Genomic DNA, 56083 nt, shown 5'->3' with positions numbered 1-56083 from the left:
TTTCCGCTGCCGGGAAACCGGCGGCGCTGGGTTTGCCGGCTCCGGGATCCGGGGCCGGCGTCCCTGCCCGAACTCATCAAGCGGCGGACCGGGCACCGGGTGGAGGCCGGCGAAAACTCCATGCTCAGCGAATTCGGGACCGCGAACCTTGCCGTGGGATCCATGAACCACGGGAACCTCGTCCTGATCGGGGATGCGGCCCACGAGGTCAGCCCCATCGGGGGCCAGGGCATGACGCTGGGCCTGCTCGATGCGGCCGCCCTGTCCCCGGTCCTGGAGGCGGCGCTGGGCGGGGAATTGCCGAGGGACCGGCTCGAGGGGCAACTCGCCGCCTTCTCCGGGCATCGCCTGGCCGCGGCCCGGCGCGCCGCCCGGCAGGCGCACGTGAACATGGCGTTGGGGCGCCCGCTGTGGGGCCCGGCGGGGGCCGCCCGCGATGCGCTGGCCCATGCGCTCTTTGCCTCCGACAGGTTTTCGGACGCCGTGGCCGCCACATTCACCATGACCGGCAAGGGCGGCTGAAAACACGCAGGGCGTGGGGGAAGAAAGTTTCTTCCCCCACGCCCTGCGTGTGGTTCTCCGGTGCCGGAGGGGTTATCCGTTGAAGGCGAACCGGGTCTGCAGCCGCTCCGCGGTGCGGTCCGGGTTCAGCAGCAGGACGCAGATGACGCCCACGACGACGAGGTAGATCCCGATCATGGAGAATGACGAGTTCATGCCCTGGGCCAGCAGCGAGGCCATTTCCACGCTGTCGCGCACCCCCTTGGGACCCGGAACGTATCCGGCGCGGTCCATGAGCGATCCCACCATCGCAGGGGCAATGACGCCGCCGACGGAGGCAAGCCCGGTCAGCGTGGCCATGATGGCAGCGCGCTGCTTGGAGGCCACGCAGAACGCGATGGCAGTGGGCGCAAGCGGGTAGATCATCGCCAGCCCGGCGCCGAGGGTCAGCACCGTCACGGCCGCATAGCCGTGCAGGTGCGGCAGCACGGTGAAGCAGATGCCCGAGACCAGCAGCGCGGCCCCGAACAGGGCACCCATGGCCCAGCGCACCGTAACGCCGCGGCGCATCAGGTAACGCGAGGTGAATCCCAGCACCAGCAACGCCAGGGCCCCGATGACCCAGGGGAAGGTGGAGACCAGCCCGATCATCTCGGGCGAGAGGGCGACCACCGAGCCGAGGTACTTCGGCGACCAGGTGGTCAGGAAGCCCTGGGCCCAGAAGCAGCCGGCACCGGCCAGGACCGCGGCCACGAACATCCTCGAGCCCAGCACCCGGCGGATGGGCACCAGCTTGAGCAGGTCGGCGCGTTCGGTGATGCTTGCGCCCGGCTTGCCGGGGGCGGGCTTCTCCGCGGGCGCCGCGGCAGCCACCGGCTCCACGTCGGCGGCGGCCTTTTTCCCGGTGGTGTGGCTGTAGGGTCCGTCGCGCCCGACGAGGAACCACACCGCGCTCCACAGCAGGCCGGCGATGCCCAGGAACCCGAAGGCCCAGCGCCAGCCGAGGTCCGGGTGGGCAATGATCCAAGCCAGGATGGGGGCCGCGATGATGGGCCCGAGCGTCGAGCCGATGGCGATGATGCTGGAGGGGAAGCCGCGCTCCTTGGCCGGGAACCAGCCATGGACGTGCTGCAGGGAAATCGGCGTTGCGGGGCCCTCGGCACCGCCGAGGAGGATGCGGGTGACGAGCAGGACCGCTGCGCCGCCGCCGAAGAGCATCGGGAACTGCAGGACGGCCCAGCTGATGCCCATGGTCAGCAGGATCCAGCGGGTCGAGACCTTTCCGGCCAGGAAGCCCACGGCGACCGCGGCGATGGCGAAGAGGAAGAAGAACGCGCTGCCGATGAGGCCGAACTGGCCCGCCGTGAGGCCCAGTTCCTTGATGGCCGAGTCGGCGACAAGGCCGAGCACCGCCTTGTCGGCGAAGTTGATGATCTGGAAGACGACCAGCAGGGAGGTGACGATCCATGCCCGGCGGTTCATCTTCCCGTACTTGACTGCCGCGCGAAGGGTGTGCGGTTGAATCTGCTCCGAGGTGCTCATGCGCCGGCTCCGATGGTTTCCAGTCCTGCGGTTTCAACAATATTGGTTCCGGTCTCCCGGGGGAAGAAGACGTCGTTGTCTTCGGCGATGTGCACGGTGCCGTCGAAGTCCCGGCGCACCGCGCTCTCCATGGCCGCCAGGTCGGCGGTGCCCGGGGTGTTGGGCACGATGTGGTGCAGCACCAGGGTCTTGACCCCGGCCGCGGCGGCGACCTTGCCCACCTCGGCGAAGGGCGTGTGCGATTCGCGCAGGTGCACCTCGATCCCCTCGCGGGTGGGCCCCTCGGGGAAGGTCGCCAGGATGGAGGGCAGGTCGATGACCTCGTGCAACAGCAGGTCCGCGCCGCGGGCGAGCCTGATGCAGTTTTCCGAGTAGGCGGTGTCCCCCGAAATGACGACCGAGCCGTGGCGCGAATCGATGCGGAAGCCGAAGGCCGGGAAACACAGCCGGTGGTCGACCAGGATCGCGGAGACGACCACGAGCTCGTCGCGGTAGACCTCAAACGGCTCCATCGCCGGGTGCCGGTTGGCCACTGGGTCCGCGCCCGCCGTTTCGGGGATCTCGATGTCGTGTGCGCGCACCCATTCATGCGGCTCGCCGCGGCCCTCGTCGGCCATGCGGATGGCGATGTCGGAGGCGAAGACCTTATCCAGCAGGGCGTCGACGATCTGCGTGGTCGAGGTCATTTCCCGGTTCCCGACCCGGGCGTCGATGTCCCGGGCGTGCTCTTCGTCGAGAGCCGGGATGCGGGCGGGCTTTCCGGGTCCGAAGACCTCGATGGGCGCGGCGAAGGACTCGCCAGGCACCTGCCAGCCGGTGACCAGGAAGGAACCCAGGTCGTAGATGTGGTCGGAGTGGTGGTGGGTGAGGAAGATGCCGCGCAGCTGCCCCCACTCGCAATGTGAACGGTAGTTGCGGATGCTGCCCATGCCGGCATCGAAAACGTAGGTGGCGTCGTCGACCCGGACCGCGGTGCTGGTTCCGGCTCGGGAACTTGAGACGATCGGACCACCGCCCGTCCCCAGGGTATGCACACTCATTCCGCTGAACTTCTTGGTACTCACGCTGGCGCCTCGCTTCATTGTGAAGGGCTGTCGGTTCTTGCCCCGGTTCGGTGATTGTTCAAGCACGCAACGGCATTTTTGGTTCTGCAGCAGCGCACGCCCCCAAGCGTGATCCGCATCATATGCACTAGAACTTGCGATCGCAATACCTATTGCATACCAAGGGGTTTCTCTGCCATGCTGGGTCCACCAAGGAAACACGCGACAAGGAGCTGCAATGGAAATCCAACAGGGCCAGGAAATTATTCTGGGCGACCTGCCCAAGGGCATCACCCTCGCCAGCGAGGCCATGGGAAACAAGACCTGGAACGTGCTGGGCCACACCTATCTGTCCAAGGTGGAAAGCTCCTCGTCCTTCGCCTGGCTCTCCCTGGACCCGGCCGGCACCGGGGTCCCCCCGCACGTGCACCCGACGCAGGACGAGCACATCTTCATCATGGAGGGCGTCTACACGCTCTACCTCGACGGCGAGTGGACCACCGCCGGCCCGGGCGACACCGTGCGCATGCCCATGGGCCTGCCCCACGCCTACTACAACAAGCACGAGACACCCGGAAAGTCCCTCTTCTGGGTGAGCCCGTCGGGCCAGCTTTCCACCCTCTTCGACGAGCTGCACAACGTGTCCGACCCCGAGGAAGTCGTGCGCCTCTCGGCGCTGCGCGACGTCAACTTCCTGCCGCCGGGAGCCGTTCCGGGCGCCTAGCCACCGCTACAGTCGAGGGCAGTGGGGGCCGACGGCGGCCCCCACTGCCCATCCATCGTTTCCGCCAAGGAGCCAATTCCATGACCAGCACCGCCCCGCTATCCGGGATCCAGTCCTACGGCCCGGACGAGGCCCAGCACCTGGTGCTCGGCTGGCCTGCGCCCGGAGCGGAACCGCGCGGCATTGCCGCCCTCATCCACGGGGGCTACTGGCGCTCGCACCTCTTTGCCTCACTCATGGAACCGCTCGCGGCATCGCTGCGGGCCGAGGGCTGGATCACCGCCAACATCGAATACCGCCGCGGCGCCGCCGGCCAGTGGCCGGCCCCGCTTCAGGACACGGCAGAGGCGCTGGTGCGCATCAAGGAGTTTAAGGCGGTCCAGGGCGTCGGCGGACCGCTGCTCACGGTCGGCCATTCGGTGGGCGGGCAGCTCGCGCTGCTCACCGCGCGGCTCGCCGACGGCGTCGTGGCCCTGGCCCCGGTCACCGACGTGGAGCGGACATACCTGGAGGACCTGGGAGACAACGCGGCCGCCGAATACTTCGGCTCCTCCCCCGCCCAGGACCCCGACACCTACCGCGCGGCCTCGCCCGTGCAACAGCGGCTCGGCACCACGCCCACGCTTCTCCTGCACGGAACCGATGACGACCGCGTGCCCATTGCGCATTCGCATGCTTTCCTGGCTGCCGCGGGGGCGCAGGGCTCCCCGGTGGAACTACGCGAATTCACCGCGCTGAGCCACCTCGAGGCCATCGACCCGCTGGCCGTTCACTGGGCCGAGGCACTGTCCTGGATGGCCGAGGCTCCCGGTCCCACGCCGCGCGCACCCAAGAGCGAGAGCGCATAGGCCTTGGCCACCGGGGCAAGCAGCGCGTCGATGGCCCAGAACGCCTGCTTGGCAGCGGGGGCCTTCCATCCGTCCGGAAGGAATTCCAGGGGCAGGTTCGGGTCCCGATAGGGAAAGCGGCGCCACAGCGTCAGCATGGGAACGTAAAAGGCGAACGCCTCCCTGGCCAGGTCGCCGGCAGGGGCCCCGGCGCCGGCTTCAAGCCGTGCCGACCACTGGGCCTCGGCGGCTCCGTAGAGGCCGAGGAACTCCCGGTACTGCTGGTCTAGCTCCTGCAGGTCCCACCACTGGGGAACCTTGGCCCTGATGTCTTTCTGGCTCAGGTAGTCGGCGCTGAAGTACTCGACATATTTCTCGAGCCCGCGGTCCTTCAACCGGAGCATGGCCTGCGACAGGACATTGCTGGGAGCGATGGCGACCCCGGCGCCCACCGCCCCAAAGCCAAGGCTGTTCAATTCGGTCCGCAGCTCGTACCGGCGGTTGCGTTCGGCTTCCGGCACGGAAAAGATGACCAGTGACCAGGGGTCGTTGGGCTGCGAGCGCTCGGGGGCATAGATGCGCTGGTCGCCCTCTTCGAAGGCATCGAGCACATCGGCCGAGAGGCTGTAGCTGGCGGCAGGGGCGTCGCGTCGGCTGACCAGCACGCCGTTGCGCTTGAGGCGTGACACCGTCGAGCGCACCGCGGGCGCCTCGATCCCCAGGGCGCCGAGCATGTCAACGAGCACTGCCACCGGGAAGGTGCCACCCGTCGATCGGCCATAGAGGCCGTACAGGGTGACGATCAACTGCTGGTGCTGCAGCTTCGACTGCCGTGTTTCCATGCCTGCCCGGACCCGCTTCATCTAGAACGCCTCGTTGTAGCTTCCATCCTAGACACACCGGGGTGCGCCGCCCGGCCACAGATGGAGGGCCGGGAAGCCAATCCCTCCGCAGGCGACGGTTCGGTACCGAAACCGGTGACATGCGATCCCGATCGGCAAATTCCGGGATTCGGGCCGGGATTACTATCCCCACTGGGCCGGTATTTTAGGTAGCTTTGGGGCATCGGATTTTCCGCAGCCGAACCAACCGAGCGCCGAATCGAGGAGGAGACCATGCAGGCACCACGCCCGACGCCTCCGTCCGCGCGCTTCATTCCTGCGGTCCAGACCGTCACCGAGCGCTCGGGGGTCACCGTCGAGGTGCGGCACCACAACCAGATCCTGTTCTGGGCAGTGGTTCGAACCAACGCGTACCAGGTGCTCGAGCAACGGTCCGGCGTCTTGCCCGTCCACGAATGCGGGCTCCGACTCGGCATCCTGATGGCGCATCTCGACAAGGCCATCCGCGCGGTGCGCTGCAATGCCTCGGAATCCGTGTATTGCGACAACGTGCTGCTGGAGGGGCAGGTCCGGTTGCCCGAGGCGCTGGCGCAGTTGGGGTTCGAGGTATCGGAGCAGTTCCGCCCCCTCGCCGGAGCGCGGGCCGCCATGGCCCTGCTCCAGGAACGCATCGAGGACTTCCACTCCGAGCTCACGATCACCACCGATGCCTCGCGCAGTTGGCACAGCCCGCTGATGGGCCATGGTTGGATCCTGGATTACGGGCGGGGTTCGGCACCGGTGATCAATGCCTTCGCGGCCACCGGCAAGGAAATCCTGCAGGGCGAACTCAACTCCATCTATTACGCTCTGTTGGACGCCACCAGGTACCGCGAGGAGCTGTTCGCCGGAAAGGTCAGCTTTCGCATCCGCTCGGACTCGCTCATGGCCATCGACCTGCTCAACAATCCCACAAGCCATGCACGGGTCAGGTCAACGGAGGCCAGGTCGATCGTGCACAAGATCCATGAGCTGCTCGCCCGTTCCGAGGTCAGCTATGACTGGGTCAAGGCGCATGCGGGTGATCCCATGAACGAGCTGGCCGACAGGTTGGCATTGGTGGCCAGGCGATGCTCCGCAGCAAACATTTCCTCCGTCGAACGCCAACGCCTGCTACTGCAGATTGCCGACGAGGGCGTAGACCTGGGCAAGGTGCTTCCCCTGCGCACCGGGCGTTACTTCCAGGCCCAGTAAACCGCCAATGGGGCGGACCGGAAGCCGATTCGTGCCCGCGCCATCCGCGGCAGCGGTCCACGTTTTGCGTTGAGGGCTAGCGCCAGCGCAGTCGGGTGTCGGATTTGCCGCTCTTGCAGGTGTAGCTTTTGCCGTTCTTTTTGCCGATGCCCTTCGCGCCCTCCTCTGCCTTGGCGCAGTAGGCGCCCGGTGATACCTGTTTGGGCTTGGGGGCGGTGGCCGAAGGCTTCTTCGTGGGAGCCTTCGCAAGCGGCTTGAGCGGAGTCACCTCGGCGGATTTTTGCTTCGGGCACGAGGTGAGCACGCGCTTCATGGCGTTCTTTTCGGCAGCCGTCACCGAAAGGGCGTATTTTTTCTTGACGCTGATTTGCGTTGCCACGTATTGGCAACGGAAGGACTTGTTGGTTGGCAGCCATTCCGCGGCGTTGGCATCGCCCTTGGACCGGTTGGCCGAGGCTTGCGAAGCCATGAGGTTCAACGGGTCGTTGGCCAGGCCCTGGCGCTGGTCCTGGGACAGTTGCTGGCCGCCGGATACCCATGCGTTCTTCAGCGCCACCACATGGTCGATGTCAACGGATCCGCTGTTCACCTTCCATTTGATGCGGGTGCCGGTGTACGCGTCGGCCAGCACGCCCGAGGCGAGTTGGCATTTCTTTGCGTCCTTGTACTTCACGGCAGACAAGTCGCGCTTGAGCGTGTCCTGGCGCTCGTCGCACTTGTTTCCGTTGAAGTCCTTCCATCCGTTGCCGAATTTCTTGTTCCGGTCGTAGCCGGTAGCCGGCGCCTTGCCCTTGACCGGCAGGGTGTTCAGTACCGTCACCGCGCCGGGACCCTGGAGCTTGGCACCGGGTGCGACCTTTGCGCTGCCGACCGAAGCCGAGGTGTTGCTCGAGGCCAGGGGGCCGGTGCCGGCGGAAGGTGCGGATTCTCCCTGGGGTCCGGGACCCGCGACCAAGGCCCCTATCACGATCAGGACTGAGGCGATAAAGGAAATCAGGTGCTTCAAAACGCTCTTTCGGGATGAATCAACAAGGCACGATGCGGAAGTCTCCATACAAACACGCGTGGCCCACAGTTTGCCTGCGGGCCACGCGTGTCACTCGAGGGCCGGAGCGGTCCTAGCGCTTGGAAGCGCGGTATCCCGCCTTGCGCGCATCTGACGTGTTCTTGAAGCACTGCTCCGGAACGGTGCGGTCGTAGAACTGGCCGCCGCGCACGTGGTACTTCCATTCCTTGTTGCTGCCGGTCTTGTTGCCCTTGACGGGGAAGGCCGCGGGGCAGTTCTTGCCCTTCGGCGCCGACCACGACTTCTTCACCGCGGCCTTCTTGATGACCAGGGTTTGCGTCTTGGCTGCAGTGAGCTTCTTCTTGCCGACCTTGTAGTTCACCTTGGTTGTCACCTTGTAGGTCCCGGCCTTCAGGGCAACCGACGCCTTGTTCTTGGCAACCGTCTTCTTGCCTTGCTTCACGGTCAATACCTTGTAGGTGACCTTGACGCCCTTGGCCGCCTTGACCGACGGCTTGATGGTGGCCCTGGCCGATCCCTTGACCGTCTTGTTGGCGATCTTGTTGATCGTGATTGCCGGTGCCTTCTTGGCAGCAACGACCGTGATCGCCTGGGCCGGTGCCACGGGCGCTGCGACTGCCACGGCAGCCCCGGAAAATGCGATCGAAGCTGCGGCGGCCAAGGCAGTGAGTGTGCGAGTTATTGACTTCATATTTCCCCCATTGTCCGGATGGCACCCCTGGCCATCCACGTCCTGCATCTGCAACTTCCAATCAAACCACAGGCCAGAGCCGTAAACGCGGAAGGTCGCGACACGGGCCCCCGGACCGTCGGGCCGGAACGCGGCAGGGCCACGATGGCGCCTGGTTTTCGGCGGCCCGGCGCCGCCTGCCGCACGCCATTCATGGCCCCACCATGTCCAATTTCATTATCTTGACGCACGTTGAGGAACTGATACGCTTTTTCCATGGCCTGCCCACACGCACAGACACCCGAGGGTGCACGCGAAATCGAAGACACAGTCCGCACCGACTTCAGCAACGCGATGTCGTACGGAAGCTATCTGGACCTCGACCGCCTACTTTCGGCCCAGCACCCGGTCAGCGTTCCGGAACACCACGATGAGATGCTGTTCATCATTCAGCACCAGACCAGCGAGCTCTGGCTCAAGCTGATGCTGCACGAACTGGTTGAATCCCGTCGCCTGATGGACAACGACGAAATCGGCAAGTCGCTGAAGTGTCTGGCCCGCGTCAAGCACATCCAAAAAACACTCACCGAACAGTGGGCGGTGCTGGCCACGCTCACCCCGCGCGAGTACGCACAGTTCCGCGGATCCCTCGGCTCCTCGTCCGGCTTCCAGTCCTACCAGTACCGTGCCGTCGAGTTCATCCTGGGCAACAAGCACGAGGGCATGCTCAAGGTATTCGAATCCGACCCGGGCGCCCATGAACTGCTCGCCCGGCTCCTGCACGAGCCGACGGTATACGACGCATTCCTCCGCGCCCTGGCCCGTTCCGGCTATGCAGTCCCGAAGGAGATCCTGGAACGCGACGTCTCCAAGCCATGGGTCTTCCAGGAGGCGCTCGTCCCCATCTACAAGGACATCTACGAATCCGACGACACCACCTGGAGCCTCTATCAGGCCTGCGAGGACCTCGTTGACCTGGAAGACAACTTCCAGGCCTGGCGCTTCCGCCACATGCGCGTGGTGCAGCGCACCATCGGCTTCAAGAAGGGCACAGGCGGGTCCTCCGGCGTGGATTTCCTCAAGCGCGCCCTGGACCTGACATTCTTCCCGGAGCTATTCGCCGTCCGCACCGAGATCGGCAAGTAGCACCAACACATGCTGACCGAGCTCGACGACCTGGATGCCCGCACGGGCAGCACGACCTCCTTGGTCCGCACCATCGTTGGCCTGTACCTGCGCGAGCTGGGCGGCTGGATTTCCTCGGCACACCTGATCGCGCTGATGGACGCGCTGGGCACCACGCCCCAGGTGACGCGGACGGCGATCTCCCGCCTGAAGAAGAAGGGGATCCTCGACCAGCAGACACGCGGCGGCATCTCTGGATTCGAGCTCACCTCCACCGGCGAACGCATCCTCGCCCGGGGAGACAGGCGCATCTTCGAACCGCGCTCTATGGGTCCTGCGGATTCGTGGTGCCTGCTCTCGTACTCCATCCCGGAGGCCGAACGCGAGCGCCGCCACCAACTGCGGAAGTATCTGCAGGGCATCGGCGGCGGCCTGATGGCGCCGGGCCTCTGGATCTTCCCCGACTACCTGCGCGCCGAGGTCTGGGAGATCCTGCGCGTCCTGGGCCTGGAGGACCACGCGACGGTCATCGTCACCAATCTCCTGGAGTTCACTGGGACCTCCCAGGCATCGGCCGCCGCGTGGTGGGATCTGGATGCGCTGGCAGGACTGCACCACGCCTTCCTCGAACAGAACAAGGCCGTGGCCGCGGCGGGACAAGCGAGCACCGCCGACAGCTTCGCCGCCTATGTTCGGGCCATCGATTCCTGGCGGACCATTCCGTACCTGGACCCCGGACTGCCGGAAACCTGCCTGCCCGGGGACTGGCCCGGCCACCAGAGTGCCGAGTTGTTCCTGGGCATCCAGGCAAGCCACGCGGCCGCGGCACGCAACTACGTGGCCTCGCTGGCTTCTGCCGGGTAAGGCGTCCGGAGCGGAACCATATGGCATCCAGCCACCAGCCTTCTAAAAGGCCAAACTCATCCAGCCTTACCCCTTGACTATCGACGCTTGGCGGCGGATCGTAGTAATCAACCGAAAGGTTGATCAAGGAATGAGTTGAATACGTGTCCTTTGACGAGCAAGATCTCAACAGGGCTTTTTTGGCCCTCGCTGACCCGACGCGCCGGCAAATCATCGCCCGGTTGTCCGCCGGGCCTGCCACGGTCAACGAACTCGCCAAACCGTTCAAGATGTCTATCCAGGGCATCTCGAAGCACATTCAAGTACTCGAGCAGGCGCATTTGGTGACTCGCACACGCGAGGCGCAACGCCGGCCGGTCCACTTGAATCCTGCACTTCTCACGGAACTAACCGGCTGGATCGACAAATATCGGCTGCTGGCCGAACAGAAGTACAACCGCTTGGACGCCGTGCTCAAAGACCAATCCGCGCGCAGCGGATGATTCCACGAAAGCCCCCCATCATGAGCAACCCACTGAACCTCAGCATCCCCGAAGGCACGCCCTTCATCGATTTCACCCGGGAATTCGACTTCCCCGTCGCCGCAGTGTTCGAGGCGCACCGCGATCCCGCCCTCCTCGCCCAATGGCTCGGACCCTACGGCATGGAAATGGACATCGAGAACTACGATTTCCACACCGGCGGATCCTACAAGTACACGCACTCCAACGAGTCCGGGACCTACGGGTTCACCGGGGTGTTCCACACCGTGCGCGAAAACGAGTTCGCCATCCAGACCTTTGAATACGATGGCCAGCCCGACGTCGTCGCCATGGACTACATGCGCTTCGAGGCGTTGGACGGCGACCGCTGCCGACTGGTGGGCCACTCGGTCTACCCGACAGTTGAGGCCCGGGACGGCATGGCCGCCTCGGGCATGGAGGACGGCATCACCCAGGGTTACGAGCGTCTGGACACCCTCCTGTCCGCCAGGTGAATTCATTGCACCGCGGCCCGGGGAATAACCTTCCGGTTCCCCGGGCCGCGGTGACGCACGACAGCAAACGCAGGAGCAGCAAACCTCTCCCCCAGCGCCAGATCCGTGACGGAACACCGCAGGCGGCAAACACGGTGCAAGTCAGGCCGAAGCACCCTCTGGGATCATGTGGCGGCTTGCTTGAGAGGACCACCCGAAGCCTCAGTTCGGGTCCAATAGCAACATAATTGATTCGGGGTTATCAATTCCATAAAAACTCCTTAAATAAGGGCAGGACGCCGAACGTCGGCGCCAGGTCATGAGATCACCAAGACCCTCCCCGAGATTGAACATTAATGACGTTCAACCTCAACTAATTCGACAATCCAATGAATCACAAAAGAATTCTTATATACGCCGAATTGTGAACTGGATTTGACTATATGTCCGAGCCCTGCTGTCATGGAGGGAGAGCCAGTCAACCCACATCGGGCCGAGAGCTGGCTCGTTCGGAACCGCAGCGACCGCTATTTGCCGGTCTTTTTCCATCATTGCGGAGCCTCTCCCCCAACGGGGATCGAGGCCCGGGAGCAATTTGCCTCGCGGCGCGCCAAGCGCCGGACCTCTTATTAGGAGGAGAGTTCACGCTTTCCCCAAGGTCGCACCTCCCGCTGTCGCCCTCCATCGGCGCGGTCCCGAATCACCCCTAGCCGCGGGTGGTGAATCGGTCCGGGAAATGAGGAGAAAAGCATGAGTTTGCGAGTCGGAATCATTGGTGCAGGACCCAGCGGAATGGCGCAGCTTCGGGCGTTCGAGGCCGCACGCGCAAAGGGCGCCGACATGCCCGAAATCGTTTGCTTTGAAAAGCAGTCCGACTGGGGCGGTCAGTGGAACTACAGCTGGCACACCGGCATTGACGGATCCGGCGAAACGGCCCACTCGTCGATGTACCGCCACCTGTGGTCCAACGGACCCAAGGAATGCCTCGAGTTCTCCGACTACACCTTCGACGAGCATTTCGGCCGCCCGATTTCTTCCTTCCCGCCCCGCGAGGTCCTCTTCGACTATATTTCCGGACGCGTCGCGAAGTCCGACGTGCGCAAATACATCAGGTTCAACACCGCAGTCCGCTGGGTCAACTACGACTCGGCCACCGAGGAATTCACGCTCTTTAGCCAGGACGTCAAGACCGGGGAATCCAGGACCGACGTCTTCGACAAGCTGGTCGTCTCCACCGGCCACTTCTCCACCCCGAACATCCCGGACTTCGAGGGAATCAACACCTTCCCCGGCGAGGTCCTGCATGCCCACGACTTCCGCGGCGCCGAGCGATTCGGCGGCAAGCGCCTGCTCATGATCGGCTCCTCATACTCCGCGGAGGACATCGGCATGCAGGCGCACAAGATGGGTGCCGCTTCAATCACCCTGAGCTACCGCAGCGGACCCATGGGCTTCGACTGGCCCGCGACCACCGTCGAGCGCCCACTGGTCACGCGCTTCGAGGGTTCCACCGCACACTTCGCCGACGGCACCACCGGCGAGTTCGATGCGGTCATCATGTGCACCGGCTACCTGCACAAGTACCCCTTCCTGCCTTCGGACCTGGCGGTCGATTCCCCCAACGTCCTGTACCCGGGCAACCTGTACAAGGGCATCGTGTGGCAGCAGAACACCAACCTCTTCTACCTGGGCGCGCAGGACCAGTACTACACCTTCAACATGTTCGACGCGCAGGCCTGGTTTGCCCGCGACGTCATGACCGGAAAGATCCAGCTGCCCTCCGCCGAGGAACGTGCCGGGGACATCCGGCACTGGCTCGAGACGCAGGCCGCCCTGGCAGACCACGATGCCGAGGCCGACTTCCAGACCGAGTACGTCCGCGAACTGATCAACGCCACCGACTACCCGGAATTCGACTTGGACGCGGTCAGCACGCTCTTCAAGGACTGGATGCGACACAAGTCCGAGGACATCCTGGGCTACCGCGACCAGCCCCACCGTTCAGTGATCACCGGAACCATGGCCGAGGTCCACCACACGCGCTGGATCAACGCCATGGACGACTCGCTCGAACGCTACCTCAATGGCCCGTCGCAGGACATGAACACCAATGCCATGGCGACCCTCCAGGCCATGGAAGTCCTCGCCGAGCCGAACTAGCCGGCCGGACACCGACACGCGGGTCCCGCTTTCCCACCTCCACGATGGGCGAGCGGGACCCTCGCCGTTAAGCCGCCGCATGTGGGAAGGATCCCCTCCTCCGCCCGTCCTAACAGTCCTCTTGCATTCAAGCTTCGCAAGGCGTTCAATACCTTGTAGATCTATGTATGGGAGGCGACATGCGCATAGACAAGGATTTGGTCGCAGCATCGGCGACGCCGCTCGTGCTGGGAATCTTGGAGGGGGAAAAGATGCACGGCTACGCCATCATCAAGCGCGTGAGCGAGCTCTCCGGCGACGAAATGCAATGGACCGACGGGATGCTCTACCCCTTGCTGCACCGTCTGGAGCGGCTCGGCTACCTGCGTTCGTCCTGGGGCACCTCGGAGGCCGGGCGCCGACGCAAGGACTACGCCATCACCGAGGCCGGTCGCGCGGCGCTGGCCGAGCGGCGCGGACAATGGGACGTGGTCGCGGCGGCGCTGCGGCAGGTGTGGCACACCGCGCAGCGCCCTCCCGCCATGGAAACCGGGTGGGCATGATGGAGCCGCACGCGGGGCTCGAGGCCCAGATCGAGATGTGGCGCGGTTTCCTTGCCCGGCGCCGGGCCATCTCCGCCGCGGACCTCGACGAGCTCGAGGACCACCTGCGCGAGCAGGTCGCCGAACGGCGGGCCGGAGGCCTCGACGACGACGAGGCCTTCCTGGTGGCGATCAAGCGCATGGGCAACCTCGATGCCGTCTCACGCGAGTTCGCACGGGAGCACTCGGAACGGCTGTGGAAGCAACTCGTGCTGCTCCCGGAGGGTTCCGCAGCCACCTCCGCCCCGCCGCGGCGGGAGCTGGCCCTGGTGCTGGCCCTCGCCGCGGGCGCGGGGCTCGCCCTCAAGGCGGGAATCACATGGCTGGGCGAAGACGCCGCCCTGCTGCGCAACCTGGGGCTGCTGGTGATCCCGTTCGTGGTCGCATACTTTGCGTGGAAGCGGCGGATTTCGGTGCGCACGGCGCTCGCGCTGGCCGTTCCCTTCGCCGTGCTGGCCCTGGTGCTCAACACCTATCCGTTCGCGCCCGGCGGGTCCACCCTGATGCTCGCAGCGCTGCACGCCCCGGTGATCCTGTGGCTGATGGCGGGGGTTGCCTACGTCGGCGGGAGATGGCGTTCCGATGGCAGGCGCATGGACTTCGTGAGGTTCACCGGCGAACTTGCCATCTACTTCACGCTGCTGGGGCTCGGCGGCGGCGTGCTCGTTGGGCTCACCTTTGCCGTGCTCCAGCTGGTCGGCCTCGACCTGGAACCGGTCCTGGAAGACTGGATCCTGCCCTTCGCCATCCCGGGGGCGCTGGTGGTTGCCGCCTGGCTGGTCGAGGCCAAGCAGGACGTCATCGAGAACATCGCGCCGGTGCTGACGCGCGTCTTCACGCCGCTGACGATTGCGATGCTGCTGGGCATGCTCATCGTGCTCACGACCGCCGGCGGACTGGTCGACGTCGACCGCGGCCTGCTCATTCTCATGGACGCGATCCTGGTGCTGGTACTGTGCCTGTTGCTATATGCGCTGTCCGCCCGCGACCCACTGGCCCAGCCGGGGTTCTTCGATGCCCTGCAGCTGGTCCTCGTCGCGGCGGCCCTGGCCGTGGACGCAGTGATGCTTGCAGCGATGCTGGCCAGGATCGCGGAGTTCGGATTCAGCCCCAACAAGGTCGCCGCGCTCGGGCTGAACCTGCTGTTGCTGGTGCACCTGGTTCGGGCCGCTTGGCTCGGCGCGGGTTTCCTGCAAGGCAGGCGCCGGTTCGGCGAGCTCGAACGATGGCAGACGCGCTACCTGCCGGTTTACGGCGCGTGGGCAGCCGTCGTGGTGCTGGTTTTCCCGCCGGTGTTCGCGTTCGCCTGAGTCCGGCCCGGGGCTCCGGTTCGGGAGAGGTCTCGGTGGAAACGCAAAAGGACTGCTCCGCAGCCACTTGGGGGTTGACTACGGAACAGCCCTCTTGGCCGTTCGTCCGCTCTTGCGAGGGACCGGTTTACTTGGTCGGCAAGTCCAGCGACTGTCCGACAAAAATGAGGTCGGCGCTGGGCACGACGTCCTGGTTCAGCGAGTACAGGTCCTGCCAGCTGTTCAGGCCCTGGGCCTGGGCGATCTTGAACAGGGTGTCGCCGGACTTGACGGTGTAGTTCTTGCCCGAGTCCTTGACGTTCACGCTGATGGCCGGGGCCTTGGCCACCGGGGCCGCTGCGCGCTTGCCGCTGGAGGCGTAGCTCTTGGCGGGGACCGACTTGGTCTTGTAGGTCTTGGCGGTGGTCGACTTGTAGCTGGACGAGTTCGACTTCTCCACGGTTTCCTTCTTCGGGGTCGAGGCGTAGCTCTTGGCTACGTCGCCCTTGCCGCCGGAAAGTCCCAACTTGGCGGAGCAGGCGGGCCACGCGCCCCAGCCCTGGGCGGCCTTCACGCGTTCGGCGATGCGGATCTGCTCGGACTTCGATGCGTTGTCGGCGCTTCCGCTGCCGCCAAAGGCGCTCCAGGTCGAGCTCGAGAACTGGAGCCCGCCCTTGTAGCCGTTGCCGGTGTTGATGGACCAGTTTCCGCCGGACTCGCACTGTGCCAGTGCGTCCCAGGTGCTGGTGCTGGCTGCCGATGCAGGTGCCACCGACATTGCGAGGGCGCCACCGGCCATGGCCAGTGCGGCAACAGTTGCGGCGCCGCGGCGAATGTTCTTGCTCTTGGTATTCTGCTGGATCATGTTTCTCCAGTGCCATCCTCCGCATAGGTCGTCCAGGACCATCTTGGCAGCGTTGTCCGGCGTCGCAATCGACGTTCGAGTGGCTACCGCCGTAATGGACAACGAGGGATACTCGGCGGTAGGAGTCACGTTCCATAACACGGCTGTTATAGAAACGTTACTTGACGACGGTACGTCACCACCCCGGGGCCGCGTCAAGCCGAGAGCCCTCCCGCGAGTCATTAGGCCTAGTCAGGGCCATAAAAAAAGTTAATCACACGCGACAAAACGCCCCGGAGACCACAATGGACCCCGGGGCGCTGTTACCAAAACGAGATTATTAGCGGCTGACTAGTGCAGACTCGAGAACGCCGGGAAGGTCCTTGACGCCGTCCAACACCCAGCTGTGCGGGTGCTGCTCGAGATCCTCGCGGCCCAGGGCCCCGGTGAGCACACCCAGCCCGTGCACCCCGGCGTTGCATGCCGCCAGGAGGTCGACCACCGTGTCACCGCCAGCCACGACGCGGCGCACATCGTGCACGCCGGCGACTTCCATGACCCGGTGGATCATGTACGGCGCGGGCCTGCCCGCGGCGACTTCGTCGCTGGTGACCACGGCATCGAGCAGCTGGCCTTCGCCAATCCCCCAGCCCAGGGTTTCGAGGATCGGGCCCGCGACATCCCGCGAGAACCCAGTGGTCAGGCCAACCTTGATTCCCCGACCCTTGAGCTCGCGCAGGGCTTCCTCCACGCCGGGAAGGGCTACCGGCGGGTTGGCCGCGTAGCGCTCCGCCAAAAGGGCACGGAAGTGGTCGAACTGCCGGGCAACCAGCCCGGGGTCCGCCGTGACGCCCCCGAGTTCCATCAATGCGGCAATGGCCTCGGTCTTGTCGGCACCCATCCAGGTTTGCAGGTCGACGGCATCCACGCTGGCTCCGGTGTCCGTGACCGAATCCTCGAGGGCGCGGTAGACGATCCCATGCTCATCGACGGTGGTTCCGGCCATGTCCAAGACGACAAGTTCAATCATTGTTTCCATCCTTTGGTTGGTTGATCAGTTATCAGGCGACCAGCGGGACGCGCACCAAGGCCGCCCTGGACGCCCGGGTGTTTTCGATGACGAAGTTCGCAAGATGCGGAAGGTACCGGTCATCAGAGCATTCAAGGATGCGTCCGTCTGCGGCGTAGGTCAGCCGATGCTCGCGCAACAGCGGCGATCCGGCGGCCACGCCCAGCAGGGAGGCATCCATCTCATCGGCACCGACGGCATCAATGACATGCTTGCCCCTGCTCAGGTCCACGCCCCGGGATGTCAGGTAGCCGAAGATCGAGCCGCTGTCGGTGTCGAAGTCGAAGAGTGCGTTGCCGACGTCGGCGACGAAGTTGCTGCGTTCCACCATGGTCGGATTCCCGTCAAGCGACCGCAGGCGCAACACCTGGATGACAGGATCCCCCGGTTGAAGGAGCATTTTTCCCGCCAGGTCTTCTCCCGCCGGGCGCCGTGCGATCTCCAGCGTCCGCTGTCCTGGTTCCCGGCCCAGCGAATGGGCCCACTCGGTAAAGGACATGAAAGTGGCAAACGATTGGGAGGGCACCGGGTGGGCGACCACCGGGGGCTTTCCGCGACCCCCGGTGATCAGGCCCTCGCTACGCAGGCTCGCCAGCGCCTGGCGGACGGTTCCACGGGAAACACCGTTCTGCGCACAGAGTTCCGCCTCGCTGGGCAGCGGCTTGCCTTCTTTCCAGTCGCCGGAGGAGATCCGTTCACGGAACAAATCGCTGAGACGCTGGTGGATGGGTTCTTCGGATATTGGCATCACGTACTTGATCATACAAGTGGAATCGGCGGCATCCCGGGGACTTTGGTGAACTGCAAATGAACAGGTGGCGAAGGGGCGGGTGGCCAAATGAACCGTTGGTGAACTTGTCTGGACAAGTGCCGTTCTGGCTTGAAAACAGGACTTGGGACCGGCAAATATCAATGCCGTGAACATCTTCGAAATGAAATCCGCGGCCACCGCTGAACCGGTGGCAAGCACCGACGTCCTGGTGGTCGGCGCAGGCATCATCGGCCTGGCCCACGCCGCGCTCGCCCAGCAAGCCGGCCTCAGCGTCACCGTCATCGAACGCGACCACCGTGCGGTGGGCGCATCGGTGCGAAACTTCGGCCATGCCTGCATCACCGCCCAACACGGCGACCTCTACGACCTTGCCCAGGCCGGCCGAAGGCACTGGCTCGATTTTTCGGCCAAGGCCGGGTTCTGGGCCATCGAAGCCGGGGCCTTGGTGGTTGCCGCCACCGAGACCGAGCTCCAGCTGCTGCGCGAATTCTCCGAGTCCCGCCCCGAGGGCCAGGTGAGCGTGCTGGGCGCCGAGGAAGTCCGTGCCAGGCTCGGCCGCGAGAACACCGACGGCATCCGCGGCGGCGCTTTCCTCGCCGATGACCTGCGGGTTGACCCGCGCAGCACGGTGGGCACGCTGGCGGGCTGGCTCCACGAACAAGAAGGGGCAGCGGTCCACTTCAACACCGCTGCCTTGGGGTTCGGGCAAGGTTCCGAACGCCGGGCCCGCGTCAACACCAGCCGCGGCGACTTCGAGGCCGACCAGGTGTACATCTGTGTCGGCCACGACGTGGACTACCTGTTCCCGCAGATCGCGGCCGAGCACCGCATCGAACGGTGCGCGCTGCAGATGACGGCCGCCGGCGCCCCGGAAAGCACCACCATCGTCCCTGCCGTGCTCACCGCGACCTCCATGCTGCGCTACGACGCGTTCACGCACATGCCTTCGGCGAGCGCATTGCGCGCCGAGGTCGCCGCGGCCCACCCCGACCTGCTGGGGATCGGCGCCAACGTGATGTTCACCCAGCGTCCGGACGGAACCTTGCTGCTCGGGGACTCGCACTCCTATGACCTGACCCAGGACCCGTTCCTCGATGAATCCACGTCCGGGATCCTGCTGCGGGCCGCAGCGAAGGTGCTGGATGTGGAATCGTTCGCCACCACCGAACGCTGGCAGGGCATCTACGCCTCCTCCGAAGTTTCCCCCGTTCTGGTCCGCGACATCGGCGAGGCCATCACCCTGGTTTCCGTGACCAGCGGCATCGGCATGACCATCTCCTTCGGCCTGGCCGAGGCAAACCTCACCGCACGTCCCCTCCCCCGGCCCACCGCCACCCTCACTCGCTAAGGACCCGCCGCACCATGAAAATCCCACGCACCCTCGCCATGTCCCTTGCCGCCGTCGCCGCCCTCACCCTGGCCGGCTGCTCCTCCACCGGGGCCCCGGCCGCGGCCGACGCCGACGCCGGGTCGTTCTGCCCGACAGACGAACTGAAGTTCGGCATCGAACCCTTCGAGGACCCGACCAAGCTCGAACCCGCCTACAAGGTGCTCGCCGCCGCCCTGGGCAAGGAACTGGACTGCAAGGTCGAGGTCCAGGTGGTCGAGGACTACGCGGCCGAGGTGCTCTCGATGCGCAACGGCAAACTCGACATCGGACAGTTCGGGCCCATGGGCTTCGTCTTCGCCTCCACCAAGGCCAACGCCGAGCCGCTGGTTTCCTTCGGCACCGCGGACGGGAAACTCTCCTCCTACACCGCCGGCATCTGGGTTCCCAAGGATTCCGCGATCAAGACCATCGATGACTTGCGCGGCAAGGACCTCGCCCTGGGCTCCGTCGGCTCCACCAGCGGGGATGTGCTGCCCCGCTTCGGACTGAAGAAGGCGGGCATCGCCGAGGACGAGCTGAACATGAACTATGCCGGCGGGCACCCCGAGGCTCTGCTGGCCCTGACCAAGGGCACCGTCGACGCGGCCCAGATCAACTCGCAGACCCTGGCCAGCGCCATCGACTCGGGCAACTTTGATCCGGCCGGCTTCCGCCAGGTCTGGAAGAGCGAGGCCATCCCGAACGACCCCATCACGGTCTCCGCCGACGCCGACCCGGCCTTCAAGGCCGCGGTCAAGGACGCCCTGCTGAACCTGGCGCCCGCGGACATCGAGGCGGTCGGCAAGTTCCTTGACGTCACCCCAGCCGGGCCCCTGATCGAGGTCACCAAGGAAACCTACAACCCGCTCTTCGACCTGGCCGAGACCATGGGCCTGACCGAGAAGGACATCTAATGACCACGCTACGGCTACCGCATCGCGCATTGCACCCGGCCGCACCGGCCGGCGAGGAGATCATGCAGGTCAAGAACCTGACCAAGTCGTTTGGCGGGCGCACCGTCCTGGACGGGGTCGATTTCACCCTAGCCCGCGGCTCCATGCTGGCGTTCCTGGGCGCCAACGGCTCGGGCAAGTCCACCACGCTCAAGTGCATCATGGGCCTGGAAACCCCCGATGCCGGATCCATCAAGCTGGACGGCACCGAGCTGTCCACGCTGCGCGGCACCGAACTGGCCAGGGCACGGTCCTTGGTGGCCATGGTCTTCCAGAAAATCCACTTGGTACCGCGGCGCACGGCATTGGAGAACGTGTGCGCCGGCGCCCTGGGCCGGCTGCGCGGCCCCGCCTCCGTCAGCCCGATGTTCTTCCCCCGCGAGCTGAAGGAAGAGGCCATGGCGGCCTTGGCCCGCGTCGGCATGGCCGACCGCGCCCACGAGAAGGCCGGCCGGCTCTCCGGCGGCCAGGCCCAGCGCGTGGCCGTGGCCCGCGCCCTGTGCCAGCGCGCCTCGGTGCTGCTGGCCGACGAGCCGGTCTCCGCGCTCGACCCGCGCGCCGCCGAGGAAGTCATGGCCCTGCTGGCCGAACTCGCCCACACGGAGAATCTGGCGGTCGCGGCGGTCCTGCACCAGCCGGAGTTGGCCCTGCGCCACGCGGACAACGTCATCGGGCTGGTCAATGGCCGCATCGAATACTCCGGGGACATCTCCGGACTCGACGCCTCCATGCAGTCCCGCCTCTACACCCCGAATCGAGCAGCGGCATGAGCACGCAGGTCCCCGGCCTTTCGGTCCCCAAGGTCCCCAACGCCGGGTGGCGGGTCACCTCGATCCTCACCGCCATCGCGGTGTTCATCGTCCTGCACGTTTTCGCGCTGCGCGGCACCGACTTCGAGGTGTCGGCACTGGTCACGGGCGCCGAAGGCATGGCTTCCTTCCTGGCCGAGGCCTTCCCGCCCGACCTTGACTGGGAATCGGTCCTCGCCCCGGCGCTGAAGGCGACCACCGTGACCCTGTGGATCGGGCTGCTGGGGACCACCCTTTCCATCCCCACGGCCCTGTTGCTGGCGGTGTTCGCCTCGCGCACCACCACGCCGCACCGCGCCGTGTACCAGCTCTCCCGCGCCATCCTCTCCTTCTTCCGGGCGGTGCCGGACATCGTCTTCGCGCTGATCTTCGTGACCGCGGTGGGACTCGGCCCGTTTGCCGGCGTGCTCGCGTTGATCTGCCACAACACCGGCGTCATGGGGAAGCTGTGGGCGGAGTCGATGGAGGAAACCGATTCCGGCCCCCAGCAGGCGTTGGCCACGGCCGGGGCCTCGCGGTTCCAGCAGGTCACCCACGCCGCGCTGCCCATGGCACTGGGCCAGTTCGTGGGGTTGCTGCTGTACCGCTTCGACGTGAACGTCCGCTCCTCGCTGGTCCTGGGACTTGTCGGCGCCGGCGGCATCGGGTTGCTGATCAACCAGTCCATCAAGTCGTTCCGCTTCGATGCGATGGCCACCCAGATCGTGGTGGTCCTGGTCCTGATCATCCTGGTCGACCAGCTCTCCTCGTTCATCCGGCGCAAGCTCGAGGTGTAGGCCGGGTGCGGTTCCCGCCTCCCCTAGACTGAAAGGCCAAGTCGAGTACGAACAATGGAGCGTCATCGATGAATCGCGGCGTTCTTGCCTCGCTCGCGGCCTCGGCACTGTTCGCGGCCATCTTCCTCATTTCCGGTTCCCTGAAGGACATCGGACACACGGAGGTCTACGGCTGGCGAATAGTGTTGACTCTGTTGATCATTGCCCCGGTCTATGCGCTGGTTCCGGCCCGCCGCTCCCAGATGATTGCCCTGCTCGGGCGCATCAAGGCCAGGCCCGGCCTGCTGTTTTACGGGGCCATCGCCAGCTCGCTGGTGGGCGTCCAGCTCTGGCTGTTCATGTATGCGCCCATGAACGGCTACGCGTTGGCGACGTCGCTCGGCTATTTCCTGCTCCCCCTGGTCATGGTGGTGGTGGGACGGGCCGCCTTCGCCGAGCGGCTGTCCCGGGGGCAAAAGATCGCTGTGGCCCTGGCAGTTGCCGGCGTGGGCCACCAATTGTTCTTCGCCGGCGGACTGGCCTGGCCCACCTTGCTGATTTGCCTCGGCTATCCCGTTTATTTTGCGGCAAGGCGCGCCGCGCGCTTTGAGTCCAACGCGGCCTTCACGCTCGAGATCCTGTTCCTCACCCCGCTGGCCGTCTACTTCATCCTCACCGGTGTCCACGGGCCCGAGGCAACCCTGCTGCCGGTCCTGTCCATTGGGGTGTTGGGGGCGGTGGCCATGTTCCTGTACCTGGGAGCCGCGTCCCTGCTCTCCCTGTCGGTATTCGGGCTGCTCAGCTACGTCGAACCGGTGTTGCTTCTGGTGGCCGCGGTGGCCATGGGGGAACAGCTTTTTGCCCGCGATGCGTTCACCTACGCACCCATCATCCTGGCCTTGGTCGTGCTGGCCACCGACGGCTTCCGGTCCACGCGTTCCTTGCGTCGGCGAAACTAGGACGTAAGGTGGGAAAAGACCAAGCCAGCCTTGCCGGAAGCAGGTGTATTCCCCAGTGGACCAGTCACAAAGCAGCGAACTCGTATTACGCAGGGATTCCTGGCTGTATGCCGCGAAGCGAACGGTACGGGAGTTTTCCCGCGACGGTGCCACCGATCTTGCCGCCGCGCTGACCTATTACTCGGTGCTTTCACTGGTACCGGGGATACTGGCACTGCTCTCGATGCTCTCAATGATCAGCAGCGGACCCGAGACCAGGGATTTCATGGTCCAGACCATCAGCCAGATCAGCACCCCCGAGATGGGCGAGAACGCCAAAACCCTGCTGACCCAGCTCGGGCAACAAACCGGGGCCGGCTGGACGTTGCTTGCCGGTTTGCTGGTGGCCCTGTGGTCGGCCTCGGCCTACGTGGGCGCATTCGGCAGGGCCCTGAACCGCACCTATGGCATCGCCGAGGGCCGTCCACTGTGGAAGCTGCGGCCCCAGATGTACCTGCTGACCCTGGTGATCCTGTGCCTGGCGGTGTTGGCCATCGCCATCCTGGTGCTCTCGGGGCCCGTCGCGCAGGGAATCGGCTCGGTGCTGGGCCTCGGCGAGGCGACGCTTTTGACCTGGAACATCGCCAAGTGGCCGGTGCTCCTGCTGATCGCGGTGCTCATGGTCGCGTTGCTCTACCATTTCACCCCCAATGTCCGGCAGCCGAAATTCCGCTGGATCAGCGCCGGCGCCCTGGGCGCGCTGCTGGTCCTGGCGCTGAGCACCGCGGGGTTCTTCTTCTACGTGGTGAACTTCAGCAAATACCAGAGCGCCTACGGTGCCCTGGGCGGCGTGATCATCCTGCTGTTGTGGATTTGGCTGGCCAATATTTCCCTGTTGCTGGGTTCCGAGCTTGACGCCGAACTCGAACGCGCCCGGGAACTGCGCCTGGGCCTGCCGGTGGAGGATGCGCTGGCCTTGCCGACCCGCGACGGCACGGGAATCGCCAAGGCGCAACTGGCCCTGCTCGATGACCGCGACAACGCCCGCGCCCTGCGGGTTCGCGCCGGCGGGGACGCACACCCGGAGGCGGAGCTGCCCGGTCCGGGCCTTCCATGGGGCCTGCTGACCGGGGCCGCGGGCGCGGTCGGTGCGTACCTCGTGGGCAGGCGCCACGGCGCCGGACGCTGAGAGCCCCCGCCTAGGAATGCCCCAGCACGTGGCGCAGTGCCGATTCAAGGTCGGCGTGCCTGAACACGTAGCCGCTGTCCTCGATCTTCCGGCTGGAGACACGCTGGTCTGCGAAGGCCAGTTCCCTGGCGCCCTGCTTGCCCAGCAGGAGCCTGGGGCCGAAGGCGGGAACCGGAACTCGGGCCGGACGGCGCACCACCTTGCCCAGCACCTCGGCATACTCCTTGGCCTGCACCGGGTGCGGCGCCACGGCATTGACGGGCCCCGCCAGCCCCTCGGTGAGCAGCGCGTGGGCGTAGATGCCCACCACGTCGTCGACGCTGATCCAGGACTGCCAGGCTTCCGTACCCAGGGGTCCGCCCAGGCCCAGGGCGTAGAGCGGCAGCAGGCGTTGCAGTGCGCCGGTGGCAGGTGATTGCACCAGGCCGGTACGCACATTGACCACCCGCACCCCGGCCTGGCGTGCGGGCGAGCACGCATCCTCCCAAGCCGTGCAGACCCCGGCCAGGAAATCGGTTCCTGGTGCGGCGTCCTCGGCCAGGGGAACCGCAGGCCCGCCCGCGTGCGGTTTGGCCCCGTAAATGCCGATGCCCGAGGCCACGATGAGGCTGCGTTGCTTCCCGTCCGTGGCCAGGGATGCCAGGGCGCGGGCGAGCAGCCCCGTGCCCAGCACTCGCGAGGCGCGGATTTCCTCCTTGGTGCCTGCGGTGAACCGTCCGCCAATGGTGTGCCCGGCCAGGTTCACCACCGCATCCACGTCGCGCAGCTCCTCGGGGTCCAGCACCGCATATTCCGGGGCCCAGAAGACGGTGTCCTCGCCGATGGCCGCACGCCGGTCCCGCACCAGGCGCTTGATGCGGTGGCCGCCGCCGCCCAGCAACGCGCAAAGCTGGGTGCCGATCATTCCGGAGGCGCCGGCCACGGCAATCGTCAGGGGCTTGGATGCATGGCTTGCGTGGAATGCCAGGTCGGCCCTGAGCATCCGTTCCCGGTACCGGAAGACCTGGACCAGCTCATGCTTGAAGGCTCGCTCGGCGAGTTTGTGCGCCTTGCTCCCGGGCAGTCGGCCGACCAGCGGGAGTTCGAATTCCACCACGTCGCGCATGACCGTTCCGGGGTGTGGCGCGTTGCTGTCGTCGGCAAAGAAGTGCTGGTGTTCCCAGCGGGCCAGGGGTCCTGATTCCATGATGTCGGTGAAGTCGTGGCCGGGATTAAGGGCGATGTGCTTGGCATGCCACGGGATTCCCGCACGTACCCGGCCGGGCAGTCCCAGGGCCTGGGCCCCGGCACCGACGGCGGCGGCCAGGGAAGTGCCCCAGGTCCCGGGTGCCGCCACGTCGATGACGGCCCGCGACCCCACGGCAAGGCCCTTGTCGGGTTCCTGCCTGACCGTTCCGGCGAAGGGTGCCGAGAGCCGGGGCAGGGCGCCCGGGCGCTCAAACCAGCGGAACACCGTTTCCCGCGGGTAGGGCAGATGCGTCGTGTATTCGAAGATTGCCATGGCCGTATGCATCCCTTTTCTCACGTCGGTTCCCCCTGACACCCACATTAGGCCAAAGGCACGCCCCGCGGCAGGGCCGTGCGCAGGGACGCAAAATTTCGTTGCGTTCCAAAGTGTCGGTGCCGTGTAGTTGGATGGAATTATCGATCCAGTCCGAAGGGAGCGGCGAGAAATGGGTATCGGCATGCCCGCCTATCCAACCCTCATGGAGTTGCGCACGGCCGGGTGGACGCTTGAACAAATAGCCAGCGCCTACGGGGTGGACGAACCGGAGATCCAGCGGGCCCTCGCGTTGCATTTCATCCACGGACACCCCGAAAACTGTCGCACGGCCTGATCCCCGTTGCCGCTCGAACGCAGCCCGGAAGCACCGCACGGCAGGGGTCAGCGCAGCATCAGGACAATCATCCAGGCCGAAATCAGCACCGCGCCGCCAATGACCACGACGAAGCCCAGGAGCCAAAACCAGGCCGGCAGCCAACTGCGTGTGGCCAGGATGTAGGCATCCGAGGAAGCGACCAGACCGCGCCGGCGGGTGTGGACCCCAAGGACCTTGAAGAGGTCACGCACCGAACCAACCAACAGCATCAGGCCCAGCCCAAGCACCACCCAGGCGATGGCCCGGGCGGGGGTGAAAACCACCAGCAGTTGCGCGGCCAGCGCGGAACACAGCGCCACCGCGATGCCCGCCCAGTTGCGCAGGAAGATCAACGAAACCAGCAGGGCAAGGGCCCCGATGGACAAGGCCGCGGAGGCATGTCCGTAGTAGGTCGAACCAACCAGCGCCAGGCCCACCGCGGCGGGCGCAGGGTATCCCCAGAATCCACTGAACACCGCGGAAAACCCCGGCTTGCCGCTGCTGACCAGCTCGCCCGAATGATCCATCCGGATCTTCAGTCCGTGGACAAACCGTCCCGTCGCCAACGCCGCGAAGGCATGCCCCAGTTCGTGGACAAAGGTCACATACAGACCGAAGATCCGCCAGCTGGCACGCGGCACCGTCAGCAGCACGCACAGGGCAACCAGGCCCAGCAACGGCCACGGCGTCAGCGCCAACGGGTCGCTTTTGCTGAAGCCGGCCAGCACCGCTTCCCACCACCGGTCGATCAATTCCATCCACCCAGCCTATGTCCTGGGCCTTGCACCAATTGCACCGGGCAAGTCGCGGGCAAGCCATCCGAACCGTTCTCACAGCAAATGCACAACTGGCATTTATATCGTTGAGTCCTCAACCAACAATCTTCACCGGATCCGAAGGGCGGCGTGCACGTGAAGCGATTCCTGGGGCTGCTGCTCGCTCTGGCCGTGCTGCTGCCCATGGGAAACGCACTCGGTTGGGAAGCCATTGGATCCGTGTCCCCGATTCACGCGGATGCGGCACCGGCAGCGGCTACGGCGCATTGCCCGACGGACATGCCCACCAAGCACCACTGCGAACCGAGCGCGGATCCGCAGTTGAACCTGGCCCAGATTGCGCCGCGCCCCGACGCCTCCGGGACCTTCGGCGCCCTTCCGGCAACCCCGGCGACACGCTCTGGTTATTCCGACCCGCAGCAGGCCCGTGCCCCGGACTTGCACGCGCTCTCGATTTCACGAACGTAGAACACGGCTTCCTCTTCCCTGCCGTCAGCGCGCCCGATTTCGGGTGCATCGCATTCTTCGTTCCAAGGACCCAATATGTCCGAACCCAAAACCTCTCGCGCCCTGGTCTTTGCCATAGTGGCACTCATGCTCGCCATGGCCACCGGCGGCTGGATCCTGGGCTCCGCCAACCCACGCAGCAACTTCCCCTCCGAGGCCTCCCCCGAGGCCGGCTTCGCCCGGGACATGCAAACGCACCACCACCAGGCCGTGCAGCTTTCCATGATCATTCGCGAGCAATCGAACAACACTGCCGTGCGATCGATGGCCTACGACATCGCCTTGACCCAGCAACAGCAATCGGGGCAGATGTTCGCCTGGCTTGAAACGTGGGGGCTGCCGCAGACCGGCGAGTCCATGACGTGGATGAGTGGTTTGCTCAGCGAGGATGCATCGCATGCCGGTCACGGGAGCATCGCCCCCGGCGAGCCCCACACCATGGCTTCCATGGGCATGGCAAGCGAAGCCGACATCCAAAAGCTCACCGCGGCGCGCGGCGAAACCGCCGACCGGCAATTCCTGGCCCTGATGATCGCCCACCACCGGGGCGGCGTCGAAATGGCCGAGGCCTACCTGCAACGCGGAGACGACCCCATGGTCGCCGCGTTCGCCACCAAAATCGTCAAGACCCAACAGGCCGAGATTTCGGCCCTGACCCAGCTGCTCGCACAGCTGAACTAAAGGACACCCTCCCATGAACAAGCGCGAAGAAGCCCAAATGGTCCTTGCCAAGGCAAAGGCCAAGGAAAAACGAACCAAGCTGCTGACAGTGGCGGTGATCGCCGCCGCCGCCCTGGCGATCGTCGTCCCCACCGCCGTGGTCCTCAACGGTGCGGCCGAGGACAAGGCCGCCGCCACGGCTGCCGCTGCATTGCCCATCGACGGCGTCAAGACCTTCGAGGTGGCCTCGGCCAACCACGTCAACACCACGGTGACTTACGACCAAATGCCTGGTGTGGGCGGGGACCACAATCCCGTCTGGCTCAACTGCGGCATCTACGAGGCCCCGGTGCCGGAAAACAATGCCGTCCACTCGATGGAACACGGCGCCGTGTGGATGACCTACGACGGCATCAGCGATGCGGAGGCTTCGGCACTTAAGGACGCGGTGGGAGAGAAGACCTATCTCATCCTGAGCCCCTTCCCCGGCCAGGGTGAAAAGATCAAGCTCACCGCCTGGGGCGAGCAGCTCAGCGTCGATTCCCCGGATGATCCGCGCATCTCCGCCTTCATCACCAAGTACCGCCAGGGCCCGCAGACCCCCGAGCCGGGCGCCCCGTGCACCGGCGGCATCGGTGTCGGCGTTTAGGCTGGAAGCAAAAAGGAGAACACCCACGATGTCGCTATTGCCCTCGGCCCTTGCCGGAACCGGACTCATTGGCGGTTTCGCCGTCGCCCGCACCACCAAGAACCGTCCGCTGGGCGGGGCGGTGCTGGCCGCCGCCGGCACCGGCGCCTTCCTGCTGTGGAAGGCCAACGCCGGAACCCCGACAGCCATTGCCCTGACCGGACTCTATCTTGCCGCCTTCGGTGCCTCGCACCCGCTGGCCAAGAAGATAGGTGCGTGGCCGGCCGTCAATTCCGTCACCGCGGCCGTCGTGCTCACCTCACTGGTGGCTGGGCGGCGCAAGTAACCGCACCGCCACCTGTCACCTCAAATCACGGCGGCTTCCCAACGAATATCCTCTCGGGAAGCCGTCGTGATTTGTTGTGTCCAAACGGCAATCGTTGCAGGAACGAGTCCAAATCACGGACCGGCGCCCACTACGCTTAATGCAGGAAAGGGGCATTACCTTGGGAACTCGCAAACCCCTCTTGATATTTACATGTGTGGCAGTTTTCCTCGGCCTGCTGGGGCTGACCGGAGGGCCGCGCGCCGACGAACCGATGGCGCAGGCCATCGCCCTGCCCGCCGGAGGAAACCACAGCACCTTCATGGTGGCCGGCGACTCGATCACCGCCGCCGGAAGCCACACCGTGGCCGCGGGCCATGTCGGGGAGGCCTCCTGGGTCAACTACGTCAACACACCCGGCACACCCGCCACCCTGGCCTGGGCCGGCGGCTGGGCGCTGGGCGGGGCCCAGAGCGGTGACATGGCAGTGGCCCTGCGCCCCGGAAGTGCAGATGCCCTGGTCATCCTGGCCGGCACCAACGACCTGGCCCACGGGACCAGCCACGCCCGGATCGCGGAGAACCTGGTGCGGATCACACGCATCGTGCGCGCCCCGCTGGTGCTGCTGAGCAGCGTCCCGCCGCGGGACGACGCGGTGGCGGCGACGCTGGACTACAACGACTTCCTGCGCACCCTGGCCGGCGAGCGCGGCTGGCTGTTCGTCGACGCGTCGGCCGGGCTGCGCGCCGAGGACAACACCTTCCTCGCGGGACTCAGCGACGACGGGGTGCATCCCAACGTCGAGGGCGCACGGATCCTGGGCGCGGCCATCGGCCAGGCGCTGACCACCAAGCCCATACAGGCCATCGCGGACACGGCAGGGGTCGAACCCCTAGGCTAGGAACCATGCGTTCCCCCATCGACAGCTACCTCGCCGACCTCTACAAAGAACTGCTGGACCTCACCGCCGGGACCCCCTACCAGGGCATCCCGGCGATGGCCAACGCCGACCCGTCCAAGTTCGCCATCGCCATGGCCACCGTCGACGGACACGTGTACCAGGTCGGGGACGCGGAGATGGAATTCTCCATCCAATCCATTTCCAAGCCCTTTTCCTATGCGCTGGCGTTGGACGACATCGGGTTGGACGCGGTGGATGCGAAGATCGACGTGGAACCCAGCGGCGACGCGTTCAACGAGATCTCCCTGGCCCGGGACAGCGGCCGCCCCGCCAACGCCATGATCAATGCCGGGGCCATCGCCACGATCTCGCTGATCCGGGACCGGGACACCGGCCGCTTCGACCGCATCCTGGAGCACTTCTCGGCCGCGGCGGGCAGGCAGCTGGAGCTCAGCGACTCGATCTATGCCTCGGAAGCGCTGACCGGGCACCGCAACCGCGCGCTCGCCTACCTGCTGCGTTCCTTCGACATCATCGAGACCGACCCGACCCCGGTGCTGGAGGACTACTTCCGCGCCTGCTCGGTCATGGTCAACACCCAGGACCTGGCCATGATGGCCGCGACGCTGGCCAACGGCGGCACCCAGCCGCGCACCGGCGTGCAGGCCATGGGCAAGGAGGCGGTCCAGCGCACCCTGTCGGTCATGACCACCTGCGGGATGTACGACGATGCCGGGGCGTGGATTTCGGCCGTGGGGCTGCCCGCCAAGTCCGGGGTAGGCGGCGGGCTGATTGCGGTGCTGCCGGGCCAGGTGGGCCTGGCCATCTACTCCCCCGCGCTTGACGCCCACGGCTCCTCGGTGCGCGGGGTCGCGGTGAGCGAGCGCATCAGCGCGGACATGGGGCTGCACTTCGTGCGCGCCGCCCGCCTGGGCCGCTCGGTGATCCGCGACCACTACGACATCACCGATGCCCCGTCCTACACCCGCCACAGCGATGCGGCCGCCCGACTGCTGGCCGAGCACGGCGAGCGCGCACACATCGTGGAACTGGCCGGGGACCTGCTCTTTGCGGGAACCGAGTCGATGGTGCGCGAGATCAGCGGGCTGGAGAATTCCGTGGAGCTGGTGATCCTGGATTTGCGCCGGGTCGACGAGATCGACCGGATCGCGGTGCAGATGATCCACCAGCTGGCCGCCGAACTGGATGCGGAGGGCCGCACCCTGGCGCTGGTGCAGGAAAAGTCCTTCGAACCGCTGGAGACGCTGCGCTGCTTCCCCAGCCGCAACGACGCGGTGGAGTGGGCCGAAACCATGTTGCTGCAGCGCCACGGCAGCGCGGACCTGGTGCCCAGCGAGGTCGCGGTCTGCGACTTCGCGGCCCTGGCCCCGTTGGATGCCTCGGACATTGAGGCCCTCGAATCCCTGATGGAGGAGAGCCGTATCGAGGCCGGGCGGATCATCCGCACGCCGGGCCAGGAATTCGGCGGCGTCTACTTCATCCTCAGCGGCAAGGTGGTCACCTCCACGCTGCAGAACGGCAAGCCGGTGCGGCACGCGACGCTGTCGGCCGGCATGACCTTCGGCGAGATCGCCCTGGGCGGCGAGGGCGAGCAGACCACCCGGGTCACAGCCGTGGGCAGGCTGCACCTGAAGGTGCTTTCGGCGGCGTCGATTGCCCGGCTGGAGTCGGAGGACCCTGGGGCTGCCCTGCGCTTCTGGAAGGCCGTCGCACGCGATGCCTACACCCGGGTGGAAGCGAACATCAAGGATTCGAGCTTCCCGCTGCACTGAGCCCCGCGGGCCGCGCCGAGCGGACCTTAGCTGTCGCCCACACCGATGGCTTCGGCCTCAAGCAGTGCTTCGTCCACGGGGGTGGCTTCGTGCCGCTCCGCGTGGGACAGCAGGTGCTTGAAGGAGAAGAGCAGTGCCGCGGCCAGCAACACGGAGGCCGCGCCCATGAAGTACGGGATGGCCATGGTGAAGGCAGCAGCCAGGGCCGCGGCAACCGGCGGCGCGACGGCCCCGCCCAGGAAGCGGATCCCGGAGTAGCTGGACGAGGCCACGGAGCGCGGCAGGTCGGTGGCCTCCATGACCACCTCGGTCAGTACGGTGTTCATGATGCCCAGTTCCAGGCCGGCAACCACCATCATCACCACCAGAGCCCGCGGGGAATCAACGAGCAGGGCGAAGGCCACCATCGTCAGGCTCAGCAGCGCCAGGGTCCCGATCAGCACGGTGGTTCGCTTGAAACGTCGGGTCAGCAGCGGCGCCCCGAAGACCGATGTCAGCGCAAGGCCCACGCCCCAGCCGGTGAACACCAACCCGATGCCCATGGCGGTGAAGTGCAGCGGGTAGGCCGTGAAGGACATGATCACGAAGAAGCCGACGTTGTAGAAGAACGCGACCAGTGCCATGACCAGCAGCGCGGGGTTGGCCAGCGCCTTGAACGGCGCGCCGATGTGGGTTGGTTCGTTACCGGCGCCGGACCCGCGCATCATGGTGGCCAGCAGGATGAATCCGAGGGTCATCAGGACCGAGGTCCCGAAGAACGGGGCCTGCCAGGCCACCGAACCCAGCAGCCCGCCGACCAGTGGCCCGATCGCCAGGCCAAGCCCGAGGGCCGCCTCGTAGAGGATGATGGCCGCGCTCGGGTTGCCCGTGGATTCGGAAATGATGGTGGACAGGGCGGTGGAGATGAACATGGCGTTGCCCAGTCCCCAGACGGCGCGGAAGGCGATGATCCCTTCGATGCTGCCCGAGGCCCCGGCGCCGAAGGAGGACACCACGATGATCGCCAACCCGATCATCAGGGTCTTGCGGGCCCCGATCCGGGAGGAGATGAAGGAAGTGAAGAACATGGCCACGCCGGTGATCACCAGGTATGAGGTGAACAGCAGCGATGTCTGGGTGGTGGTGGCCCCCAGTTCCTCGGTGATGGCGGGAAGGATCGGGGAAACCAGTCCGATGCCCATGAAGGCAATCATCGAGGTGAACGCGACCGCCCACACGGCCTTGGGTTGTTTCATTTGGACGTTCCGCCTTTCGGGGCGTTGCGGGATTCGAGGATGTCTGCCGCCTTGGCCAGCACGGCCACCTGCTCGTCGTTGAGGTCGCTGAAGTCCTGTTTCAGCAGTGCCGCCAGGTCCTGTCCCCGCTGGGTGAGGACGTCCCGCCCGGCATCGGTGATCTCGATGATCGAGGCCCGGGAATCGGCGGGGTCCGCCAGACGTGCCACGCGTCCCTGGGCCTCCAGGGACGCGACGATCTTCGTCATGCCGGGCTGTGAAATGTGGTTCTGTTCGGCCAGCTGGCCGATGCGCATGGGCTGGATGTCACGCAGGAGTCCGAGCGTTCGATAATGCGAGGCCGAGAGCCCGTGGTCCAGGCGCACGGTGGCGCCGCGGGAGAGGCGGTGGGTGGCCGAGATGAGCCTAAAAAGGACCGGGCCGAGTTCGGAAGGCATGGACTAAGCATAGCCCGGTTATATAACTTAGTTAAGCATTTGGCGGTGTCTCGTCCGGCACACCGTCCCGGAATCCCCTCCGACCCGCCTGATCGGTTCGATCCAACCGGCCAACAAGATCTAGGCTTGAACCCATGAGCCAGGAAGTGAACATCCCGTGCGGCACCGACAGCGTCACCGCATTACTTGACGAGGCCGAAAATCCCCTGGCGTTTCTGATCCTCGCCCACGGAGCCGGCGCCGGCAAGGACCACGACTTCCTGGCCGGCTACGCCCTGGCAGTCGCCGAAAAAGGCATTTCGGTGCTGCGCTTCAACTTCCCGTACATGGATGCGGGCAAGAAGTTTCCTGACCGTGCACCCGTTGCGGTCAACGCGTGGAAACAAGTACGCGAGTGGGTCGGCGCGAGTCTCTCCGGTGAACTTCCGTTGTTCGCCGCCGGCAAGTCATTTGGCGGTCGCATGGCCTCCATGGCCGTCGCCGAAGGCATGGACTCCCAGGCCCTGATATTTCTGGGCTACCCCTTGCATGCCCCGAAAAAAGAAGACAAACTGCGCGACGAACACCTCTACCCGTTGCAGGTGCCGATGCTCTTCCTCGAAGGCACCCGCGACCCCTTCGCCAACCAGGCGCTGATGACCAGCGTGGTCGCCAACCTCAACCAGGCCAGCGAACTGGTGTGGTTCGAAGGCGGTGACCACTCTTTCAAGGTTGCCCGCTCCGGCCGCACCGTATCCGAAGACGGGGCCGGGCTCGCCGAGGCCACCGCGGAATTCGTCCTCAGGCACCTGGCCAAGGACTGAGCACGCTTCCCAGCATTCCGACGGGGAATGCGGCACGGTTCCCGCACCGGGACACGGGGCTTTCCACGGCGGTGGACCGAGGCTGAACGGATCGCGGCCCTCCATCACACGCGGTGCCGCCCGTCCCCGAGCCAGCCTCCGGGCCCGGGCGGCAAAACCAATATGTCGGCACCGAGGTGTTAGCTTCAAAGCTACGCCAATCCCCAAAGGAGCACCCGTCCCGTGTTTTTCCTCGATCAGGATTTGATCTACTCCGCATCCGACCTCGTAACGGCAGCCGGCTGCGAGTTCGCCTCGCTGAGCAAGCTCGACGAACGCCTGGGACGCAGCGCCAAGGCCGACTTCGGGCCGGACGAGATGCTTGAACGCACCGCGGTGCTCGGCGACGCCCACGAACACAAGGTCCTGGAGGAATTGCGCGGGCAATTCGGCGACTACGACGCCGACACCGGCCGCGGCGTGAAGATGCTGGCCGCCGGGGTCCGCGGGGACAGGGCCTCGCTGGTCCAGGCCCACGAGGAAACCCACCAGGCGCTGCTCAAGGGTGCCGACGTGGTGTTCCAGGCAACCTTCTTCGACGGGGAATTCGTCGGCTTCGCCGACTTCCTCGTTCGCCAGCCGGACGGCTCCTACGCGGTGTGGGACACCAAGCTGGCCCGCCATGCCCGCGTCACCGCCCTGCTCCAGCTGGCCGCCTACGGCGACCAGCTCATCAGCGCGGGGATCCCGGTGGCCGAGCAAACCACCCTGGTGCTCGGCGACAAGACCCACTCGGTGCACCGGATGCACGAGCTGCTACCGGTGTTCAAGGACCGCCGCGCCCGTTTCAAGGCCCTCACGTCCGCGCACCTCGCGGGATCCGACCCGGTCGCCTGGGGCCAGGACGGAGTCGGCGCCTGCGGACGCTGCGACTACTGCGCCGAACAGGTCGCCAAACACCGCGACCTGCTGCTGGTCGCCGGCATGAACACCGCCAAGCGCAGGAAGCTCATGGAAGCCGGAATCACCACCATCGACGAGCTCGCCGCCTCCAACACCAAGACCCGCGACCCGCACCACAAGCTCGCCGAACAGGCCCGCATGCAGGTCGGGCTCGGCGCCACCGACGGAACCATCGGCGGGGTCGCCTACAAGGTCAGCGCCACCCAAACCATTTCCCGGCTCCCGGAACCCAGCACCGGGGACATCTTCTTCGACTTCGAGGGCGACCCGCTGTGGCAGGACCCTTTTGACGAGTCCTGGGGTCTGGAATACCTCTTCGGGGTCATCGAGATCGACACGGACGAACCGGTCTTCAAGCCCTTCTGGGCCCATTCCCGGGCCGAGGAACGCAAGGCCTTCACCGACTTCGTCGCCTACGTCGAGGCGCGGCGCGCGATCTACCCGCAGATGAAGATCTACCACTACGCGCCCTATGAGAAGAGCGCGCTGCGGAACCTGTCGCTGCGCCACGTGGTCGACGAGGACACCATCGACCAGTGGCTGCGCGACGGGCTGCTGGTGGACCTCTATGACACGGTCCGCCACTCACTGCTGATCTCCGAACGCTCCTATTCGATCAAGAAGCTCGAGCCGCTGTACATGGGCGAGCACCTGCGCGGCGGGGACGTCAAGGACGCCGGCGCCTCCGTGGTCGCCTACGCCAAGTACTGCGAGCAGCTGGAAATCGACGGGGCCGAGGCCGGGCGGATCCTGGAATCCATCCGCGACTACAACGAATACGACTGCCTCTCCACGCTGCGGCTGCGCGACTGGCTGCTGGGCCTGGTGCCGCACGCACCGCGCACCGAATGGGTGGACGAGGCTCCCCTGCCCGGGGTCGACGACGTCGAGCCGAGCCCGGAGGAAATCGCGCTGCGCGAGTACCTCGAATCCCTTCCCCAGGACCGCGCGCTGAGCAACGACGAGCGGGCCATCGCCATGGTCGCCGCCGCCACCGGCTACCACCGCCGCGAGGCCAAGCAATTCTGGTGGGAGCACTTCGACCGGCTCGATCAGCCCTTCGATGTTTGGGCGGAGACCCGCAACGTGTTCGTGGTCGACGACGCGGCGGTGCTTGAGGACTGGCACAAGCCCACGGCCCGGGCCCAGGTGGAAACCCGCGTCACCGAACTGGCCGGCACCATGGCCGAGGGATCGGACTTCCGCGTCGGCAGCTCCTGGTTTGCCATGTATGCCGATCCCCTGCCCCCGGAACTCGAACCCAGCACCGCCGGGCGGGCCGGGCTGTTCAATGCGGTGGTGCGGGACAACGAGGACCGGCTCGTCATTGCCGAGAAGTCCAGCAAGAAGGTGCAGCCCTTCGGGACGCTGCCGGTGGCACTGACCCCCGACCAGCCAATCAACACCACTTCCCTGCGCGAGGCCCTCGCCGAGCTGGCACGCACCGTCGGCGGCGCCCTGCCCTCCCTGCCGAAGCACCCGGGCATCGACATCCTGCGCAAGACCGCCCCGCGCTTCAAGACCCTGTCGGCCCCGCCGGCCCCGGCGCTCGTGGACGGGCGGCGCAACATCGTGGGCGCCATCGTCGAGGCGCTACTCGACCTGGACCATTCCTACCTTGCCGTCCAGGGCCCCCCGGGCACCGGCAAGACCTTCGTGGCCTCCCACGTCATCGCCGCACTGGTCAAGCAGGGCTGGAAGGTCGGGGTGGTGGCCCAGTCACACGCGGTGGTGGACAACGTGCTCACCAAGGCCATCACCGGCGCCGGGGTGCACCCGGAACAGGTCGCCAAGAAACTGAAGGCCGGGGACAAGACCGAGGTCCCGTGGTCCGGCACCACCGACGACGCGGTGGAGGAGCTGCTGAACTCGGACCAGGGGGCGCTGATCGGCGGAACCGCCTGGACCATGACCGGCAAGCGGGTCCCCGAGGGCTCCCTTGACCTGCTGGTCATCGACGAAGCCGGACAGTATTCGCTGGCCAACACGCTGGCGGTATCGCGCGCGGCCACCCGCCTGCTGTTGCTGGGCGACCCGCAGCAGCTGCCGCAGGTCACCCAGGGTTCGCACCCGCAGCCGGTGGACGAATCCGCGCTGGGCTGGCTCAGCGCCGGGCACCCCACCCTGCCCGAGGAGCTGGGCTACTTCCTGGCCGACTCGTGGCGCATGCACCCGGAGTTGTGCTCCAAGGTCTCGGCGCTGAGCTACGAGTCCAAGCTGCAGTCGGCCTCCGCGGCGGCCCAGCGTTCGCTCACCGAGGTGCCCGCCGGGGTGTCCACCGTGCTGGTGGAACACCGCGGCAACACCACCGCCTCGGTGGAGGAGGCCCACGAGGTCATCAACCAGGTCCGCGCCCACATCGGACTGTCCTGGATCGGCGGCGAGGGCGAGGCCCCGCGGCCGCTGGTCGCCGCGGACCTCTTGGTGGTCGCCGCCTACAACGCGCAGGTGAACCTGCTGCGCACCGAACTCGACGAGGCCGGCCTGGAGGACGTCAAGGTCGGCACCGTGGACAAGTTCCAGGGCCAGGAGGCCCCGGTGGTCATCGTCTCCATGGCGTGCTCCTCCGCCGACGACGCGGCCCGCGGCATCGACTTCCTGCTGAACCGCAACCGGATCAACGTGGCGGTCTCGCGCGGGCAGTGGCGCGCGGTGATCGTGCGCTCCCCCGCACTCACGCACTTCTTGCCCGGCACCCCCGCCGCGTTCGCGCAGCTCGGGGCGTTCCTGGCCCTGGGCTCCTGAGCCGCCGGACTGGACAACCCGGCGGCGACCCCGGGGCTTCACGTCGGGTTCGCCGAGGGGACACGTTCATCGGCGAAGGTGGGGGCATGAGCATTCCAAGGACACCGCTGGATGGCCGCATCTTCACCGCCAAGCCGGCCGCCAGCCACGCGCTGGCCGTCGAACTTCTGCGCAACCCGCGTGCCGTCGCGCGCCGGTCCACCCCGCTGGCTTCCAGCCGCCTCGGGGCACGATCGTCGGTGCCGGGCCACCGCCGCCGGGACGACGCACCTCACCGGGATCCTGCCGCGGGAACACCCGGCGTCGCGGGAAACCCCGGGCCGGCCAGCATGACGAAGTGATGCGCCGTGATGGCGGGGCGCGCCGCACGGCATGCTAGAAATGAACGCATGACTACGCGCGTACTGGCCGGCAAGAACGTCAATCCCCTGGGCTTCGGGGCCATGAACATCTCCCATGGCTACTCGGACTTCCCCACCGACCAGGAGGCCGGGCGGCTGCTGCACGAGGTGCTGGATTCCGGGGTCGACCACCTTGACACCGCAACTCTCTACGGCGGGCACCGCAGCGAAAACCTCATCGGGCAACACCTGAAGAAGCGCCGCGGCGAATACCTGCTGGCTTCCAAGGGCGGGCTCGCGCTGGTCGACGGCCGCGGGGAGATCGACGGGCGCCCCGAGACACTCCGGGCACAGGTCGACGCCTCGCTGCAGCGCCTGCAGACCGAGCGCATCGACCTGTACTACCTGCACCGGCTCGACCCCGAGGTCCCGGTCCAGGACTCCGTCGGCGCCCTGGCCGAGGCAGTGGCGGCGGGAAAGATCGGCGGCATCGGCCTGTCCGAGGTCTCGGTGTCCACGCTGCGCACGGCCCACGAGGTGCACCCGATTGCCGCGGTGCAAAACGAATACTCGCTGGCCACCCGCAACCCCGAACTGGGGATGGTGCAGGCCTGCAAGGAACTGGGGACCGCGCTCGTGGCCTTCTCCCCGCTGTACCGGGGCTACCTTTCGGGCAACCTGCGTGGCATCGACGCGCTGGCCAAAGGCGACATGCGGCATCACATGCCGCGCTTCAGCGAGGAAAACTACCCGCACAACCTCGAGCTGGTCGACCGCCTCGCGCGGCTGGCGACCCGGCTGGGGACCACCGCCGCCGCTCTCTCCCTGGCCTGGGTTCTGGCGCAGGGCGAGCACGTCCACGCCATCCCCGGAACCAAGAACCCCGGCCACTTCGCCGAGAACCTCGGAGCGCTCCGTCTCTCGCTTTCGACCGCCGAGGTGGCGGAGGCCGGGGAGATCATCAACCAGTCCACGATTGCCGGGGCGCGCTACAACGTCCACCAGCAGAAGACCATCGACAGCGAGGAATTCCAGGTCGCCCGCTAGGCCCGCCTCCCCTACTTCGGCTTCGGCCGCCGGGGGTCGATGACCTTCTTGACGTCGAAGAAGTTCTTCAGGACCGGCCGGTCCCCGCGCCTTTCCTTGGCGAATTGCAGGCCGTCGACGTTGATGCGTGCCTGCCGCAGGTAGCGCCCGCCCGTCTGCATCCAGGCCGGCGTGGTGGAATCGACGCCGTAGAAGAAGTCGAACCCGTCGTTCCTGAGCATCTCGTACTTGGTGCCCGAGTACTGGGGAACGCCGGAAATGTCGGCCCCGAAGGGGAAGATGAATTGGTCGGTGTCCCCGAGGATGGGTCGTACCTCGGCATCCCACAGTTCCAGGTCGTGCTTGATGCGCTTGGCCGAGCTCTCGGTCATGTTGAGGTGCCCCCAGGAGTGGGAGGCGAAGACCCAGCCGTTTTCCTTCAACGCCGTCGCGACCTTGGTGGCCGACTCGATGTCGGTCGCCAGTGTCTTGGATCCGGCATATTCGCTCTTCGAAGTGCGGTAGCCCAGCGCCCCGTTGTAGCCGGTCAGGGCCAGCACCCCCTTGGCGCCGCGGTAGGAAAAGTCGGGATGCTTCTCGACGTACTCGTCGATGACCGGGGCCATGTCGTAGGCTCCGATGTGCTTCTTGCCTGCGGCATCCTCGTACTCGTTCTTGACCTTGCCGCCCTCGTCGACCACCAGTCTGGTGGCGAACCCGTCGCCCTGCATGTATTCGTAGTAGTTGACGTCGTCCTGGGAGAGCACCAGCGGCTTCTTGCCCCGGGGCAGCCGGATGTCCCGGTAGTTCATCTTTCCGTTGGCACCCACCGCCGCAATGTCCGCCGGATTCACCAGCACAAAGCCGCGGCGGTGGAGCTCGGCGACCATCTTCTTGAACTCGCCCAGGGTGAGCATGTAATCCAGGTAGCCCTGCTGGCGCGAATCCCCGTCAAAGGCCCGCCGGGGATCCACAATCAGCGAGTGGACAAAAAGGTGCGGGATCCTCGAACTGTCTTCCCACACCACCGCCCTTGCCTCGGCCGTATCGACACCTGCGCGTGCATCCTGGGCCGCTGGCCCCTCGATCCCGGCAAGCGTCTTTCTCGCCGCGGCGTAGTCGTATCCGGCCGCCAGCTTTGCGGCCATCTCGATTCGCTCCGCCTCGGTGGGCCCTTCGACGTCTTGGCCGGGGGAAACAAGGGATTGCGGGGCGGAACCGATGGAGGTCGGGTCGTATTGGCTCGGGGGAATATAGGGCGGCGGGACGCACCCGGACAGGACGAGTCCCGAGGCCGTCATCACGGCGGCGGCAGCACCCAGGCGGGGACGTGGTTTCATCACTTTCCCTCCCATATATCCCGGGCCGGAACGAAAATCCATCCCACGGCCCGGTCACCGGTGTGGTTCAACCGACCCTACCGGGTTGGGGACCGACCTTAAATCGGCGCGCCGATGGACTAGGATTGTTTGGTCAATCCCCAGCAAAAGGACCGTGATGCGACCTACCCACCAGGCGAGCCCGCTGTGGAGTCAGACGCAACAATTCAGGTCGTCCGCCGCCTGGAAATTGCTCTCCACCGCGCCCTGGGCCGTGGCCTTCCTGCGCGCCGAATTCACCAGCGCCAAGCCCCGCGTGGGGCTGGAGGTCTTCCATGCCTCCCTCGAATCCTTCCTGAAGGTCGTGCGCTCCGAGGACCCGGCATTCAACGACTCGATGGGCGCCGCCCAGTATGCCGATGCCTGGGTGCGCAACCAGTTCCTGGCCCGTCCGCTGGTCGACGGGCACTTCGTCTACGAACCGACGGCACAGACCGCACGCGTGCTGAAGTTCCTCTCCGATTTCTCCGGGGACCGGACCAACCTGAACTCCTCGCGGCTGAACACCCTGCTCACCTCCCTGGAATCCCTGGCCCACGAGACCGATCCGGACCCCGCCGCGCGCATCCGTGCGCTGGAGGCGGAGATCGCCCAGCGCCAGGAAAAGATCGCCTCGCTGCGCGACGGGACCTCCCCGGCGGTGCTGCCCCGCGAGGGCGCGCTCGCCGCGACCCGCTCGGTGCTCGACATGGCCTCCGGGTTGCCGGCCGACTTCAAGCGCATGCGCGACGGAGTCCAGGAGATGCTCCACGCCCTGCGCGGGGAAATCATGGAGTCCTCCTCCGTCAAGGGCGTTGCCGTCGGCGCGGTGCTGGAGGGCGACAAGCAGCTGCGCAGCACCCCGCAGGGCGAGACCTTCCGCGGCTTCACCGAGTTCCTGAACTCCCCCGAGGCCCAGGCCCGTTTCCGCGAGGCGGTCAACGAGGTCCTCGAACGCGACTTCGTGGACGCCCTGGACTCCCAGGAACGCCACACCCTGGCCAACCTGTTGCGCGAACTGCGCCGCCAGGCCTCCGAGGTCCACCAGTCCTACGGCCGGCTCTCCGAATCGCTGCACGCCTACGTGCAATCGGCCGAATTCAAGGAAGCCGCCATCCTGCGCGAGGCCGTGCGGGCCGCGGAAGTTGCGGTGGCCTCCTCCCGCGCCCTGCACTCGCGCACCCCGGTGGCCCCGATCCGGCTCTACGCCCCGCGCTTCACCTCGATCGCCGCGCTGGGCATCTACGACCCCGACGAACACGTCGCCCCGCCCAAGCTGGCCGCCCCGCCGCCGCTGTCGATCGCCGACATCAGGCGCACCCCCTCCACCCCGGGCCCCGACATCCCCGCGCTGAAGAACGCGATCGCCGCTTTGCGCGCCGCCTCCGGCGGTTCGGCGGGACTGCGCGAAACCTACAACAGCCTCGGCGATGAACACCGGCACCTGAACACCATCAGGTTCCTCATCGAGACGGCCCGCAACGGCGGGGACCACATCGACGAGTCCGCCCTCGAGGAAATCAGCTTCACCCAGGTCGACGGCGCCACCCGCACAGCGTTGGTGCCGGCCATGAGCTTCACGAAGGATCCCGCATGAGCAGCCCACTTCCCACCGGCGCCGTCGACGAACGCCGCCTCTTCGAGGGCGACACCGGTTCCTTCGAACTGCCGCTGCGCCAGCTGCTGGTGCGCCTGCTGCGCGGCCCCTACCTGGACGGCGTCGCAGAGCCGCGGCTCTGGCAACTGGTGCTGGATAGGCGGGCCGACATCGCCGCCTACGTCGCCGAGATCTTCCTGGTGCTCGAGGTCGACGCCGGCCGCAAGATCGCGCTGCTGAGCCCGGTGGACCTGGAGGCCGCGCACACCACCGCGATCGCCCCGCGCCGCCCCCTGAAACGCGAGGAGACCCTGCTGGCCCTGCGCCTGCGGCTGCTGCTTGAACGCCACGCCGGCTCGGGCACCGACGCGGTCATCACCCGGGAAGCCGCGCGGGAAATCCTGCTGGAACACCGCGCCCCCGGGGACACCGATGACAAGAAGCTGGAAGAGAACACCGATGCGGCCCTGACCCGGCTGCTGAACCTCAAGCTCATCCTCCCCACCGAGCTGGGCGACGAGTACAAGGTCTCCGGGGCCCTGGCGCTGGCGTTGCCCTTTGCCGGAATCGAGGAAATCCCCGACTACATCAAGGCCATTGAACGCGTGGGCACCGATGACACCGAAGAATTCGAGTTGGAGACAGAAGAGCTATGAGCATTGAAATGACCCTCCCGCTCTCCGACGCGCTGAACCCGGGGCAGCACCGGCTCACCCAGATCCAGGTCATCAACTGGGGCACCTTCCACGGCCGGCACACCCTGTATGTCGACCGTGCCGGGACCCTGCTCACCGGGCACCCCGGCGTGGGCAAGTCGACCCTCTTCGACGGCATCGGGCACATCTTCCATGCCGCCCCGAGGCTCAACGAGTCCGCGCACGAGGCCTCCACCCGCAAGGACCGCCGCACCACGTACTCCTACATGCGCGGGCGCCGCTTCAAGACCGAGGCCGGCACGCTCTACCAACGCCCCGGCGCCACCTGGAGCGCCCTGGCCCTGGTGTACGAGGACGGGCTGGGCTCGAACGTGTGCATCGGCGCGATCTTCGACCTGCCCGCCAACGGGCTGGAGGGCCAGGTCGGCAAGCACTACGTCATGGGCGACCGGGTGCTGGACACCGCGGCCCTGGAAGATCACGGGGCACGGCGCTTCACCCCCTCCTCGCTGCAGAAGTCGCTGCCCGGCTTCGAGGCCTTCGACGTGCACCGCGCCTTCGCCGAGAAGTTCCGCCGCCGCCTGGGGATCGACAACGACAAGGCGTTCTCCCTGCTGCGCACCCTGCAGAACGGCAAGGGCCTGGACAAGGGCGTGAACCAGTTCTTCCGCTACGAGGTGCTGGAAATCCCCGCGACCATGAAGGCCGCCGCCGGCGCCATCGAGGACTTCTCCCACCTGCGCGGCATCCACCGCCAGCTCGAGGAGGCCCGCGCCCAGCGCGACGCTCTGGCATCGGTGCCCGAGCAGAAGCTGCGCCACGACGAGCTGAACGCCGAGCTCGCCACCCTCAACTCCCTGGTCACCACGCAGCTTCCGGCCTATGGGGCGCAGTTGGCGACCCGCGCGCTGCGCGGCGAAACCGCCATGCTCACCGCCGCGGTCGAGGCCAACACGGCATTGATCGAGGAAAGCGGCGTCCGCAAGGCCACGCTGGAAACCAGGGTCGCCTCGCTGAACGAGCAGCACGAGGCCGGCGGCGGCGCCGGGCTGGCGGTGCTGGAGCGCGAGGCCGAGGCGGCCCGCAAGAACCTGGCCGACCGCGAGGCCGTGCTGCGCACGCTGCGCGAGAACTTCGAGGCCGTGGGGCTGAACTTCACGTTCACCGCCTCGGGACTGCAGGCCATGCGCCGGCAGGCCGCGGTCAGCGCCGAGAACCTTGCCTCGATTGCCAAGGACGCGCGCACCATGGAGTACGAGGCCATGGCCTCGGTCATGAACCTAAAGGACCGGGCCAACAAGCTGCGGCTCCAGATCGATTCCTACGCCAAGCGCGGCTCCAACATCGACGATCGGTCCATTGCCGCCCGCCGTGCCATCGCCGCCTCCACGAAGCTGGACATCGAGGACCTGCCCTTCGCCGGCGAGCTGATCGATCTCTCCCCCGCCCACGGGCAGTGGCGGCCCGCGGCCGAAAAGGCCCTGCGCTCCCTGGCCACCACCCTGCTGGTGCGCGGCGAGGACATCAAGGCCGTCACCCGCGCCATCGATTCACTCTCCGGCCTGGGCCGGATCCGCTGGATGGACATCTCCAAGACCCCGCGCGAGGTCGCCGCCGGCCCCGGGGACCTGGTGGGAAAGCTCGACTTCAAGCATTCCCCTGCAGGCACCTGGCTGCGCGCCAAGATCGCCGCCGACTACCCGCTGGCCTGCGTCGAATCCGATGCCGGCCTGCACATCCACGACAAGGCCATCTCCCTGGCCGGAACCATCAAGACCGGCTCGGGAACCTTCGAGCGCGACACCCGCGGCGTGGCCGCCTCCGACTACCTGCTCGGCTTCACCAACGCGGAGAAGATCTCCGAGCTCGAGACCAAGCTGGCGAAACTGGAGGCCGAGACCGCCCGCGCCGCCTCGGTTGCAGACGAGCGCTCCGCGGCCAAGGACCAGCTGGCCGCGAAGCTGGCGCTGCTGGGCACCCTGGCCAGCGACGACCGGACCTTCGCCTCCCTGGATGCCTCGGGCGCCCTGCACGTCCTGCAGGACCTGGAGGCGCGCATGGCCGAGGCGCTGTCCAAGTCCGGGGACCTTTCCCACGTGCGCCGCTCCCTGGAGTCGGCACGTGCCGAGCTCGAGGAATGCGTGGGCACCCTGGCCGTGGCCCGCGCCGAGGCGACCACGCTGTCGGCAGCCCTGGACAAGACACAGGCAGCGCTGCGCGCCGCCGGCGTGCGCGACACCGCGACCGAGGACTGGGCCGCCGAAAAGCTGGCCGCCAGCGAGCAGCTGGCTCCGCTGGTCGCCCGGCTCGACGAGGGCTCACCGGTGGGCACCGCCGAGCTGGAGGCCGCGCTGAACGCGCTGGCCCTGGCCCTGTCCGAATCCGGGGCGGAGCTCAAGCGCGAGGCCTACACACTGGAGGCCTCGCTGAAGGACACCTTCCGGGCCTTCGCCCGCGAGTTCGGAAATTCCGCGGCCGTCAGCTTCGGCACCTCGGTGGAGGCGGCCGAACACTATGTCGCCCTGCACCAGGGCATCATCGAGCAGGGGCTGCCGCAGCACGAGGAGGAGTTCCGCGAGTACTTCTCCAACCGCTCCTACGAGCGCTTCTCGGACCTGTTGCAGCTGTTGGAGGAGGAGCGCCGCTCGATTGCCGAGCGCATCTCCCCGCTGAACCAGATCCTCGCCGATGTCACCTTCGAGCACGGGTCAAAGCTGGCCCTCGAGGTCGCCACGACGATCCCCGACGAGGCCCGCGCGTTCCGCCAGGCGCTGAAGGACGCCCTGGCCGGGGCGTATTCCTCGCGCGGGGCCGGAACCCTGAGCGAAAGCTACAAGGCGCTCGAGGCCCTGGTCGATGCGCTGGACGACTCCTCGCGCGCGGCCTGGCGCGACACCGTGCTGGACGTGCGCCAGCACGTGAGCATCAGCTGCAACGAGCACAAGCCCAACGGAGAGGTCGAGACCGGCCTGGAGCCCGGAACGCTTTCGGGCGGCGAGGGCCAGCGCTTCACCTCCTTCATCATGGGCGCCGCCCTGGCCTACCAGCTGGGCTTCGCCACCGCCGGGTTCACCGCCTACGGCACCGTGATGATCGACGAGGCCTTCATCCAGGCGAACTCCGAATACGCGGCCGCCGGCATCAACGCGCTGCAGGAGTTCGGGTTCCAGCTGCTGCTCGCGGCCCCGGAGGACAAGATCGATCTGTCCCGTCACCTGGGTTCGGTGTGCGACATCATCAAGCACCCCGAATCCAACGTCTCCGGATTCGTGGCCTCGGGCCGCTCCCCGGCCGTGGCCACGAGCATCATTTTGCGATAGCACCTCACACAATGGTGTCCCGGCGCGTTTACAGGGTGTGGAGATGACAACGAACCCCGCCTTCGAGCTGGTGGTGCGCAGGCACGGCACCGCGGTGCTGCGCATGTGCACCGCCCTGCTGGGCCCGGGACCCGATGCGCAGGACGCCTGGGGCGAAACGTTCCTGGCGGCCCTGCGCGCCTACCCGTCCCTGGCCGTCGGCGCCAACCTCGAGGCGTGGCTCATCACCATCGCCAAGCGCAAGGCCATCGACATCCTGCGCTCCAACCACCCCGTGCCCACCGAGGAGCTCCCGGAAACCGTGGTGCTTCCCGAAGGCCTGGGCCAGCTGGAGCTGCTGGAATCGCTGGCCTCGCTCAGCGAGCTGCAACGCAAGGTCATCGGCTACCACTACCTGCTCGGGTTCCCCTATGCGGACATCCCGGCGTACTTGGGCGGCAATCCCGCCTCGCTGCGCCGGGCCGCCGCGGACGGCATCAAGGCCCTGCGCAGCCAACACCAAGAAGCGGAGGAAGAATCATGAGCGAACTTGCCATGCACGAGATGGATGTCCTGCGGCAGCGACTGGCCGAGCGGGCCGCGGCCGAGGGGCTGATCGACGTTTCCTACCGGCTGGTGGACTCCCCGGTGGGGCAGCTGATGCTGGCCGCGACCGAGCGCGGAATCGTGCGCGTCGCCTTCGCCGCCGAGGACTTCGATGCGGTGCTCGGGACCCTGGCGCAGAAGGTCGGGGTGCGGGTGCTGCACCGCGCCGCACCGCTTGATGCGGCGGCGGCCCAGCTCGATGAGTACTTCGCGCATGCGCGGACGGGCTTCGAGCTTTCCCTCGACCACCGGCTTTCGCGCGGCTACCGGCTTCAGGTCCAGCTGGCCCTGCCGAACATCGGCTACGGGCACACCTCCAGCTACAAGGAGATGGCAGCGCTGACCGGTCGCCCGGCGGCGGTGCGGGCCGTGGGCACCGCCTGCGCCACCAACCCGCTGCCGATCCTGGTCCCCTGCCACCGGGTGCTGCGCAGCGACGGATCCCTCGGCGGCTACCTCGGCGGCCTGGACGCCAAAAAGGTCCTGCTCGAGCTCGAACACGACAGTTTGCGCTGACCGGATTTCCTAGGCCTCGGACACCGACGACAGGGCGCGCCCGTCTTCAAGGCCCGGGTTCCGGGCAACCGCGGTATTCAGCTCGGACCGGCGCACTGCCAAGACCGTGACATCGTCGGGATTGCTGTTTCCGGAGGCCATCTTGTGGACAGCGTCCACTATGTCCTGGGCGCAGTCGGCGTTCAGCGCCAGCGCAGCAACCTCGTCGATGGCGGCCAGGGTTCCGTCATAGAGGTCCAGCACCCCGTCGCTGAAGCTGACGATCATGTCGCCCGGCGCGAGCCGGATTTCCCGAGACGTCCAGGTTGCCTCGGGCATCAGTCCCACCGGAAGTTCATGCGAGGTCAGTCGCTCCCACGTCCCGGTACCGCGGATCAGCAGGCTCAGTCCGTGGCCCGCATCGGAAAACAAGACCCTGCCGTCGCTCGCTCGGAGCCTGGCATGGAAGAGCGTGGCGAACGCTGCCGCCTCGCTCAGTTCGGTGGCCAGGCAGTCCGACGTCAAGTCCAATGCCTTCACCGGGTCGTCGCTGTTTCGGGCGCTGCGGATGACGGCGCGGGTGGTTGCCGCGATCATCCCCGCCCCGGCACCCTTGCCCATGACGTCGCCCAATGTGAACCCGAGTCCCCCGTCGATCGCGTACCAGTCGAAGAAATCCCCGCCGACGGCCTTGGAAGGAATACAGGCCCCGGCCGTCTCATAGCCGTCCAGGATGGCGGCTTCCTTGGGCAGCAGGAACTTCTGGATTTGCGCGGCCCGGCTGAGCTCTTCCGATGCCGCGGCGGCTTCCGCGCGGGCACTGCCCAGGCGCAGGCGGGCCCGCGCGGCCAGCTCGTTGACCACGGCCGCGCCCACGGCAAATACCGTTGCGCTGAAGATGCCGCGCGCCAGCTCATTGGGGTTGTTCTCCAGGTGGGCGCCGAGTGCGAAGGGAATCAGGACCGTCACGATGGTCCCCAGCACGGAATAAAGGACGTACCGGCGCCCCGGCCTGGAAGCGAACCAGAGCACCGGCAACAGCAGCAGGGAGGAATAGATCGAGTGCGATTCGCCGGTCCCGTGCCGCAGAAACCCTGCGGCCACGAAGTCCAAAGCAGGAACAATGGTGGCAAAACGCAGCAACCTTGGTCCGTGGAAGACCACGGCCAGCACGGTTGCCACGGCCACCAGCACGAGTCCCGCCATCAGGGAGACGGGACTGGTGATGACCACGGTCGGTATCGCCATGGACATCAGGGCGGCCGCCACGAAAAGCGCCGCGAAGGGTACTTGCTTGCGCAACGGGGAAAGCTCATCGAGTCCCACCAAAACTCGTGCGGCGGTCACAGGGTCGTCCTCCTCATGGATGCGGCGTCGAGTCCCGGGACAGGATCCAGGTGTTGGTCCCGTCCTGCCGGGCAAAGGTCACGGTGGTGACCAGGGCGCGGATCAGGGCCAGTCCGCGTCCTGATTCCGCCTCCGGGCCGGGCATCCCGTTGGCCTCGGTAGCCAACTGGGGGTCGGCGGCACCGAAGGCACTGATTTCCGCCCGCAGGCTGTGGGTCCTGACGCTGATGTCGACGCCCAGGTCCACGGGCGTCGGGAATTCCGGCTGGGCATGCTGGACGATGTTCGAGGCTGCCTCGATCACCGCGGTGGCAAAGGTCATCCGGTCCAGGTCCGGGACGAAGGGTGCATCTGCCCACAGCTCGTCGAGCAGGACATGAATTGCCTCGATGGACTCCGGGACGGCCTGTTCGCGGAAGCTGCGGCTGGCAATCGGCTCATTCATTGCCGAAGGCCTCCTCGGCCGAGACGTACGAGGTCAGCACGCGGTCCATGCTGGTCAGTTCCAGGACCATCTGCACCTGGGGCTGGACGGCCGCGATGCGCAGGTCCCCGCCCGCCTGCCGGGCCGCCTTCAGGCATCCGATCAGTGCACCGAGCCCGGAGGAATCCATGAAAGTGGTCTGCGCCAGGTTCACGACGATGCGGTTCGAGCCGGAAGCCACGACCTCGCCCACGTACGCCCTGAGGGTGGGCGCGGAAACCATGTTCAACCTTCCGGAGGCCGTGACCTCCGTATACGACCCGCTGGCCTGGTGTTTAAGCTCCATCGAGGTGCCTTTCTTTGTTCATCCGGGGAATCCGGCGACGCGTCGGTTGGATCGGGCTAATTCTCGCCAGGCGCATGGCCCCGGTACCGCACGGCCTTGTACAGGACGCTGAGCACCAGCAGGTCAAAGACAACCCAGGCGACGTTGACAAGCGTACCGACCGGTTCGGCCAAACCCGCGGCAAGGCGCACGATTCCGGCAACGGCGGCGAGCGCCAGAAGCACCGCCACCGCGATCTGCGGTCGGATCAGGCTCCAGCTCGGCCCGCCCTCCTGGCGGTCCTTCGGGGTGACGGCGAAACCGAGGGGACGCCCGAACCAGACATTCCGTGCCGCCGTGGTGCAGGCCTTGATCCACGTCGGGAACAACGCCAGGCTGTATTGCTGGCCCCGCCACGTGGGGATGCCGTGTCCGGCGACGGCAAAGAGCAGCTGGTTCACGACCATGAACGGGATGAACCTGAGGAAGAAGTCGGCACTGAGGCTGGCAACCGGCAGGATGCCCAGCAGTAAATAGACCACGGGGGCGGCGAAGTAGATGATGGCGGCGAACCCGCTGAGGTAGGTCCACATCGTGGCGAAGTACATCAGCCGCTGGCCCCACTTCAGGCCCCGCTGGGTGAGCGGGTTTTCCCGCAGCAGCACCTGCATGGTTCCCTGGGCCCAGCGCAGGCGCTGTGTCATCATGGTGCCGATGTCCTCCGGGGCCAGCCCGTAGGCGAGGATCTCGTGGTGGTAGACGCTCTGCCAGCCGCGGGCATGCATGCGCATGGCGGTGGCCATGTCCTCGGTGACTGAGATGGTGGCCAGCGGCATCAGCGGCTGTGCCTCGCGGGTGCGCTCCACCGTCAAGGCGTCCAGTACCGCCTGGACCGACTCCATGGCGCCCAGCGGGGACCACTCCCGCGCCGAGAGCCGTTGCACGGCTTCGTCGGTGATCACCTTGACCCCGGTGTCGCCCACGGCAGCCAGGTCCATGGCGGCGATCTCCTCCAGGTCCGCCTGCAGCGCGTGCACATCGGCCTGAACCAGGGTGCGGACGGCTGCATCCACCTTGCGCTGGACCCCGTAGGTGAGTTCGCTGAGCGACTTTCCGGCCGCCAGCTGGCTGTCGGCTTGGGCGATGGCGGCCTCGACCTCGTCGAGCATCGCACCGACCAGGGGCGAGCCGGCATCGGCAGCCTTCCGGGCCTGACGGATGGCCTTCTTGGAGGCGGCCAGTGCCCGGCGAACGCTCTTTTCGGTCTCCTGGACGTAGCCGAGCAGTCCGAGTTCCATGAGGGCCTCGCGGCGCAGCACGGCGTTGGAGCCGCAAAAGAAGGCGGCGTTCCAGCCGTCCTTGCCTTGCTGGATGGGCCCGTAGAAGAGCGGTGCCTGGCTGCCCAGCGGGTCGTCGTCGGGGACATTGGTGAAGTATTGCGGGGTCTGGACCAGCGCGACCTTCCGGTTGTTGAAATAGCCAAGGGTCTTTTCCAGGATGTCCGGTTCCGGGACCTGGTCGGCATCCAGGATCAGCAGGAATTCTCCCTCGGTGACCATCAGGGCGTTGTTCAGGTTTCCCGCCTTGGCGTGCCGCGGCTTATTGACCCAGTCCTCGCCTCGGGTGACATACCCGAGCCCGTGATCGGCCGCCAGCTGCCGCAGTTCGGGCCGGTCGCCGTCGTCAAGGATCCAGGTGCTGTGCGGGTGCCGGATGCGGGCGGCGGCGAGCGCCGTGTTCATGACCATCTCCAGCGGCTCGTTGTAGGTGGTGACGAAGACATCCACCGTCGCATCCGGTGGCGGAGGAGGCGCCGCCTTGCGTTCCTTCAGGCGCCACACCGTCATGCCGAACAGGGCCACGTCGATCAGGCTGTAGGTCTCGGCGACGACCAACGGGACCGCGATCCACCAGGCGTCCCAGTTCAGCGAGGCCGCCCAACGCCAACCGATGTAGTTCACACCAAGTATCAACGTGAGCACCACCGTCAGGCGTGTCCAGAACCGTCTCATCCCCAGCCTTCCAGCTACTCACATCGACCGCCAAAAACGTACCGCAAGCGATGCCGGTGTCGACGTCGATCATGGTCCGGGCGGGCAGAACAAACCGAACATATCACGGTTGACCAGACCGATAATGCCGACGGACTGCTGGACCGGCCGAAGACGCGGAAGGTCCTGCTCGACCTCGAGCAGGACCCCCTGGGCTGGATTCGGCCGGCCGCTATTCGCTGGCCATCCCCTGCACCGGAGCCAGCTTCGCGGCCCGGCGGGCCGGGACTATCGAGGCGGCCAGCGCGGCAACCACGGACACGGCGATGACCCCGGCCAGCTGCAGCCACGGGATGGAGACGCTCATGGCACCGAAGGCGCCCATGACCGACTGGGCACCCAACAGGCCGTAGGCGGATCCGAGCAGCACGCCCAGCAGGGCGGCGACCCCGCCGATCAGCACGGCCTCGGTGGCCAGCATCTTCTTGAGCTGTCCCCGGGTCAGGCCCAGGGCCCGCAGCAGCGAGTTCTCCCGGGTGCGCTCGAGCACCGAGAGGCTCAGCGTGTTGGCCACGCCGATCAGCGCGATCAGCACCGCGACGGCCAGCAGGCCCGAGACGATCATCAGCAGCATGTCGATGACGGTGTTGAACATCTGCTTTTCCATGACGCCGCCGCCCACGGCGTATTCGTCCACGTTCAACGTGTCCGCCATGTCGGTCTGCAGCGTGCGCAGCGCGGCGGTGTCTAGCTGGTCATCGACCTTCAGCCACAGGACCGTGCGGGCGTTGGGGTCCTTGGCCACCGATTCCTTGGTCACTCCCAGCAGGGAGGTCGCGGTGTCCCAGCCGACGACGGGCTGCAGCGAGTTGCTTTCGGTGACGAGCATCTTCAGCTTTGCCGCCTGGCCGTCTAAGCCGGTGGCTTCCATGGTCTTGCCCTCGTTGTTGGAGGAGACCAGGACTTCCCCGGTGCCGGGGACCAGCTTGCTGCTGTTGAGCACGGACTTGAGCGTCCCGGGGTCGGTGGCGAAGATTTCCTGCCCGGTCTCCGAGTTGCCCACCCGCGTGAGCTCCGCGAGCCCCTCGACGCCGTTCATGGCCTTGACCTCGGCCAGGGCCTCGGGGGCGAAGGACGTGCCGGAGTTGTAGTCGTTGACCTCGACGTCCACCAGGAATTCGCTGCCCAGCGCCTCGCCGAGGGAGGACTTCGCCGTCTGGGCCCCGACCATCATCATGGACACCAGGGTCACGCCGATCAGCAGCGCCGTGGCGGTGGCCGTGGTGCGCCCGGGGTTGCGGACCGCGTTCAGGCTGGCCAGCTTGCCCGGGACGGTTCCGCCGGAAGTGAGCGCCCCGATCACCGAGACGGCCTTGGGCAGGAAGAGCGAGCCGAGCATCAGGATTCCGGGGAAGGAGAGCAGCCCGCCGCCAAAGGCAATGAGGATGTTTCCTTCGATGGCCCCGTAGGCGAGTGCCGCGGCGCCTGCTGACACCAGCAGCGCACCGAAGACGATGCGTAGCTTGCCGGCCTTGTTGCCCACCGTGGCGTCGTCGGCCGGGCGCAGTGCGGCCAGCGGGGCGACGGACATGGCCTTGCGCGCCGGCATCCACGCGGCGACCAGGGTGATGGCGGTGCCGGCAATGATCGGCAGCATGATGGCCTGGGACGTGACGGCCAGGGTGGCAAAGGACAATTCGGACACGGTGCTGGCCAGGATCTTGATCAGCGCGGCCATGATTCCCGTGGCCATCAGCACGCCGAGCACCGAGGCCAGCAGTCCGACGACAAGTGCCTCGATGAGCACCGAGGAACGGATCTGTTTGCGAACCGCGCCCAGGGTGCGCATGAGTGCCAGCTCGCGGGTTCGCTGGGCGATCAGCACGGCGAAGGTGTTCATGACCACCAGCCCGGTGACCACCAAGGCGATGAGCGCGAAGACCAACAGCACGATGGTCAGCTGGTCGTTGCCGCCGGAGAACGCGGCGACGTCGTCCACGATCTGTTCGTCGGGGGTCTTGACCTGGAAGTACTTCAGGCCGGTTGCCTCAAGAGCGGCGGCGATCGGCGCCTTGAGCGCCTGCAGGTCGGTGCCGTCCTTCGCCGCCAGGATGATGTGGCTGTAGGAGGTGTCGCCCGGGCCGGACAGGGAATCAAGCAGGGACTGGCTGGCGGTGAGGTTCATGGCCGAGCCGGTCATCGGATCGTTGGAGGCCGCGGTGATGCCGGTGACCTTCACGTGCTGGCTGATTTCCTTGCCCTCGTCGGTGGCGGTTCCCACGTCGAGGATGTCCCCCACGGAGATGTTGTATTCCTTGGCGTAGGTGGCGTCGACGGCCACCTGTTCGCGGCCGGTGGGCAGGGCTCCGGATTCGAGCACCGTGCTGCTCAGCCGCTTGTCGGTGGCAGCGGTGTTCACCGAGGCGTAGTACTGGCGACTTCCGGCGCGGACGCTGACCCCGGTGCCGGTGACCCCGTGGACCGCGTCCACTCCGTCGGTTCCTTCGACTGCTTCCAGGGCCTTCGATCCGAGCACGTAGGTTTCGGTCTTCTCTTCGTCCCCGTCGGCCATCTCGGCCATGTGGTCGGCACCGATGACCAGGTCGGCGCCGGAGTAGGAGGACCCGATGCTGTTTTTCAGGGTTTCGGTGGCCGAGGCGTTGACCATGAGGGTGGCGGCCAGGAAGGCGGTGCCGATCATGACCGCGAGCGTGACCGCGATGAAGCGGCGTGAATATGCCTTGAGGTTGGCAAAGGCTAGCTGCAGCAAGGCTTATGCACCCAACCCGGAAAGTGCCTGGGTCACCGAGTCGACGGTCGGGGCTTCGAGCTGGCCGACCAGTTCGCCGTCCTTCATCAAGAGCACGGTGTCCGCGTAGGAGGCCGCCACCGCGTCATGGGTGACCATGATGATGGTCTGGCCCATTTCCCGGGTTGAGGAACGCAGCAGCGAGAGCACCTCGGCGCCGGTGCGCGAGTCCAGGTTGCCGGTGGGTTCGTCGCCGAAGACGACCTCGGGGCGGGTGAGCAGGGCGCGGGCCACGGCCACGCGCTGCTGCTGGCCGCCGGAGAGTTCGTGGGGCTTGTGGTTCAGGCGGTCCTTCAGCCCCAGGGTGGCAACGATGGTCTCCAGCCACGCCTTGTCGTGCTTCTTGCCGGCCAGGGCCAGCGGCAGCAGGATGTTGGCCTCGGCGGTGAGCGTGGGGACGAGGTTGAAGGACTGGAATACGAAGCCGACCTGTTCCCGGCGCATCTTGGTCAGTGCATCGTCATTCAGCTTCGAGATGTCTGTCCCGCCGATGAAGATCTGCCCGCCGCTGGCATCGTCCAGGCCGGCCAGGCAATGCATGAGCGTGGACTTGCCGGATCCCGAGGGGCCCATGATCGCGGTGAACTTGCCGCGGGCGAAGGAGACATCCACGCCGCGCAGTGCCTCGACGCGGGTGGTGCCCTCGCCGTAGATCTTGGTCAGGTTCGTGGCGTGGACAGCAAAATCGGTGCTGGTATGAGGTGCAGTAATGGTCATGGTTCCACGTTATGTGGTCACTGTATGGTTTTGGATCATCCTGAGGGACCCTTTTATCCACCGCTTGGCTCATACCCGGGTATGAGACAGCAGCTTCACAGGGTCCACCGATACGCTTTGATGCCTATGCTCTATTTCGCCGTCCCCACCGTTGCCCTGCTTGTCGGGCTGGGCCTCGCCGCAAGCATCGCCTTGCTGGCCGCCCTTCTTTGGTTCGCTTCGAGCGGCAATGCCCGGGCCAAGCGGTGCGTGCTGCTGGTGGCCATTCCCGTGTGGGCCGTCGGCCTGGCCGTGGCGGTACTGCCCGCTGCTCCCCTGCCGGACCCTTCGATCCCGGCCGGCACCTTCAACTGGATTCCGTTCTTCGCGCACCGGGAGCGCGACCTGGCCGTGGAGACTGTCGCGAACCTCGGCCTCTTTGCCCCGCTGGGATTGATGCTGGCGTTCTGTTGGCGTCGTTTCGCGGTGCTGAAAACCACCGCGCTGGTCTTGGGCATCTCAATCTGCGTCGAGGCCACGCAGCTGGCACTGCGCAACAACCGCGCCGCGGACATCACCGACGTCATCACCAACACCGCCGGCGCATTCATTGCGGCGGCGATCGGGTGGGCGCTCGTTTCGCGCATGGGAAACAGAAAAGCCACGGCGGAGACCTCCGTCCCGGCGTCACTCCTGGAGGGGTAGCCCCGTGCAATCCACGGCCCGATAGTGATCGGATCACAGGTTTGAATTCTCCGCTCTGACTTCCAGCTCCATGCGCCGGTGGGGTCATGTTTAGTATTGTCGCGAAGCACTTGCTATGGATCCGCTTCCAGTCAACAAACACTGGAAGCGGATCAACGCGCCCCCGTCCCCGGGCCAGTTCCAGCCTGGACGAAGATATGTCCGATCGGCTATTCCAAACTACGTCGTGCTTCGACGTTTCGCCAGATGTTGCCGATAGACTGGGCACACTTTCCGATTGTCTGGCTTGGAGTACCCGGTTTGGCCTTGAATATGTCTTTCCAGTCGCAGATCTATCGATCCTTGCCCGATCTGGAACGTTCCGATGCCATCGTCAACCGCATCTCCAAGGCGATCACGCTTGGCATGCTGCGCGTCGGGGAACGCCTACCCAACGAGATCGAAATGTCAGAAATGTTCGGTGTTGCTGCAGCCACTCTGCGCGACGCCCTGGCCGTCCTTCGAGACCAGGGGATCGTCGAGACCAGACGCGGACGTAGCGGCGGGACGTTCATCCTGAAGCAGCCCCAATTCCAGCTGGAGGCCATGCGAGAGTGGCTAATGGCCACGTCGATTGCCGAGATCCGGGATCTGGGCGACGAACAGTCAGCCATTGCCGCGGCGACAGTCCGCTTGGCATGCGACCGGGCCGAGCCGCATGAACTAGAGAGACTGCA

The 56083-nt window shown here is 66.3% G+C and carries 54 protein-coding genes (2 of these 54 cut by a window edge); 35 read left to right on the top strand and 19 right to left on the bottom strand.

The window, feature by feature from the left end; translation table 11 throughout:
- Positions 1 to 522 carry the final stretch of an FAD-dependent oxidoreductase gene (locus tag ACIPVK_RS02400; RefSeq protein WP_407610388.1) on the top strand. 624 nt of this gene lie to the left of the window's left edge, so the window shows 522 of its 1146 coding nt (coding positions 625-1146); the start codon falls outside the window, past its left edge; its stop codon occupies positions 520 to 522.
- 72 nt (positions 523 to 594) lie between these two features.
- Here ACIPVK_RS02400 and ACIPVK_RS02395 read toward each other — a convergent pair whose 3' ends face one another.
- Together ACIPVK_RS02395 and ACIPVK_RS02390 are read right to left on the bottom strand one after the other, a co-directional pair.
- On the bottom strand, positions 595 to 2043 hold the full coding sequence (locus ACIPVK_RS02395; protein WP_407610387.1) for an MFS transporter: 1449 nt from the start codon (positions 2041 to 2043) through the stop codon (positions 595 to 597).
- Entirely contained in the window at positions 2040 to 3083 is a 1044-nt protein-coding gene (locus tag ACIPVK_RS02390; RefSeq protein WP_407610386.1) for an MBL fold metallo-hydrolase, read from the bottom strand. Before ACIPVK_RS02390 ends, ACIPVK_RS02395 begins: the two co-directional genes overlap by 4 nt.
- Before the next feature lie 241 nt (positions 3084 to 3324).
- On the opposite strand from ACIPVK_RS02390, the gene ACIPVK_RS02385 reads away from it, so the two are divergent.
- The gene (locus ACIPVK_RS02385; RefSeq protein WP_217388519.1) at positions 3325 to 3810 is read left to right on the top strand and encodes a cupin domain-containing protein; all 486 of its coding nucleotides are present in this window, start codon (positions 3325 to 3327) and stop codon (positions 3808 to 3810) included.
- Between the two features lie 80 nt (positions 3811 to 3890).
- Positions 3891 to 4658: an alpha/beta hydrolase family protein gene (locus ACIPVK_RS02380; RefSeq protein ID WP_407610385.1), complete on the top strand. Its 768-nt coding sequence runs from the start codon at positions 3891 to 3893 to the stop codon at positions 4656 to 4658.
- Here the strand turns inward: ACIPVK_RS02380 and ACIPVK_RS02375 are convergent.
- Positions 4580 to 5479 carry a PaaX family transcriptional regulator C-terminal domain-containing protein gene (locus tag ACIPVK_RS02375; protein WP_407610384.1) on the bottom strand — a complete coding sequence of 300 codons (900 nt, stop codon included), beginning with the start codon at positions 5477 to 5479 and terminating at the stop codon, positions 4580 to 4582. The two genes, ACIPVK_RS02380 and ACIPVK_RS02375, sit on opposite strands and share 79 nt — an antisense overlap.
- A gap of 273 nt (positions 5480 to 5752) precedes the next feature.
- Here ACIPVK_RS02375 and ACIPVK_RS02370 point away from each other — a divergent pair, with 273 nt between their 5' ends.
- Positions 5753 to 6712 (top strand): ribonuclease HI, encoded by a 960-nt coding sequence (locus ACIPVK_RS02370; protein WP_407610383.1) that lies wholly within the window; start codon positions 5753 to 5755, stop codon positions 6710 to 6712.
- Positions 6713 to 6788: 76 nt separating this feature from the next.
- On the opposite strand, the gene ACIPVK_RS02365 is transcribed toward ACIPVK_RS02370, so the two are convergent.
- Positions 6789 to 7718 (bottom strand): HNH endonuclease family protein, encoded by a 930-nt coding sequence (locus ACIPVK_RS02365; protein ID WP_407610382.1) that lies wholly within the window; start codon positions 7716 to 7718, stop codon positions 6789 to 6791.
- Between the two features lie 112 nt (positions 7719 to 7830).
- Positions 7831 to 8430: a hypothetical protein gene (locus ACIPVK_RS02360; protein WP_407610381.1), complete on the bottom strand. Its 600-nt coding sequence runs from the start codon at positions 8428 to 8430 to the stop codon at positions 7831 to 7833.
- A gap of 255 nt (positions 8431 to 8685) precedes the next feature.
- Between ACIPVK_RS02360 and kynA the strand changes: the two genes are divergently transcribed.
- From kynA to ACIPVK_RS02325, 7 genes are all read left to right on the top strand, one after another.
- Positions 8686 to 9555 (top strand): tryptophan 2,3-dioxygenase, encoded by an 870-nt coding sequence (gene kynA / locus ACIPVK_RS02355; protein WP_407610380.1) that lies wholly within the window; start codon positions 8686 to 8688, stop codon positions 9553 to 9555.
- Between the two features lie 9 nt (positions 9556 to 9564).
- A complete protein-coding gene (locus tag ACIPVK_RS02350; protein ID WP_407610379.1) occupies positions 9565 to 10398 on the top strand; it encodes a PaaX family transcriptional regulator C-terminal domain-containing protein in 834 nt (277 codons plus the stop codon).
- 143 nt (positions 10399 to 10541) lie between these two features.
- Positions 10542 to 10880, top strand: coding sequence for an ArsR/SmtB family transcription factor (locus ACIPVK_RS02345; protein WP_407610378.1), 339 nt, complete (start codon positions 10542 to 10544; stop codon positions 10878 to 10880).
- Between the two features lie 20 nt (positions 10881 to 10900).
- Positions 10901 to 11374, top strand: coding sequence for an SRPBCC family protein (locus ACIPVK_RS02340; protein WP_407610377.1), 474 nt, complete (start codon positions 10901 to 10903; stop codon positions 11372 to 11374).
- 729 nt (positions 11375 to 12103) lie between these two features.
- Complete coding sequence (locus ACIPVK_RS02335; RefSeq protein ID WP_407610376.1) at positions 12104 to 13513, top strand: NAD(P)-binding domain-containing protein; 1410 nt, start codon at positions 12104 to 12106, stop codon at positions 13511 to 13513.
- Positions 13514 to 13692: 179 nt separating this feature from the next.
- Positions 13693 to 14055 (top strand): PadR family transcriptional regulator, encoded by a 363-nt coding sequence (locus tag ACIPVK_RS02330; protein ID WP_407610375.1) that lies wholly within the window; start codon positions 13693 to 13695, stop codon positions 14053 to 14055.
- Entirely contained in the window at positions 14052 to 15404 is a 1353-nt protein-coding gene (locus ACIPVK_RS02325) for a permease prefix domain 1-containing protein (protein WP_407610374.1), read from the top strand. The genes ACIPVK_RS02330 and ACIPVK_RS02325 overlap by 4 nt, the downstream gene beginning before the upstream one ends.
- 127 nt (positions 15405 to 15531) lie before the next feature.
- Here ACIPVK_RS02325 and ACIPVK_RS02320 read toward each other — a convergent pair whose 3' ends face one another.
- The 3 genes from ACIPVK_RS02320 to ACIPVK_RS02310 all read right to left on the bottom strand — a co-directional run bounded on the left by ACIPVK_RS02320 (position 15532) and on the right by ACIPVK_RS02310 (position 18044).
- On the bottom strand, positions 15532 to 16248 hold the full coding sequence (locus ACIPVK_RS02320) for a transglycosylase family protein (RefSeq protein WP_407610373.1): 717 nt from the start codon (positions 16246 to 16248) through the stop codon (positions 15532 to 15534).
- Between the two features lie 319 nt (positions 16249 to 16567).
- Positions 16568 to 17257, bottom strand: coding sequence for a phosphonatase-like hydrolase (locus tag ACIPVK_RS02315; RefSeq protein ID WP_407610372.1), 690 nt, complete (start codon positions 17255 to 17257; stop codon positions 16568 to 16570).
- A 31-nt stretch (positions 17258 to 17288) separates the two neighbouring features.
- Positions 17289 to 18044 carry a GntR family transcriptional regulator gene (locus ACIPVK_RS02310; protein ID WP_407610371.1) on the bottom strand — a complete coding sequence of 252 codons (756 nt, stop codon included), beginning with the start codon at positions 18042 to 18044 and terminating at the stop codon, positions 17289 to 17291.
- Between the two features lie 169 nt (positions 18045 to 18213).
- Here ACIPVK_RS02310 and ACIPVK_RS02305 point away from each other — a divergent pair, with 169 nt between their 5' ends.
- From ACIPVK_RS02305 to ACIPVK_RS02280, 6 genes are all read left to right on the top strand, one after another.
- On the top strand, positions 18214 to 19416 hold the full coding sequence (locus tag ACIPVK_RS02305; protein ID WP_407610370.1) for a TIGR03364 family FAD-dependent oxidoreductase: 1203 nt from the start codon (positions 18214 to 18216) through the stop codon (positions 19414 to 19416).
- A 14-nt stretch (positions 19417 to 19430) separates the two neighbouring features.
- A complete protein-coding gene (locus ACIPVK_RS02300) occupies positions 19431 to 20351 on the top strand; it encodes a phosphate/phosphite/phosphonate ABC transporter substrate-binding protein (protein WP_407610369.1) in 921 nt (306 codons plus the stop codon).
- Entirely contained in the window at positions 20351 to 21160 is an 810-nt protein-coding gene (locus tag ACIPVK_RS02295) for a phosphonate ABC transporter ATP-binding protein (protein ID WP_407610368.1), read from the top strand. Before ACIPVK_RS02300 ends, ACIPVK_RS02295 begins: the two co-directional genes overlap by 1 nt.
- A complete protein-coding gene (gene phnE, locus ACIPVK_RS02290; RefSeq protein WP_407610367.1) occupies positions 21157 to 21975 on the top strand; it encodes a phosphonate ABC transporter, permease protein PhnE in 819 nt (272 codons plus the stop codon). The genes ACIPVK_RS02295 and phnE overlap by 4 nt, the downstream gene beginning before the upstream one ends.
- Before the next feature lie 68 nt (positions 21976 to 22043).
- Positions 22044 to 22913 (top strand): EamA family transporter RarD, encoded by an 870-nt coding sequence (rarD, locus tag ACIPVK_RS02285; protein ID WP_407610366.1) that lies wholly within the window; start codon positions 22044 to 22046, stop codon positions 22911 to 22913.
- 55 nt (positions 22914 to 22968) lie between these two features.
- Positions 22969 to 24081 (top strand): YihY/virulence factor BrkB family protein, encoded by a 1113-nt coding sequence (locus ACIPVK_RS02280; RefSeq protein WP_407610365.1) that lies wholly within the window; start codon positions 22969 to 22971, stop codon positions 24079 to 24081.
- Positions 24082 to 24091: 10 nt separating this feature from the next.
- Here ACIPVK_RS02280 and ACIPVK_RS02275 read toward each other — a convergent pair whose 3' ends face one another.
- Positions 24092 to 25582: a TIGR01777 family oxidoreductase gene (locus tag ACIPVK_RS02275; RefSeq protein ID WP_407610364.1), complete on the bottom strand. Its 1491-nt coding sequence runs from the start codon at positions 25580 to 25582 to the stop codon at positions 24092 to 24094.
- 184 nt (positions 25583 to 25766) lie between these two features.
- Here ACIPVK_RS02275 and ACIPVK_RS02270 point away from each other — a divergent pair, with 184 nt between their 5' ends.
- Complete coding sequence (locus ACIPVK_RS02270) at positions 25767 to 25919, top strand: hypothetical protein (RefSeq protein ID WP_407610363.1); 153 nt, start codon at positions 25767 to 25769, stop codon at positions 25917 to 25919.
- A 47-nt stretch (positions 25920 to 25966) separates the two neighbouring features.
- On the opposite strand, the gene ACIPVK_RS02265 is transcribed toward ACIPVK_RS02270, so the two are convergent.
- A complete protein-coding gene (locus ACIPVK_RS02265; RefSeq protein ID WP_407610362.1) occupies positions 25967 to 26698 on the bottom strand; it encodes a M50 family metallopeptidase in 732 nt (243 codons plus the stop codon).
- Positions 26699 to 26851: 153 nt separating this feature from the next.
- On the opposite strand from ACIPVK_RS02265, the gene ACIPVK_RS02260 reads away from it, so the two are divergent.
- From ACIPVK_RS02260 to glsA, 6 genes are all read left to right on the top strand, one after another.
- Entirely contained in the window at positions 26852 to 27184 is a 333-nt protein-coding gene (locus tag ACIPVK_RS02260) for a hypothetical protein (RefSeq protein ID WP_407610361.1), read from the top strand.
- Positions 27185 to 27259: 75 nt separating this feature from the next.
- The gene (locus ACIPVK_RS02255; RefSeq protein WP_407610360.1) at positions 27260 to 27904 is read left to right on the top strand and encodes a DUF305 domain-containing protein; all 645 of its coding nucleotides are present in this window, start codon (positions 27260 to 27262) and stop codon (positions 27902 to 27904) included.
- Positions 27905 to 27917: 13 nt separating this feature from the next.
- Positions 27918 to 28532, top strand: a complete 615-nt coding sequence (locus tag ACIPVK_RS02250) for a DUF3105 domain-containing protein (protein ID WP_407610359.1) — start codon at positions 27918 to 27920, stop codon at positions 28530 to 28532.
- Positions 28533 to 28560: 28 nt separating this feature from the next.
- A complete protein-coding gene (locus ACIPVK_RS02245; protein ID WP_407610358.1) occupies positions 28561 to 28857 on the top strand; it encodes a hypothetical protein in 297 nt (98 codons plus the stop codon).
- Between the two features lie 196 nt (positions 28858 to 29053).
- Entirely contained in the window at positions 29054 to 29737 is a 684-nt protein-coding gene (locus tag ACIPVK_RS02240; RefSeq protein WP_407610357.1) for an SGNH/GDSL hydrolase family protein, read from the top strand.
- 5 nt (positions 29738 to 29742) lie between these two features.
- Positions 29743 to 31530, top strand: coding sequence for a glutaminase A (gene glsA / locus ACIPVK_RS02235; protein ID WP_407610356.1), 1788 nt, complete (start codon positions 29743 to 29745; stop codon positions 31528 to 31530).
- Between the two features lie 26 nt (positions 31531 to 31556).
- Here the strand turns inward: glsA and ACIPVK_RS02230 are convergent, their stop codons facing one another.
- Together ACIPVK_RS02230 and ACIPVK_RS02225 are read right to left on the bottom strand one after the other, a co-directional pair.
- Complete coding sequence (locus ACIPVK_RS02230) at positions 31557 to 32765, bottom strand: MFS transporter (RefSeq protein WP_407610355.1); 1209 nt, start codon at positions 32763 to 32765, stop codon at positions 31557 to 31559.
- Complete coding sequence (locus tag ACIPVK_RS02225; protein WP_407610354.1) at positions 32762 to 33202, bottom strand: MarR family winged helix-turn-helix transcriptional regulator; 441 nt, start codon at positions 33200 to 33202, stop codon at positions 32762 to 32764. Before ACIPVK_RS02225 ends, ACIPVK_RS02230 begins: the two co-directional genes overlap by 4 nt.
- A 134-nt stretch (positions 33203 to 33336) precedes the next feature.
- On the opposite strand from ACIPVK_RS02225, the gene ACIPVK_RS02220 reads away from it, so the two are divergent.
- From ACIPVK_RS02220 to ACIPVK_RS02205, 4 genes are all read left to right on the top strand, one after another.
- Complete coding sequence (locus tag ACIPVK_RS02220) at positions 33337 to 34005, top strand: alpha/beta family hydrolase (protein WP_407610353.1); 669 nt, start codon at positions 33337 to 33339, stop codon at positions 34003 to 34005.
- 222 nt (positions 34006 to 34227) lie between these two features.
- Positions 34228 to 37692 (top strand): TM0106 family RecB-like putative nuclease, encoded by a 3465-nt coding sequence (locus tag ACIPVK_RS02215; RefSeq protein WP_407610352.1) that lies wholly within the window; start codon positions 34228 to 34230, stop codon positions 37690 to 37692.
- An 86-nt stretch (positions 37693 to 37778) separates the two neighbouring features.
- Positions 37779 to 38033: a hypothetical protein gene (locus ACIPVK_RS02210; RefSeq protein ID WP_407610351.1), complete on the top strand. Its 255-nt coding sequence runs from the start codon at positions 37779 to 37781 to the stop codon at positions 38031 to 38033.
- 48 nt (positions 38034 to 38081) lie between these two features.
- Positions 38082 to 39080, top strand: a complete 999-nt coding sequence (locus ACIPVK_RS02205; RefSeq protein WP_407610350.1) for an aldo/keto reductase — start codon at positions 38082 to 38084, stop codon at positions 39078 to 39080.
- A gap of 11 nt (positions 39081 to 39091) precedes the next feature.
- Here ACIPVK_RS02205 and ACIPVK_RS02200 read toward each other — a convergent pair whose 3' ends face one another.
- Complete coding sequence (locus ACIPVK_RS02200; RefSeq protein ID WP_407610349.1) at positions 39092 to 40399, bottom strand: polysaccharide deacetylase family protein; 1308 nt, start codon at positions 40397 to 40399, stop codon at positions 39092 to 39094.
- Between the two features lie 157 nt (positions 40400 to 40556).
- Here ACIPVK_RS02200 and ACIPVK_RS02195 point away from each other — a divergent pair, with 157 nt between their 5' ends.
- Genes ACIPVK_RS02195 through ACIPVK_RS02175 form a run of 5 tightly spaced genes read left to right on the top strand, consistent with a single transcriptional unit; the run spans position 40557 to position 47091 of the window.
- Complete coding sequence (locus tag ACIPVK_RS02195) at positions 40557 to 42014, top strand: DUF3375 domain-containing protein (RefSeq protein WP_407610348.1); 1458 nt, start codon at positions 40557 to 40559, stop codon at positions 42012 to 42014.
- Positions 42011 to 42670 (top strand): DUF4194 domain-containing protein, encoded by a 660-nt coding sequence (locus ACIPVK_RS02190; protein WP_407610347.1) that lies wholly within the window; start codon positions 42011 to 42013, stop codon positions 42668 to 42670. Before ACIPVK_RS02195 ends, ACIPVK_RS02190 begins: the two co-directional genes overlap by 4 nt.
- The gene (locus ACIPVK_RS02185) at positions 42667 to 45990 is read left to right on the top strand and encodes an ATP-binding protein (RefSeq protein ID WP_407610346.1); all 3324 of its coding nucleotides are present in this window, start codon (positions 42667 to 42669) and stop codon (positions 45988 to 45990) included. Before ACIPVK_RS02190 ends, ACIPVK_RS02185 begins: the two co-directional genes overlap by 4 nt.
- 43 nt (positions 45991 to 46033) lie before the next feature.
- A complete protein-coding gene (locus tag ACIPVK_RS02180; protein WP_407610345.1) occupies positions 46034 to 46513 on the top strand; it encodes an RNA polymerase sigma factor in 480 nt (159 codons plus the stop codon).
- Positions 46510 to 47091, top strand: coding sequence for a methylated-DNA--[protein]-cysteine S-methyltransferase (locus ACIPVK_RS02175; protein WP_407610344.1), 582 nt, complete (start codon positions 46510 to 46512; stop codon positions 47089 to 47091). The genes ACIPVK_RS02180 and ACIPVK_RS02175 overlap by 4 nt, the downstream gene beginning before the upstream one ends.
- Positions 47092 to 47100: 9 nt before the next feature.
- Here the strand turns inward: ACIPVK_RS02175 and ACIPVK_RS02170 are convergent, their stop codons facing one another.
- From ACIPVK_RS02170 to ACIPVK_RS02145, 6 genes are all read right to left on the bottom strand, one after another.
- On the bottom strand, positions 47101 to 48417 hold the full coding sequence (locus ACIPVK_RS02170) for a PP2C family protein-serine/threonine phosphatase (RefSeq protein ID WP_407610343.1): 1317 nt from the start codon (positions 48415 to 48417) through the stop codon (positions 47101 to 47103).
- 13 nt (positions 48418 to 48430) lie between these two features.
- A complete protein-coding gene (locus ACIPVK_RS02165; protein ID WP_407610342.1) occupies positions 48431 to 48862 on the bottom strand; it encodes an ATP-binding protein in 432 nt (143 codons plus the stop codon).
- Entirely contained in the window at positions 48855 to 49187 is a 333-nt protein-coding gene (locus ACIPVK_RS02160; RefSeq protein ID WP_407610341.1) for an STAS domain-containing protein, read from the bottom strand. Before ACIPVK_RS02160 ends, ACIPVK_RS02165 begins: the two co-directional genes overlap by 8 nt.
- Before the next feature lie 56 nt (positions 49188 to 49243).
- Positions 49244 to 51178 (bottom strand): glycosyltransferase family 2 protein, encoded by a 1935-nt coding sequence (locus ACIPVK_RS02155; RefSeq protein ID WP_407610340.1) that lies wholly within the window; start codon positions 51176 to 51178, stop codon positions 49244 to 49246.
- Positions 51179 to 51389: 211 nt separating this feature from the next.
- On the bottom strand, positions 51390 to 53927 hold the full coding sequence (locus ACIPVK_RS02150; protein WP_407610339.1) for an ABC transporter permease: 2538 nt from the start codon (positions 53925 to 53927) through the stop codon (positions 51390 to 51392).
- 3 nt (positions 53928 to 53930) lie between these two features.
- Positions 53931 to 54683: an ABC transporter ATP-binding protein gene (locus ACIPVK_RS02145; RefSeq protein WP_407610338.1), complete on the bottom strand. Its 753-nt coding sequence runs from the start codon at positions 54681 to 54683 to the stop codon at positions 53931 to 53933.
- Between the two features lie 120 nt (positions 54684 to 54803).
- Between ACIPVK_RS02145 and ACIPVK_RS02140 the strand changes: the two genes are divergently transcribed.
- Together ACIPVK_RS02140 and ACIPVK_RS02135 are read left to right on the top strand one after the other, a co-directional pair.
- Positions 54804 to 55367 carry a VanZ family protein gene (locus ACIPVK_RS02140; protein WP_407610337.1) on the top strand — a complete coding sequence of 188 codons (564 nt, stop codon included), beginning with the start codon at positions 54804 to 54806 and terminating at the stop codon, positions 55365 to 55367.
- A 300-nt stretch (positions 55368 to 55667) separates the two neighbouring features.
- A protein-coding gene (locus ACIPVK_RS02135; RefSeq protein ID WP_407610336.1) for a FadR/GntR family transcriptional regulator crosses the window boundary here: on the top strand, positions 55668 to 56083 show its 5' portion. Its footprint extends 346 nt past the window's final position; the window shows 416 of its 762 coding nt (coding positions 1-416); the start codon lies at positions 55668 to 55670; its stop codon lies off the right edge, out of view.

It is taken from the genome of Paeniglutamicibacter sp. MACA_103 (genome assembly GCF_045798555.1).
GTDB lineage: Bacteria > Actinomycetota > Actinomycetes > Actinomycetales > Micrococcaceae > Paeniglutamicibacter.
The sequence above is the reverse complement of the archived record's forward strand: the minus strand, read 5'-3'. Positions and strand labels throughout refer to the sequence as shown.

Bases quoted from the DNA above. Each gene is read 5' to 3' on its own strand.
- ACIPVK_RS02395 (WP_407610387.1), bottom strand. From the start codon at position 2,043: ATGAGCACCTCGGAGCAGATTCAACCGCACACCCTTCGCGCGGCAGTC.
- ACIPVK_RS02390 (WP_407610386.1), bottom strand. From the start codon at position 3,083: ATGAGTGTGCATACCCTGGGGACGGGCGGTGGTCCGATCGTCTCAAGT.
- ACIPVK_RS02385 (WP_217388519.1), top strand. From the start codon at position 3,325: ATGGAAATCCAACAGGGCCAGGAAATTATTCTGGGCGACCTGCCCAAG.
- ACIPVK_RS02380 (WP_407610385.1), top strand. From the start codon at position 3,891: ATGACCAGCACCGCCCCGCTATCCGGGATCCAGTCCTACGGCCCGGAC.
- ACIPVK_RS02375 (WP_407610384.1), bottom strand. From the start codon at position 5,479: ATGGAAACACGGCAGTCGAAGCTGCAGCACCAGCAGTTGATCGTCACC.
- ACIPVK_RS02370 (WP_407610383.1), top strand. From the start codon at position 5,753: ATGCAGGCACCACGCCCGACGCCTCCGTCCGCGCGCTTCATTCCTGCG.
- ACIPVK_RS02360 (WP_407610381.1), bottom strand. From the start codon at position 8,430: ATGAAGTCAATAACTCGCACACTCACTGCCTTGGCCGCCGCAGCTTCG.
- kynA (WP_407610380.1), top strand. From the start codon at position 8,686: ATGGCCTGCCCACACGCACAGACACCCGAGGGTGCACGCGAAATCGAA.
- ACIPVK_RS02350 (WP_407610379.1), top strand. From the start codon at position 9,565: ATGCTGACCGAGCTCGACGACCTGGATGCCCGCACGGGCAGCACGACC.
- ACIPVK_RS02340 (WP_407610377.1), top strand. From the start codon at position 10,901: ATGAGCAACCCACTGAACCTCAGCATCCCCGAAGGCACGCCCTTCATC.
- ACIPVK_RS02335 (WP_407610376.1), top strand. From the start codon at position 12,104: ATGAGTTTGCGAGTCGGAATCATTGGTGCAGGACCCAGCGGAATGGCG.
- ACIPVK_RS02330 (WP_407610375.1), top strand. From the start codon at position 13,693: ATGCGCATAGACAAGGATTTGGTCGCAGCATCGGCGACGCCGCTCGTG.
- ACIPVK_RS02325 (WP_407610374.1), top strand. From the start codon at position 14,052: ATGATGGAGCCGCACGCGGGGCTCGAGGCCCAGATCGAGATGTGGCGC.
- ACIPVK_RS02320 (WP_407610373.1), bottom strand. From the start codon at position 16,248: ATGATCCAGCAGAATACCAAGAGCAAGAACATTCGCCGCGGCGCCGCA.
- ACIPVK_RS02315 (WP_407610372.1), bottom strand. From the start codon at position 17,257: ATGATTGAACTTGTCGTCTTGGACATGGCCGGAACCACCGTCGATGAG.
- ACIPVK_RS02310 (WP_407610371.1), bottom strand. From the start codon at position 18,044: ATGCCAATATCCGAAGAACCCATCCACCAGCGTCTCAGCGATTTGTTC.
- ACIPVK_RS02300 (WP_407610369.1), top strand. From the start codon at position 19,431: ATGAAAATCCCACGCACCCTCGCCATGTCCCTTGCCGCCGTCGCCGCC.
- ACIPVK_RS02295 (WP_407610368.1), top strand. From the start codon at position 20,351: ATGACCACGCTACGGCTACCGCATCGCGCATTGCACCCGGCCGCACCG.
- phnE (WP_407610367.1), top strand. From the start codon at position 21,157: ATGAGCACGCAGGTCCCCGGCCTTTCGGTCCCCAAGGTCCCCAACGCC.
- rarD (WP_407610366.1), top strand. From the start codon at position 22,044: ATGAATCGCGGCGTTCTTGCCTCGCTCGCGGCCTCGGCACTGTTCGCG.
- ACIPVK_RS02275 (WP_407610364.1), bottom strand. From the start codon at position 25,582: ATGGCAATCTTCGAATACACGACGCATCTGCCCTACCCGCGGGAAACG.
- ACIPVK_RS02270 (WP_407610363.1), top strand. From the start codon at position 25,767: ATGCCCGCCTATCCAACCCTCATGGAGTTGCGCACGGCCGGGTGGACG.
- ACIPVK_RS02265 (WP_407610362.1), bottom strand. From the start codon at position 26,698: ATGGAATTGATCGACCGGTGGTGGGAAGCGGTGCTGGCCGGCTTCAGC.
- ACIPVK_RS02255 (WP_407610360.1), top strand. From the start codon at position 27,260: ATGTCCGAACCCAAAACCTCTCGCGCCCTGGTCTTTGCCATAGTGGCA.
- ACIPVK_RS02250 (WP_407610359.1), top strand. From the start codon at position 27,918: ATGAACAAGCGCGAAGAAGCCCAAATGGTCCTTGCCAAGGCAAAGGCC.
- ACIPVK_RS02245 (WP_407610358.1), top strand. From the start codon at position 28,561: ATGTCGCTATTGCCCTCGGCCCTTGCCGGAACCGGACTCATTGGCGGT.
- glsA (WP_407610356.1), top strand. From the start codon at position 29,743: ATGCGTTCCCCCATCGACAGCTACCTCGCCGACCTCTACAAAGAACTG.
- ACIPVK_RS02230 (WP_407610355.1), bottom strand. From the start codon at position 32,765: ATGAAACAACCCAAGGCCGTGTGGGCGGTCGCGTTCACCTCGATGATT.
- ACIPVK_RS02225 (WP_407610354.1), bottom strand. From the start codon at position 33,202: ATGCCTTCCGAACTCGGCCCGGTCCTTTTTAGGCTCATCTCGGCCACC.
- ACIPVK_RS02220 (WP_407610353.1), top strand. From the start codon at position 33,337: ATGAGCCAGGAAGTGAACATCCCGTGCGGCACCGACAGCGTCACCGCA.
- ACIPVK_RS02210 (WP_407610351.1), top strand. From the start codon at position 37,779: ATGAGCATTCCAAGGACACCGCTGGATGGCCGCATCTTCACCGCCAAG.
- ACIPVK_RS02205 (WP_407610350.1), top strand. From the start codon at position 38,082: ATGACTACGCGCGTACTGGCCGGCAAGAACGTCAATCCCCTGGGCTTC.
- ACIPVK_RS02200 (WP_407610349.1), bottom strand. From the start codon at position 40,399: ATGAAACCACGTCCCCGCCTGGGTGCTGCCGCCGCCGTGATGACGGCC.
- ACIPVK_RS02195 (WP_407610348.1), top strand. From the start codon at position 40,557: ATGCGACCTACCCACCAGGCGAGCCCGCTGTGGAGTCAGACGCAACAA.
- ACIPVK_RS02190 (WP_407610347.1), top strand. From the start codon at position 42,011: ATGAGCAGCCCACTTCCCACCGGCGCCGTCGACGAACGCCGCCTCTTC.
- ACIPVK_RS02185 (WP_407610346.1), top strand. From the start codon at position 42,667: ATGAGCATTGAAATGACCCTCCCGCTCTCCGACGCGCTGAACCCGGGG.
- ACIPVK_RS02180 (WP_407610345.1), top strand. From the start codon at position 46,034: ATGACAACGAACCCCGCCTTCGAGCTGGTGGTGCGCAGGCACGGCACC.
- ACIPVK_RS02175 (WP_407610344.1), top strand. From the start codon at position 46,510: ATGAGCGAACTTGCCATGCACGAGATGGATGTCCTGCGGCAGCGACTG.
- ACIPVK_RS02165 (WP_407610342.1), bottom strand. From the start codon at position 48,862: ATGAATGAGCCGATTGCCAGCCGCAGCTTCCGCGAACAGGCCGTCCCG.
- ACIPVK_RS02160 (WP_407610341.1), bottom strand. From the start codon at position 49,187: ATGGAGCTTAAACACCAGGCCAGCGGGTCGTATACGGAGGTCACGGCC.
- ACIPVK_RS02155 (WP_407610340.1), bottom strand. From the start codon at position 51,178: ATGAGACGGTTCTGGACACGCCTGACGGTGGTGCTCACGTTGATACTT.
- ACIPVK_RS02145 (WP_407610338.1), bottom strand. From the start codon at position 54,683: ATGACCATTACTGCACCTCATACCAGCACCGATTTTGCTGTCCACGCC.
- ACIPVK_RS02140 (WP_407610337.1), top strand. From the start codon at position 54,804: ATGCCTATGCTCTATTTCGCCGTCCCCACCGTTGCCCTGCTTGTCGGG.